The following is a 57,181-nucleotide window of genomic DNA, read 5'->3' on the forward strand; positions in this document are numbered from 1 at the left end:
CGAACTACGCGCGGCGACCGAGGCGATGATCGCGCGGGCAGGTGTCGACACCACTACTCCCGCCACGGGTATCGACAGTGCCGTCTGGTCGGCACTCACCGAGGCCGACTTCACCGGGATCGGTATCCCCGAGGACCACGACGGCAGCGGTGGCACGCTCGCCGAGGCATTGGCCGTGGTCTCGGCGGTGGTCACCGGCGGTGCCCTCACCATGCTCATCGAACACATGGTGCTCGCCGGCTGGCTCGCGGCGCGCTGCGGTATCAACCTCGGCACCCGGACCGCGACGATCGCCCACGCGGAGCCCGGTGCCGGGGTCCGCGAAACCGGAGACGGCGGGCGGGTGCTGCACGGTTCGGCGCGGGCGGTGGTGCACGGAGCCGACGCCGATCGCCTGGTCGTCCTGCTCGACCCGGGCGCCGCGGACCGCGGCCCGGCGGTCGCGATCCTCTCCCCCACCGGTGCCGGTGTGAGCGCCCGGCCCGGCACCGATCTCCTCGGTGCCGCCGTGACCGACTACGACTTCGATGCCGCCGCGGTCGAGTCGTATGCCGTATCCCCCGTCGGCGAAACCGAGCTCCGGGAACGGGGCGCGCTTGCCTACGCGGTCGCGCTCGCCGCCGCAGCGCGCGCGGTCTGCGACCGGACGGTCGAATACGCGGGACAACGCACCCAATTCGGCCGACCGCTGAGCAAGTTCCAGGCCGCGCAGCAGCGGCTCGCCGGGATGGCCGCACTCACCGGCCTCATGGAAACGGCCACCGAAACCGCCGTGGCCGAGAACGCCGGCACGAGCGCCGACAGGGCCCGGACCGCCATCGCCGCCGCGAAAGTGGTGACCTCCTCCTCGGCACGGGAGATCGCCGCCGCGGGCCACCAGCTCCACGGCGCCATCGGTTTCACCGCCGAACATCCGCTCGGCCGATCCACCACCGCCCTGCTGGCCTGGCGGGAACGATACGGCTCGGAGCGCTACTGGGCCGGTGTCCTCGCCGGCCGGATCCTCGACGGCGGAGCCGACGTCTGGGATCTCGTGACCGGCTTCGAGGACGAAACGACGACCGGTGCGGCGACCGAAGGGAACAATCGATGACCGTCACCACCCGGACCGAACACCATCCCGCCACGCCCGCCATCGACGGTCGCGCCGCATGGCGGGCCGCGGACACCGCCACCGGCAACGGTGTGCTCACCGGGGTGCGGGTCCTGGACCTGAGCCGCGTACTCGCCGGTCCCTACACCGCCCAGATCCTGGCCGATCACGGCGCCGAGGTCATCAAGGTGGAGGCCCCCACCGGTGACGAAACCCGCGGCTGGGGTCCGCCTTTCCTCGAGTCCGGTGCGAGCAGCGCCTACTATGCGAGCCTCAACCACAGCAAGGACAACATCAGCCTGGACCTGCGCACCGACGCCGGCCGGGAAATCCTCGCGCACCTGCTGGCGGGCGCCGATATCGTGATAGAGAACTTCAAGGCGGGCACCATGGCGCGCTGGGGTTTCGATTACGAATCCGTGCTCAGCGAACGCCATCCCGGGATGATCTACTGCCGGATCACCGGTTTCGGCGTAGACGGCCCGATGGGCGGATTGCCCGGCTACGACGCCGTGCTCCAGTCCTTCGGCGGCCTGATGAGCGTCAACGGCTATCCCGACGGCAACCCACTGCGGGTCGGGATCCCCATCGTCGATATCGTCGCCGCCAATATGGCGGTGAGCGGCATCCTGCTGGCGATGCTGGAACGCGGCCGCAGCGGGCAGGGCCAGCTGATCGATATCACGCTGCTCGACTCCGTCATCTCCATCCTGCACCCGCACGCGGCCAACTGGATGGCCGGCGGCCAAGTGCCACAGCGGACCGGGGATTTCCATCCCACGGTGGCGCCGTACCAGGTGTTCCGGGCCGCCGACGGCGATTTCTTCGTCAGCGCGGCCAACAACCGGCAATTCCGTTCGCTCACCGAAACTCTCGGACTGCACGGGCTCGCCGACGATCCCCGGTTCGTCTCCAACGGCGATCGCTACGCCCACCGGGAAGAACTCGCCGCGCTGCTGGGTGAGCGTATCGCCCGATACTCGCGCGAGGACCTGGGGCGCCGCCTCGAAGAAGCCGGCGTACCCGCGAGCCCGGTGCACACCGTCGACGAAGCGTTGCAGTCCGCGCAGGTACGACACCGCGGCCTGTTCATCGAGGACGATGATTACCGCGGGATCGGTGTGCCGATCGCCCTGGGCCGATCCGGACACCGCCGTCCACGCCCCGCGGTAGCCCTGGGCTCCGACACCACCGCCGTCCTCGCCGCGATGGGATACGGCACCGATCGCATCGAGGAACTGCGCGCGGCTGGTATCTTCGGGAACCCGTGAGCAGATCCAGCGCAGGCTCCGCGCCCGCCGACCGCGGGCGCGACGGCGAACGAGCGGCGGCACGGGTGGTCGAGGAGATCGAACGACTCATCGTCACCGGCGAACTGCTGCCCGGGCAGCCGATCCGTCAGGTGCTGATGGCCGAACGCCTCGGCGTCAGCCGGCTGCCCATCCGGGAGGCTCTGCGCCAGCTCGCCGCCGCCGGCCTGGTCGACCACGAACACAATGTGGGATACACCGTCGCGCGGCTGCGGCAATCGGATTTCGACCAGATCTACCTGATGCGGGCCGCGCTCGAACGGGAGATCATCGCCACGCTGCCCCGGTTCACCGACGAAGTGCTGACCGAGGTCCGGCGGCTCGGCGATCTGGTGGTCGAGGCCGCCGAACGCGGTGATCTGCTGGAGATGCGGCTACACAACCACGCCTTCCACTTCGCCATCTTCGAACAGTCCCCGCTGAATCTCGTGGTCGGTGAGGTGCGGCGACTGTGGACACTGGCGATGCCTTATCACGCAACCTACCTGTACGACCCGGCCGCCCGTGCCCGGGTTCTCGCCGAACACGACCAGATGATCGAGGCGCTCGCCGAACACGACAACGACCGCCTCGACGAACTGATGAATCTGCACCGCCAGGGCGGTGAAACCAGCGCCGGGACGATGCTGCGCGCCACCAGGCCGCCCGGCCCTGCCGGCCCCTAGGAGAACACCATGGCCACACCCACCGACAACACCGCCGCGCCACAGGCGATCTGGGATCCGGATGTGGCCGTGATCGTCGAGCGGGCGCGGGCGAACCGGACCGGTCCGCTGCACCGGCTCGGCGTCGAGGCCGCCCGCCGGGCGCTCGAGTCGATCGAACGTCCGGCCGGCCCGCAGATGCAGTCGGTACGCGACGCCACCGTCGCCGGCCCGCACGGCCCGATCCCGGTGCGTATCTACCGGCCGGCCGCCGCCCCGCCGGAGAACGCACCGGCCCTGGTCTGGTTCCACGGCGGCGGCATGATCATGGGGTCATTGCGCTCGTTCGATCGCCTGGCCCGCGATATCGCCGACGCCACCGGCGCCGTCGTCTGCAATGTCGACTACCGCCTCGCCCCCGAACACCGCTACCCCGTCGCCAACGACGAGGCCTACGCTGCCCTGCTGTGGCTCACCGACAACGCCGCCGGCTGGGGTGTGGATCCCGCCCGTATCGGTGTCGGCGGTGACAGCGCCGGCGGCAGTCTCGCCACCGCGACCACCCTGCGCAGCCGCGACGAGAACGGCCCGGCCATCGCCCAGCAGGTGCTGTTCTATCCCGGTATCGAACGCCGCACCGACCGCCCCTCCATGCGCGAGTTCGGTGATTCCCCGTTCCTCACCGCCGAGGATATCGACTGGATGAAGAACCTCTACCTCGGCGACGACCCGGCGTCCGACGACGCCTACGGTGTCCCGGCACTGGCCGAATCCCTCGCCGGCCTCCCCCCGGCGATCCTCGCCGTCGGATACGGCGACCCGCTACGCGACGCCGTGGAAGCCTACGGCGACCGGCTCCGCGCGGCCGGCGTCCCCACCGCCCAGTTGCGCTACCCGGGTATGGGCCACGGGTTCGCCGTGCAGGCGCCGTCGGTGGCGCGGGCGCGGGCGGCGATCTCGGAGATCGGGGCCCTCGCGGCAGCGCGGTTCCGGTAGCGATTCGGTGGGCGTCAGGATCCGGCGGCGGTCCGGCCGGCGCGGCGGCCGTAGAAGCTACCGTCGCCCAGGGACGCGCCACTGACATAGCCGCCGGCGCTGATTCCGGAGGTGCAGCGGCCCGCGGCGAAGAGGCCCGGGATCGGGTCGCCGGAGACGTGCATTACCCGGGAATCGAGGTCGGTACGGAGGCCGCCGAGCGTGAACCCGCCCGTGCGATTGCGTAGATCGTAGGCTGCCAGTGGTGTGCCGATCGGTTTCACCCACTGGGTTTTCTTGCCCAGCACGGGGTCCGCGCCGTCCTTCGCGTGCCGGTTGTAGACCTCGACGGTGGCCTGCAGGACCCCGGCGGGGAGGCCGATATCCGACTCCAATTCCGCCACCGATTCCGCGACCCAGGTGGGTGGCACACTGCGCATCGCCGCACTGCTGGAGACGCTCTTGTTCGCCTCCTCGAGAGCGGCTTCGTCGATGATCAGGAAGGCTTCGTTGTTCTGGCGGATCAGCGTCGACTGCCCGATATGGCTGGGATAGGAATCCTCGGGAATGTAGCGCTGACCGCGCCCGTTGACGAGGATTCCGCGCGCGATCATCTGCGGATCGGCGAAGATCGCGACCTCGATGGCGTCCATATGCGCCAGCTGGGCGCCCAGGGCCTGCGCCACCAGGATGCCGATACCGTCGTGTTCCTCGATGGCGGCCGCGGGCCGGTTGATCAGCAGCGGCGTGTAGGCCTCGACCATCTGCTGGTTGTAGGCGAAGCTACCGGTGGCCAGTACCACGCCCCGGCGTGCGCGGACATACACGGGTTTGCCATAGCGTTTGGCCACCACCCCGGCGACGCGACCGGACTCGTCGACGATCAGGCGCTGCAGCCGCACATCGTATTCGGCACGGACGCCCAGCGCCTCGGCGGTATCGGTGAGTGGTTTCATCAACATGAACCCGCCACCCTTCTCGCTCGTGTGCTTGTCGGCCATCTGCGGGAGATGACCACGCGGCGCCGGAGTGGCGAGGGTGTTGTACGGTGCGGCGTTCTCACCGCCGGAGAACATCAGGCCCTGATCGGCCGGCGGTTCCCAGCCGGGCTCACCCCAGAACTCCTCTTTGAACGGAACACCTTGCGCGACGAGCCACTCGAAATGCTCCACACTGCCCTGGCAGTAATCGTGGATCTTGGCCTCGTCGGCGCCCGGACCGAGCGCGGCCATCAGGAAGCGTTCCATGTTCTCCGGCGTGTCCTCGAAGCCGAGGGCTTTCTGCAGGGCCGTGCCACCGCCGAGGTAGATGAATCCACCGGACAGCGCCGCCGCGCCACCCCAGCCCCCGGTGCGCTCCAGTACGAGTACCTCGGCGCCCGCGCGAGCGGCCTCGATCGCCGCGCTCGCACCCGCGACCCCGTAGCCGACTACTACGACGTCGGCTTCGTAGTCCCATTCGGTGCTCTCGGCGAGCCGCTCGGGATGAACATCCACATTCGGCATTGGTTCTCCTGTTCCGTAAAATCGGACCGACTCGAGGGAGCAGTCGGTCATGGTGCAGCACCGACCGGCAGAGCGTGGAACCGACAGGTCTATCGGTCGTGTGTCTGCCGTCGCGATGGATCCAGTGTCGACGGCCGTCACCGATCCGGATCCGGAAAATTCCGCTCACCGAGAAGGTCGTGTATCCCGCCTACAATCTGTGCGCGCACTCGAGACGGTCTCGACGGCGCGGCCGGGTTCACGGAAGTGCCGGCATCGCGAACCATCCCGGCCGGACCGGGACCGCCGACCCAGAATTTCGCCCTACGCGGCCTGCCGGTACCCCGCGCGCGGACAACGCCGATATCGAACTGCGGGCGCGAGGGAAGCCGTCAACACAGCCAGGTCAGCCGCGGACTGGTGTCAGCAGTTTCTTGAGCGGGATACTGCTGTCGGACAGCACTTCCGGCCCGGGCCGGTGGCCACGTCCCAGCGCCGCTCGCAATGCCACGAAATCCGCCGGCGCGTTCAGGCATTCCGCGGCGACCAAGCCCTCGTCGCCGAAGTACAGAGCAACCTTGCGTCGCGGCTTGTCGGGATCGCTACGGACCACCACCGACGTGTCATCGCCGATGAGGCCGACGATCTGGAGTTTCTGATCACCCTGATCGGACCAGAACCACGGTGCGGCCGAGGGTGGTGCGGCACTCCCCACCAGTGCCGCAGCCGCGACCTCGGCCTGTGTGGTGGCGTTGTCCACCGATTCCAGCCGGTAGTGGCGGCCGGTGGTGGGTGAGACGCGGGTGGTGCAGTCACCGATGGCCAGCGTCCAGCCGTCGGAGGCCGTGCACCGGTCGTCGACCACCACACCACCCGCACAGTGCAGGCCGAGTTGGGCAGCCAGTTCGATGCGCGGCTCGGCCCCGATTCCGACCAAGACCGTCGCTGCCGGGATCTCTCGGCCGTCGGTCAACCGGACACCGCGAACACCGTCATCTGTGGCCATGATCGCCGTCGGCTGCGCATCCAGAAGGATTTCGGTCTGCATCGCCCGATGCGCCGCAAGCAGCGCCGTCGCGGTGACCTCACCCACCGCACGCCCCAGGAGCCGCGCTCCGGCCTCGATCACGGTCACTTCCGCACCCGATGTCCGCGCGGTGGCCGCTACCTCGAGGCCGACGAAGCCGCCACCGATCACCACGATCGGGCCCTTACGGATCCGCTCCGCCAGTACGGAGGCATGGTCGAGATCGCGTAATCGCACCACATCGGGATGATCGGATCCGGGCAGAGCCAGGGCCCGGGCTCGCGCTCCGGTGGCCAGGACCAACCGGTCGAATTCCCTCGGGCGCGAACCGTCCCCGCCGGCGAACTCGATCCGGGCACCCGCCGGTGTGCGGGCCACCCGTTCGACCCGTACACCGGTGAGCAGTTCGATCTCCTTGTCCGCGTAGTGCGCCGGTTCGCGGAGCAGCAGCGATTCGCTGGTCGCCTCTCCTTTCAACCAGGCTTTGGACAGCGGCGGCCGTTGATACGGAAGCCGCGGCTCATGGGAGACGAGGGTGATCGCACCGTCGTAGCCCGTATCCCGCAGACGATCCGCGAGATGGACACCGGCGTGCGAGGCACCCACCACCACGATGCGGCGCGGCGGTGTTCCGGTGCCCGGCACGGTTTCCGATTCGGTCACCGGTCAGACCTGCTCATCCGGAACGGTCACGTGCAGATCTATGCCCTCGGCCAAGGTCAGCTGGCAGGACAACCGGGAATTGTCTTCGCGGTCGGAGGCGGTGCATTCGAGCATATCGTCCTCGTCCTCACTGGGATCGGGGAAATTGCCCAGCTCGGCACGGTCGACGTACACATGACAGGTCGCGCACGACAGCGTGCCGCCGCATTGGCCGACAATGCCTTTCACACCGTTCTTCACGGCCGTGGACATCACGGAATCGCCCACGGCGCCGTCGATCACCTTCACCGCCCCGTCGGGCTGGGTGTAGAAAACTTTCGGCATGGGGCGCTCCTACCAGGACACGGGCAGGTCGGTGACCGCCTGCGTGAGGTTGTCCATATCGATCACGGCTTCGCCCTCGAGTCGCAGATCCGGCAGGCGTTTGAACAGTTCGGCGAGTCCGACCTGCATCTCCATCCGGGCCAGCGGCGCCCCGAGGCAGTGGTGCAGACCGTAGCTCAGGGTGAGATGCGGGTTGTTCTCCCGCCGGATATCGAACACCCCGTCGTTCTCGACGACCACACCGTCGTGGTTCACTGCGGCCGGATCCACCAATACGGCCTCACCTTCCGCGATGACATGCCCGTCCAGTTCCACATCCTCGGTCGCGACGAACGGCACCAGTCCACCGCCGCCGGCTACGGTGGATCCGACGGCCATCCGTCCGTGCCGCAGGATTTCCTCCACCGCGGTCGGGGCCACACCATCGGGATCGGCGAGGAAGAGCTCGAGCTGATCGGGGTTCTTCAGCAGTGCGTGTACGCCCGCACAGATGAAGTTCGCGGTGTTGTCGAATCCGCCGATGATCAGCACCAATGCGATCGGCAGGATCTCACCGTCGGTGAGGCTGTCGTCCTTGTCACGGGCGTTGGCCAGATCGCTGAGCAGGTCCTCGCGCGGTTCCTTACGGCGTTCCTCGATCAGGCCCATCATATAGACGACCAGTTCGGTCATGTTGGCCACGACCTCTTCCTCGGGCATATTCGCCACCGCGAGCGTCGAGGAACTCCACTTCTGGAACTTCGGCCGGTCCTCGGGCGGCACGCCCAGCAGGTTCGCCAGCATCTGGATCGGTAGGGCGACCGCATAGTCGTGCACCAGGTTCGTCGGCGCGCCTTTGGCAACCATCTCGTCGATGAGGTGGTTGGCGAATTCCACCGCGGAATCCCGCATGGCCTTGACCCGTTTCGGGGAAATGGAGCGCTGCACCAGTTTCCGCAGTTTGGTGTGATGCGGCGGGTCCTCGAACTGCAGGGTGGTTTTCAGGAAGTCGGGGAACTCGACGAAATACGGCACCACCCGTTCGCCGGTCCGGAACGGTTCGCGCACGAACCGGCCGTCGCTCAGCATTTCCCGGGCGGCGGCGTTGCGGTGGATCACCCAGACATCGCCACCGAACGGCATGGTCATCTTGGTCATCGGCCGCTCGGCCGCGATGGCGTGGTAGCGGTTCAGCGCCTCGGCCGGCGGCACCGGTGCGAAGGGATACTCGGTGCTCACGGCTTTTCCGGCCGTCTCGGTTGTGCTCATCGGCTCACTCCAATGGGGGCTGTGGAGGGTGGGTCAGGAGGCCGGCAGCTGCGCCGGCGCGACCAGCTGCGGGATCGCTTCCGGGGTTATCGCCATGATGGTGTCGAACCGGTCGGCCACGGTTTCCACGGTGAGACCGGGATCGTGGATACCCACGGTGTTCACCAGGGCCAACCGGTTCACGATGCCACCCGCCACGTTGAACACCTCACCGGTGACCTCGCAGGACGGGTGCAGCAGGTAGGCGACCACGGGCGCGACGTGCTCGGGCAGCAAGGCCGTGCGCATGTACTCCATGACCTCCGGGGACAGGGTGTCCGCGGCGGCCTCGGCCATCCGGGTACCGGCACCGGGCGCGATCGCGTTGACCTTGATACCCGCCTCCAGGCCCTCGAGCGCGAGGTTGCGGGTGAGACCGAACAGCGCGCCTTTGGAACCGCCGTAGTGCGACATTCCCGGATTTCCGAGCATCGCCTGGGAAATGGTGTTCACGATTCGCGGCGACTCCGCCTGCAGCAGATGGGGCCAGGCGGCGCGGATGACCCGCAGGGACCCGAAGTAGTGGACGTCGAGATGTCGCTGATACTCCTCGTCCGGAACCTCGGCGAACGGGGCCGCCCGCACGATCCCGGCGTTGTTGACGACCGAGGTCAGCCCGCCGAAGGCGGTGACCGCCGCATCGACCAGCGCACGAGCGCCTTCTTCGGTGGACACGTCGCCGGTGCAGGCGACGGCCTTGCCACCGGCGGCGGTGATCTCGGCGACGACCTCGGCGGCCGGGTTGTCGCCGTCGACTCCGGAGCCGTCGATACGGGCGCCGAGATCGCCGACCACGACCGAGGCACCGCGCGAGGCGAGCAGCAGGGCGTGGGCGCGGCCGATACCGCGGCCGGCTCCGGTGACGATGACGACGCGGCCGGAGAAGTCCAGTGTTGCCATGATTTCCTCAGAGTTTCTCTACGTTGCGAACGGGTCAGGGGCGGGTGGCGCCACCGGAATGCTCGACATCGGCCACCCAGATGGTCCCCTGCGCTTCCCGGGCCGATTTCGCGAAGTCGAAAACCTCGAATCCGGCCGTGATGTACAGGGTTTTACGGTCCGGGCCGCCGAGCAGGCAGGCGGACGCGATCCCCTCCTCCAGCGGCAGCGGCACCGCGTGGGTGAGCCCCTGGTCGGTGAAGCGCGCGACATAACCACCGCCGGGCATGGCCGCCCACACTCCGCCGTCGGCGTCGAGACCGATCCCGTCGGGCATGAACGGGCAGGTGGCGAATTCTCGCGCGTTCGACAGCGTGCCGTCCGCGGCGCGATCGATCACCGTGATCTTGGAGGCCATCACTTCGGCCGTGTACACCTTGGTGCCGTCCTCGCTGATGACAATCCCATTGGCGCACATCAGGGGATCGATCTTCTCCGGGGTCGAGACCGTGCCGTCCGGCTCCACCACGATCAGCGGAGAGGCCACCGGCTCGTCACCTTTGAAAATATCGAATCCGAGCTGGGTGATGTAGGCCCGGCCGTCGGCGTCGACCACCATATCGTTGGCTGCTGCCAGGGTGTACTGCGAGATATCGGCGTACACGCTCAGATCGTCCGGTGCGCCGCCACCGTGCACCAGCACGAGCTTCTCGTGCATCGACACCACGATCAGCCGCCCGTCCGGCAACCAGCCGAAGCCGCCGAGCACGATCGGAACGTCGGTATCGGCGGCGCGCCCGGTCGCGTCCACCACCACCGTCGCAGTGCCGTCGGCGTCCAGCGTTTTCAGTGTGCCGGTGTACATATCGGAGAACCAGAAGGTGCCCTCGTGCCACCGCGGGCACTCCGGCCAGGAGTATCCGCTCGAGATCTTGCGGGCCTCGTAGGTCGGAGCGCCGGCGGCGGTGACGGCGGCGGCAACGGTCTCGACTGGATTCGTCATGGTGTGGGGCCTTCCGGGAAATGTCGAACGGTCTCGCCGGTTCCGCCGACAGCGGAAACCGGACTTCGCGAGCGCAGGAGGCTCGCGTGAACTGGGTCACAACGACTTGGTCTGCGAGGACGATAAAGCCCCGGTCGGGGCAGTGACGCGGGCCTCCCATTCAGCGGGAGCGGTCACCCGATCGGGGTCATCTGGTCTGCGACCCGCCGTTGAAGTCCAGCGTCTGCCCGGTCATCCCACCGGACTCGTGCGACGCCAGATATGCGCAGAACGCCCCCACCTCGAGCGGGTCGCCCAGCCGGCCGATCGGGATTCCCGCGATCAGCTGCTCGATCTGCTCCGGTGGCATCTTGTGCACCAGATTGGCCTGCAGACCCAGTGCGACGATATTGGCGGTCACCCCGTACCGGCCGGTTTCGGCGGCCAGATGACGGATGAACCCCTCGATACCGCTTTTACCGGTCGCGTACATCGAATAGTTGATGTTCTGCCCGGTGCGCGCCGCCCCTGACGAGATCTGCACGATCCGGCCCCACCCGTCGTCGCACATACCGTCGATGACCGCTTTGATGCAGTTCAGCGCGCCGTAGATATTCAGGTCGATCGACGGCGGCCACTGGTCGGGATCCAGTTCGCGGAAGGGCTTGATGACCCGTTCCTCGGCGATCCCCGCGTTGTTGACCAGGATGTCGACATGATGGCCGAGTTCGGCCTCGGCCGATCGCACGGCATCGACGGTCGCTTGGTAGTCGGTCACGTCGAAAGCCCGGGCGACGGCCTTGTTTCCTTCCGCGACGATTCCCGCGGCGACCCGTTCCGCACGATCGGCGAACAGATCGTTCACCACGACCGTCGCCCCTTGACGCGCGAGCACTGTCGCGATTCCTTCGCCCACACTCTGCCCCGCACCGGTGACCAGAGCGATACGCCCGTCCAATTCGAACACGATTTCCCTTTCGTTCGATTCCGCCACCTGATCCAGTAAGAGGTGGCGTCCTGCCCGTGCGCGGGTCTCGTCCCGGATGAGCACGCGGGTTCGGGTAGGCGGAAGAGTAAGGCCGGGTTCCCGTCGCGAACGCCCCGTTCCCGCCGAGCGGGAGAGCCTCCGGCCGGTGCGCCGGCCCGGCCCGGTCCTCACAGCACGAAGGATGTCCACACCGGCAGCGATACCAGGGCCGTCTCGACGACGAACGACCCCGGGAAAGCGATATCGCCACCGTAGCGCCCGGCGAGGATGGCAACGTTCCGCGGTTCGGGCACGGCGGCCGGCGACGTGAGATGGCCTCGCCGGCAGATCAGCCGACGTCGAGCGGGGCGTCGGCCGGGTACTCGGCGGGCGCCATAGCGTAGGTGTGCGTGAGCAACGCGATGAAATCGCGGTCGGTCATGGGATCGGCCGGGAACTCGAATTCGATCCCGCGGCGGGTCAAATCGTCACCGAGGATATCGAAAACCTTGTCGGCGGTGAGGTCGTCGATGTGATCGAGGTAGCGGTCGGCGTCGCGCCGGTCGTCGAAGACGAGCGCGGTGTAATGGAAGAGGGTCCGGACGTCACCGTCGGTGTACCGCCCTATTTCCGTACCACCGTTGCGCACCACCCAGGCACCGTCCTCGCCGTGCAGCCGCGTATGCATCTCCAGTTCCGGCATATCGCGGCGATCCCGCGGACCGTTGGCCTCGCGCCGGTGATACATCTTCGAGTTGTCCGACAACACAGCGGTATTCCAGAACGGCGCGGCCAGCCGCTGCGGTGCGCGGTCGGGGCCGTCGGGCCAGTAGGTGAACCCGCCATCGAGGTCGGAATCGTAGAAGTAGGTGATCACCTGCGAGGTCTTGACCTCCCACGCATCGAACAGGCCCGATTTGGCCATCACACTGAGCAACCAGATCGGGGTGTCCACCGAACTCATCCCCCGCCAGTTGCCGCTGTCGAAATGGCCCGCGTCGAAACTGTGCGACGGTACCGCCATGTTGAACAGCATGTGATGCGCCATTCCGTAGCGGGCACCGTGCACGCTCTTGGCGTGCTCCAGCAGGGTCCGGCTCAGGTAGATATCGCGGATCTCGTCGTAGAAGGCCACGCCCTCTTTGGCGAGGTAGCCACGGAACACCGGCGCGACGAAGTCCGAGAGTTTCGCGTCCGGGCGGCGATTCGCCCCACCCGAGACGGCCAGATACTCCTCGGTCGAGGAGAAATGATGCGCCGGACCCGTGGTATCCATCGCAGGCAATCCCGGACCCGTGCTCATGGGACGAAAAAGCACGGTGATCATCCTCGGCCGGGAGTCGGCGGCAGAACCCGGCGGACCTACGGCACCGCGGAAAACTGCACCGGCACCGGGTGCCGCGTCACGACGCGGACCGAAGGGCAGGCTTCGTGATGTAGGTCACCGACAGCCGGTACAACGGACGATAAGGTCCGCGCCGGATTGCCGACCGTCGCGTTTCCGTTCAGCGGGAAATCACGCCTACCGCCGGGTCGGCGCGCAACCTCGCTCGATCACCTATCCCATTTGACGGAACGCCGGTCCCCGAAGTATGCCCCGATGCGGTCCCATGGGGCAGTCGAGGCGGCCGACGGTGCCGTCGGGAAAGGACTCCCATGCCATCCCCCACTCAGATGACCGCAGTGGTTTCCGAATACATATCCCTGCTGGGTAACGGCACCGCGAAAGAGATCGGCGCCCTGTACGACGAATCCGCCACCCTGGAAGACCCTGTCGGCGGCGGGACCAGGAGCGGACGCGCGGAGATCACGGCGTTCTACAGCGCTCTCGACAACGTCAGCACCACCGCCGACCTCATCGCTGTCCGGGTTGCCGGAAACAGCGCGGCGTTCCATATGCGGGTTGTCACCACGACGCCGGAAGAGGTCGTCACCATCGAGCCGATCGATGTGATGACGTTCAACGACGAGGGGCTGATCACCAGTACACGCGCGTACTGGAGCCCGGCCGATGTCGTCACCACACGAGTGAAGTGAACCGTGCGTGACTTGAAGGGCCGGGTCGCGGTCGTCATCGCCGACAACGATGCCGGCGATCTGGAGAACGCGGTCACCGAGTTGTCCACGCTCGGCGAAGTACTCGGCGTTCCCACCGATGTCGCCGATCATCGCCACCTCGCCGGCCCCGTATCCCGTTTGTGAACTCCGAGGAGATGACCGTGCCCGTTCCCCCGCTCGATCCCGATGTCCAAGCGCGCGTCGACGCCCTCGGACCAATACCGTCGATGCGTTCCCGGGGTATCGAGCAGGTCCGCGCCGGGGTCGAGGCGATGCAACCCCCCGCCGAGACACTTCCGATGGCCGAAGTCGAGGACCTCACCGTTCCCGGACCGTACGGGCCCATTCCGCTACGCGTGTACCGGCCCACCGCCGACTCCGCCGCCCCGGCCGTCGTGCATCTACACGGAGGCGGTCTCACAATGGGTTCCAACGCGTCCTTCGAACCGCTCGCCCGGCAGATCGCGACCGCCGCCGGAGCGACGGTGATCGGCGTCGATTACCGGCTGGCGCCGGAGTGGGGAGCGCCGGTGCAGATCGAGGAGTCCTACGCGGCCACCGCGTGGGTCGCGGCGAACGCGGACCGCCTCCGGATCGACTCCGGCCGCCTGGTGGTGCTCGGCGACAGCGCCGGCGGCGGTCTCGCGGCCGGCGTCGCGCTACTGGCCAGAGACCGGGGTGGGCCCGCTCTCTACGGGCAGGTGCTGATGTATCCAGGGCTGGACCGCGATATGGGCGCGTCGTCGATCATCTCCATGCCCGACGCTCCGATGCTGCTCCGCGACGACATCACCTATATGCACGAACTCGCGGACAGCGGCGCGGACGGACCCCACGACTGCTATCGAATCGCGGCCTATGCCGAAGACCTGTCCGGCCTTCCCCAGGCGATCGTGGTGACCGCCGAAGCCGACCCGATCCGGGACTGGGGCGAGCGGTACGCCGCCCGGTTGCGGAATGCGCGGGTGCAGACCACCGTTACGCGGTACCCCGGCGTGCTGCACGGCTTTCTCATGCGGCCGGAGAATTCGGCCCGGGCAACGCTCGCGATAGCCGAAATCGGCGGCCTGCTACGCGCCAAGTTCGCCAATCCCCTGCCCTTCGGCTGAGCCGCCGCGAGCCCGTCGTTACCGTTCCGCGCAGCATCTCACCCAGTGGACTTACCAGTTCGGCCGTCGTCCCGCGCCGATCCCGGCGGGTGCGGCGAAAAGGTTTCACCACATCCGGGCGCCAGGATCGTTCGCGATCAGTCCTACTCGGCCTCCACGAATTCACGAGTACGGATTTCGGCCAGTGCCCCCAGCTGTTCACAGTAGTGATCGACCGAGATCGCCTCCACACCGGCACCGATTATCGTCGCTCCGGCCCGCACCAGCTGCTCGAGTGTCCTTCGCGTCCCGTCGGCGTCACCGAGTGGATCCACGTTTCCCGCGGACAGCACAACGTCGAAACCATCCGGCAGCGGGCACCGGTTCAGCATCACGCCCAGCTCGCCGAGGCTCAGCCCGAACGGAACCCAGCCGTCCGCCAGATCACAGGCCCGGCGCAGCGACCGCTGGGTACGGCCACCAACCCATAGCGGCACCCGCGGCTGCACCGCATGTGGTTCGACGATCACGTCCGAGAACTCGTAATACGCACCGCTGTACCGCGGTTGCCGATCGGAGAGCGCGGCACGCAACGCCCGCAGCGCATCGTCGGCCCGGGCGCCCCGATCGTCGAACGGAACGTCCAACAATTCGAATTCCTCCCGCAACGAGCCGACTCCCGTTCCCAGGATCAACCGTCCGCCGCTGACGGCGTCGAGCGTGCCGTACCGTTTCGCGATCTCCAATGGGTGGTGGTAGCCGAGAACCAGGACCTGCGTCGCGAGCCGGATCCGCTCGGTGCGGGCCGCCAGGAAACCCAGTGTCGCCAACGGGTCCCAGTAGGTCCCGCCGCGGACCTCGGCCACCGGCGCCGGGACGGCCACATGCTCACTGCAGGTGAGGTGGTGAAATCCCGCGCGGTCCGCGGCCACCGCGATCCGGGCGAGTTCGTCGATTCCCGCCGCGCTCTCCCACGGCTGGTGCGCACCGGGGAAACGGGTCACCACAGGGGTGTTGAGGCCTATCCGCAATGCCGTCACCGCCCGGGCCGATCCGTCCCCGCCCCGACGGTCGAAGCCGGCATCCCGGTCAGGAGCCGGCGCCCTTCGAGGCTGCCGTTCAACGGCCGGGTGACCCGCCGGGACACGCACCAGCCCTCGTCGGTCCGGCGCAACTCGATCCGATGGGCACCCGCGCGCCAGATGTAGAATTTGCCGTCCTCGTTGCGGACCAGGATCGATTCGCATACCGCCGTGGCCTCGTCGCCGTCGATACGCTCGATATGCGCGGGACCGAAGAAGTGGGAGCTGCCGCCGGTGATGATGTCCTGGTGCGCTTCGGACCGCACCATGTCCCGGAGGTCGGCGCGTCCGACCATCCGCCATCCCTCGACGTCGTACTCGCCGTCCTCGGTCCACAGCGCCGCGACAGCGTCGGCCTCCCCCGCGTCGACGAGCGGCCCATAGGCGGTCAGCTTCCGGATGATGGCCAGTTCGTCTTCCAGTCGCTGGACCCGCGCCATCAGTCCGGCGAGTGACTCTTCATGGTTCATCTGTCGACCTCTCGTTCGTGGAATCGCATTCCGACCTGCAGACTCGCCCGACACTTCGTATCGAACGGATACCAGCGCTACGGTGGCATGAAATCAGGTGACGGACCGGCCGACGGGGCCGCATTCCGTTGACCGGGAGTCCCGACTCCTTTCCTCCACCTTTGGCAGGTTCTGCCGTAATGTCATATCGTGACGGTATTGATCGTGAGCCGCTGCCCCGAACCGCATCGGCGCCGAACCCGCACGACAGCAGGAAAGGGAGGTCCGGTGGCCAAGTCGGCTCGCCCCACCCTCACCGAGCGCCGGGCGGAGGAACTGCGGCGGACCATCGCCCTCACCGCACGGGACCTGTTCATCGCCGACGGCAACACCTCGGCCACCGTCGAGCAGATCTGCGAGATCGTCGGCATCTCCCCGCGCACCTTCCACCGTCATTTCCCGGTGAAAGAGGACGTCCTCTCCCCCTTGTTCCGGCAGAGCGAAGAACTCATCGTCGAAATTCTCCGGACGGCATCCGACAAGGCGGATCCCGTCGAGGTGCTCGCCCATGCCTTCACCACCGAGGTTCACCGGCGCCAGGTACCCGAATTCGACCGGAAGTTCATGGAGCTGATGATCAATACGCCGCCGTACCGGTTGCGGTGGCTGGAATGGGGCGAGGGACTGTGCGGGGAGATCACCCGCTACCTCGACAAGCATTTCGAACTCGGCCAGGATCCGTTTCTCCGCCGGCTTCCCGCGGAACTGGCGATGCAGACCATGCGTCAGGCCTATATCCACTGGGTCGACGCCGGACACTCCGGCGATTTCGCAGAAGTGGAACGTCTCCTGCTGCGCGGTATGCGGATGCTGTTCACCGGTATCGATGCCGCCACACCCCCGCGGTGAGCCGACCTTCCTCACGATCTGCCGGGCGGCGGCGGTACCATTTCGGGCCCAGCGGCCGGAAATTCCGCTGAGTGGACATCTCCGGCGCTTCCCGGACGATCACCTCGCTAGCGTCCGTGTATGAATAAACCCTGGCCCAGAGAAGAGCTCGAAACGGCGTTCCGGACGTGGCAGACAACGGTCGCGCGAGCCGCCGCCGGCGAAGACAGCTGGCGTGAATTCGTCGATCTGTTCACACCCGACGCCGAGTACCACGAGCAGATGGTCGGCGTATTGAAAGGCCACGATGCCATCTGGGCGTGGGTGGAACCGACCCTCGCCCAGTTCCCCGGATCCGCGATGACCTCGTTCCCCGTCCATTGGCACCTGATCGACGATGTCAACGGTGTGATCGTGGTGAAGCTGAACAACCTGATGCGCGACCCCGGTGACGGCACCCGGATGGGGGCGGACAACATCAGCATCCTCACCTACGCCGGAAACGGGAAGTTCTCCAAAGAGGAGGACATCTACGATCCCGCGGAATTCAACGAACTCGTGCCCGCCTGGATCGGACGGGCGATGGAGTTGGGCACGCTCAGCGCGGCCGAACTCGAATGGTGCGCGCGGGCCCAGCAGCAAGGTTCGACGCCCAGCTGATCCGGGCACGAACGAATCGGCGAGTCGTCGCGGCCGCGACGACTCGCCTACGTGCTCCGTTCGGGTATTCCGGTCAGCGTGTGACCGCCTCCGCGCCCAGGTACGCGCGCTCGACCCGTTCCGGATCGTCCCGCAGCTCCGCGGCACTCCCCCGGTCGGCGATCCGTCCGTGGACCAGGACCGCGGCTTGGTCCGCGACCCCCAGAGCCAGATGGACATGCTGTTCCACCAGCAGCACGCTGGTGCCCTCCGTGGCCGCAAGCTTCTTCAGCACATCCAGGATCTCGGTCACGATCACGGGAGCCAATCCCATACTCAGCTCGTCGATCACCAGCACCGCCGGCCGCTGCAGGATCGCCCGCCCGATGGCGAGCATCTGCTGCTCACCGCCGGACAGCCGGCCGGCGGCAACCGGCAGCCGCTTCTCCAACGCCGGAAAATACTCGAGCACCTCGCGTAGACCGGCTTTTCGCCGCGCGCGTTGCGCGACCGCGAGCATGAGATTTTGCTTCGTGCTCAGCTGACGGAACAGGGCCCGGTCGTCGGGCACCAGCACCAGCCCGGAACGGACCGCGTCCCGGGGACGCCCGCCGCGCACCGCCCGACCGGCGACGACGACCTCGCCCTCGATACGCGGAAGCAACCCGGCCAGCGTCATCAGCAGTGTCGTCTTACCCGCGCCGTTCGGCCCGAGTAGACAGGTGATCTCGCCGGCCCGCAAAGTCAGGTCGACGTCGCGTACGCACGGGCGTTCTTTCAGGTAGCCGGCGGTCAGGCCCCGGCATTCCAGCGCTTTCATCGCGATACCTCCGGGGAAGTGAGCGGCCGGGCATGCAGTTCCGGGACAGCCTCCGCGTCGAGACCGTCCGAGCCGACCGGTACGCCGAGATAGGCGCGAAGTACCTCCGGGTTCGCGCGGATCTCCGCGGGCGTACCGGTGGCGATCACCGTTCCGAGATCGAGCACGATGACCCGATCGGAGATTGTGAGCACGAGTTCCATATCGTGGTCGACCAGCAACACACCGGTGCCGTCGTCGGCAACCACGCGCAGTTTCTCACCCAGCCAACGGCTTTCGGCGCTGTCCAAACCCGCGGCCGGTTCGTCGAGCAGAGCGACCGCGGGGTCGGCCGCGAGAACCCGCGCCATCGAGACCAGCTGCCGCTGTCCCTGGGACAGCAAACCCGCCTCCCGGTCCGCCAGTTCGCTCAGGCCGAGGACGGCCAGTGTCCTGCTCACCCGCCGTGTGACGGGCAGCTCCGAGCCGGACCGGGCCGCGCCCACCCCGATGTTCTCGGCGACGGTGAGATCGTCGTAGAGCTCTACGTCCTGGAAGCTGCGCCCCAGTCCGGCCCGGCTGCGGGCGTGCGGAGGCTGCCCGGTGAGCGACCGGCCCGACAGCGTCACCGACCCGGTGGCCGGAGCGAATCCGGTGATCGCGTCGATAACGGTCGTCTTACCGGCGCCGTTGGGTCCGATCAGGCCGACGATCTCGCCGGGCCGCACCTCGAACGCGACATCGGTGGCGGCCTTCACCACACCGTAGGTGACACTCACACCCTCGACCGAGAGGAGCGGTTCGGAACGGCCGGCCACCGCCCGGGCGGCCACCGGCTCCGGCCTCTCGCCGGACGCCGCCCCGCGACGCGGAAGAGCCGGCCACGGGATCCGCGGCAGTTTGCTCGCGATCCCGTCGGGGTTGGCCAGCACGGTGACCACCAGCAGAATGCCGCTCAGCACCGCGTAGTAATCACCCACGTGCAGGAACCGGTCGACCAGGAGGTACAGAATCCCACCGGGCGCCATCACACCGGCGAGAATGCCGCCGGTGATGGAGGTGATGCCCGCGACGTAGACGACGGCGAACAGCGAGATCCCGAGGAACACCGCGTATGGTTCCGGCGTGGCGAGCATCTGCTGATATCCGAGCAGGGCACCACCGAGGCCGGCGACGAACGCGCCGAGGGCGAAAGTGATCAGTTTGGTACGGGACACATCGATACCCGCGGCCGCCGCCGAACGCTCGTTGGCCCGCACCGCGAGCATGGCGGTGCCGAGGCTGCTGCGCCGCAGCCACGCCACACCGAGCCCGACGGCGCTGAGGACAACAAGGCACAGCAGGCCGAACGCGATGCGTGGGTACGCTTCGCCCGCCCCGATGCCGAGGTCGATCCCGAACAAGCGGGGTGTATCGATCGGAGCGCCCTGCACACCACCGTTGAGCTCGGGGTTGCGGAACCAGAACGCCTCCACGAACACCGCGAGGGCGAGCGTCACCACCGTCAGTGGCAGCCCGCGTACCCGCAGCGCGGGCAGTCCCACGACGACCCCGACCACGGTCGCGAACAGCGCCGCGATGATCGGCGCGAACGGGAACGGAATGCCGAGGTGCTGGTTCAGCACGCTCAACGCGTAGGCCGAAACCCCTGCCAGCGTGAGCTGTGCCAGCGATACCTGGCCCGCGTAGCCGGTGACGATGACCTGCGAGAGCCCGAGGATCCCGAAAACGATGCTGCTGACGAGCGCGGCACGAAAACTGCCGGTTGTGGCCAGCAGAGCGACCACGGCCACAGCAACCGAGATCAATGCCGGCATGAGGATACGGTCGGGACGGGGCGCCCGCCCGAGCGTCCGGTGGATCACCGAACCGCGATCGGGCAGCGGGCGTCCCTTGACCACCAAGAAGATCAGGATCAACAGCAGCGAGATGGCCTCCGCTGTACCGGATCTCGGCCACCAATCATAGAGTCCCTGCAAATTGGTGGCTTCCGCTTGCAGGGCGCCGATGACGATACCTGCGGCCACGGTCAACCAGATCGACGCGAAGTTACCCACCAGCGTGGCCGCCAGCGCCGGCACGATGAACAGGGAATACGCCACGGGATTGAGCGCCACCAGCGGCGCGATGAGAATGCCGCCGAGCCCCGCGACCACCGACGACAACGCCCAGTTGGCGAAGGCGATCCGGTCCGGCGACAAGCCGGTGAGGTAGGCGCCCTTCTCGGATTCCGCCGCCGCCTCGGTGGCCGTACCGAACCGGGTGTAGCGGAAGACGAGGGTGGCCACGATCGCGAGACCGATGATGGAAACCGCCAGGAGCACTCGATCGGTGGGCACCAGGCGGTCACCCAGCGAGAAGGTGTCGAGCGCGAAAATCGGTTTGACCGAGACCAGGCCCGTTCCCACTCGTTGTGCGATCACGGCCTGGATCACGATCATCAACCCGATGGAGGCGACGGCCTTGGCCACCACCGGGGCAGTACGCATGGGCCGGAAGACCAGGGCGTAACACAGCACGCCGAGGACACCGGCGGCAGCCAGGGAGATCGCCATGGCGGGTGCCACACCGAGCGGCCCACCGAGGTCGATCGTCGGGGGCAATCCCGGTATCGGCACCAGCAACTCACCGGTCCGCGACAGGGCGTAGGTGTAGGCGGCGTAGAGCGCCACCGTACCGGTCGCGAAGTTCACGACCCCCGAACTCTTGAAGGTCATCACGAGCGCGAGCCCGAGAGCGGCGTACACCGCCCCGTTGCCGAGGCCGAGCACGAGATACGAAAGGTGATCTGTCATGGCTGATCTCCCTGGCCGGATACCGCCGGGGCGGGTTATCCGGTCACTTTCAGGTTCACCGGCACACCCTGGTCGTTGATCTCACCGATCAGCATCTGGCGCGAGCAGATCGACGGCATCTGCGGTACAGCGGTGCCGTCGCAGGTGAAGGTGATACCGCCGCCCGCGGGCATCTCCACGGCCTTCGCGGTGCGCAGCGCCTCCTTGATGCTCGCCGGCGTGACGTCTCCCTGAAGGTTGCCGGTGGCCGCGGCCAGCGCCATGACGACCTGGTAGCCGGAAGAGGCGGCACCTGCCACCGCCGCCTCGGGGGCGTAGGTCTGCAGAACGGAGCGGTAGAGCACCGAATCGGGGCGATCCGACAGATAGTCGGTCGCGGTGATGCCGATACTGCCCTCGATGGACTCCACGCCCAGGATGTCGATGACATCGGGGGCCAGGCAGGTCGGGATGTAGACGCGCTGGACCGCCGGGTCGGTGGTCTGGATCGCCTTGTAGACCGAGGCGCAGGTGGCCGCGTCGGCGATCACACTCACGCCCTGCGGCTTATCGGAGAGCCCCGAAGTCACCAGCGGAGTGGGGTCCGGCACGCCCAGCGGGATCGGCACCACGTTCAGTTCCACCCCCGCCGCCTGGAACACCGGCGCACCCATCGCGTTGGCCAAGGCGCCGAGGCCGCCGCCGTCACTCGCGAAGAGCGTGAAGGTGCTCATACCCTTGTCCTCGGCCGCCGCGGCCATCGCGGTGATGGTGCCGGGCAGGCCCGCCGACAGCGCCGCGGAATCCGGCGAGGTCAGCTCGAGCTGTGAGACGCCGTTGAGGGTGATGTAGGGGATACCGGCGCCGGCGACGATCGGGAGGATGGTGCCACCCTGTGAGGTGCCCGGGGACAGCACAGCTGTCACCTTCTGCTCGACGAATTCGTTGGCGCACTTGGTGGCCGAGGTCGGCTCCTCCTGCTGCTTGCACACCACGAGTTCGACCGGGTGGCCCGCGATCCCGCCGGCGTTCTTGTTCACGTACTCGACGGCGGCCTCCGCGCCCGCACGCATCTCCGGGAGCGACACCACCGCACCACCCTCGGTGGATACGAAGCCGATCCGCACCGGCGTCCCGGTGGCCGGTTCGTCGGGGAGCGCGGTGGTCGATGCCCCGGCCACCGCGCTGTTGTTCGTTTCGTCGCCACCGGCACACCCCGACGCGGCGAGCGCGATCGCCAGCGCCGCGGCGCCCATACCGGCGACGGCTCGCCGGTGTCGGCTCAGACCACCAAGTCCCATGGTCGGGTTCTCCTCTCCGAAGGCGAGGCCGCACCGGGTGGTTCCCGATACACACAACGTCCTCGCGTGGTCCACATCACTTATCGATGCGGCGGAGAATTATGGGCTCATGTCCGACCCGGCTCAGACGGTCACTTCCCATTCACCGGGATAATCGTGACCGGGTTTCACCGGGTTCGCTACACGCATCACCCGGCGCCCGAGCTGCGGAAAAGCCGCAGGTAGGCAGGTAGCCGCCGCAGCGGGACCGCGCGCGGCCAGTCGTCGGCGCGGAAATAGGCGTCGCTGCCGCCGTCGACGAACACGACACTGCCGCAGAGGAAGCGCGCGGCATCGGACAGCATGAAAACCACCCATTCCGCCAGATCGCCGGCGTCCCCGAAACCGCCGATCGGTACCGGGAACCGGCGAATAGCGGCCGCTTCGGCGGGTGTGGCGAGTTGTCGCTCCAGCAGCGGCGTCAGGACGGCGCCGGGGGCGAGCAGATTCAGCCGGATTCCCGCGCCCGCCCAGTCCGCGGTCACCGCGTGGCGCCGGACCCAGCGGCTCACCGCGATCTTCGATGCACCGTAGGCGATCGAGGGCGCGGTGCGGCCGAAGATCCGGACCGTTTTCAACGCCTTGTCGATATCCCCGGCCAGCAGGGCGCGGATCGCCCGGCCGGGCACCGCCGGCGTGGTGGTCGTCGCGTTACTACCGAAGACGACCACTTTCGGCTCGGTGGCCGTCGCCAGTGCGGGCCGCCAGCCCTCGAGCAAGTCCACCACGCCGCGATAGTTCACCTCGAAGATCAGGCGCGGGCGTTCCGCGCCGGGGGCAGGCCCCACGCCGGCCGCGAGAACCGCGCCGTCGAGCTGCCCGTCCACCGCGGCGAGCACCCCGTCGATTGCCGCACGCCGCCCCTGCGGGGTGGACAGATCGGCGACGATTTCCGCATCCCGCTGGTCGACTCCGACCACGGTGTGACCGTCCTGACGCAGCTTGCCGACCACGGCCCGGCCCATTCCCGAGGCCGATCCGGTCACCACATAGACACCCATCGTTCGCCTACTTTCCGCTGTCACCAGCCGAGTTCCTGCACTACCGCAATATTGACACACTTCGCCAAAAATGATGGGCTGGGCCCGTGCCCTCGAACGACACAGCTCCACGCAGACGCGGCCGGCCCTCCGTTCTCGACGCCCCGGCGATCGCCGCGGGCGCGCTGCGGCTGTGGTCCGAACGGGGCTACACGACGACGAGCTGGAGCGATCTGGCCGATGCGACCGGGGTCAGCACCAGGACACTGCTACGACACTTCTCATCGCGGGCGGATATCGCCTATCTCGGCGTCGAGCCCGCCACGACCAGGCTCCGCGAAGCTCTGGCCGACGCTCCCCGCGAAGGCGACCTGTCGGCAGCCATCCGCTCGGCCGTCGTCGACTCGGTCTCCCACGACCCCCGAATCAATCGGGTGGCACCCGATTGGCTGCGCCTGATCTCTGCCGAGCCGGAACTCGCCGCCACCGCGCCGCTGGCCTATCGCCCCTGGATCGATACTCTCGCGGACTTCATCTCCCGTCGTCTTCCCGACGCACCCACGGCGATCTGCCGCGCACTGGCCACCGCTTATCAGGCGGCGGCCTTCGCCGCTCTCGTCGAATGGGCCGAGGCCGGCGCGCACGGCGACTGCGCCGACATGGTCGACGAGATGTTGCGCTGGATGGATATCCATGCCCCCGTCGCCGACCGGCGCGACCCCACCGCTCTCCCCACTCGTCAGCCCTGACAAGGAGTTCCACCATGACCGCCTCCACCGTTTCCCCGGCCACCCGGCCGGACCCGCTGGCGCCGGCCGACCTCGGCCCGGTCCGGTTGCGCAACCGCGTGATCAAATCCGCGACCTTCGAAGGAGTCACCACCGGCGCGCTGGTCACCGACGCACTGATCGACTTCCACGTCGCGGTCGGCGCCGGTGGCGCCGGTATGACGACCGTCGCTTATCTGGCGGTATCGCCCGAGGGGCGCACCGAACGCGACCAGGTCTACTGGCGACCCGAGGCACTCCCGGGACTGCGCCGGCTCACCGAAGCGGTGCACGCCACCGGGGCCGCTGTCTCGGCACAGATCGGGCATGCCGGCCCGGTGGCCAACTCGCGCTCGAACGGTCTGCCGTCGCTGTCCCCGTCGACCAGACCCAATCCGCTGTCGATGAGTTTGGATCGCGCGGCCTCCGAGGCCGATATCCGGCGGATCATCGACGACCACGCCCGGGCCACGCGGTACGCGATAGAGGTGGGTTTCGACGCGGTCGAAGTACATCTGGGGCACAACTATCTGGCCAGCTCGTTCTTGAGCCCGAAGATCAACCGCCGCAAGGACTCCTGGGGTGGACCGCTGGAACGCCGCGCGGAGTTCGCCCGGCGCATTCTGCAAGCCGTGGGCGAGGCCGCCGACGGGCGGATCGCGGTGCTGGCGAAGATGAACATGGCCGACGGTGTGCCCGGCGGATTGTGGCTCGACGAATCGCTGCTCTTCGCGCAGATGCTCGAACAAGATGGCCATGTCGACGCGCTCGAGCTGACCGGCGGCTCCTCACTGCTCAACCCGATGTACCTGTTCCGCGGCGATGTCCCGATTCGCGAAATGGCCGAAACCCAAAGCGGCATCGTCAAATTGGGTATGAAGCTGTTCGGCCGCCTGGTGTTCTCGCACTACCCCTACGAACCGCTCTATTTCCGCGACTACGCGCGCCAGTTCCGTGACGCGGTGAACCTTCCGCTGGTGCTGCTCGGCGGAATCACCGACCTCGCCGGCATGAATGCCGCGATGGACGACGGGTTCGAGTTCGTGGCGATGGCGCGCGCACTGCTGCGGGAACCCGACCTGATCAACCGTATCCGGGCGGAGTCCTCGACGGAGTCGCTGTGCATCCACTGCAACCTCTGCGCGGCGAGTATCTTCACCGGCACCCGTTGCCCACTGGTAACCACTACCCGGACGGCGCAGCCGACCGACCTGCTTTCGTGACAGCTTCCGCAGTATTCCGGCGGGGAGTCGGGGTGACCACCATGTACTGAGAGCGGATCGGGCGGCGGCCCGGATCGGGCGGCGGGCAGTAGTCCGATCGACCTCGGGTGGCTCGACGAGGGAAGCGGCCCATTCGTTCGCCGCCACGCGGCCGACCGCTCGAATTCCACTGTGACCCTCTTCTTACGGGTCGTGGGCGGGTCCGTCCGCATTACTATTCGGTCGGCGGCGGGAGAAGCTTCCGTGCCGACGCACGCGCCGCCAGCAGCAGCTCTGCCCTATTGTGCCCGCTGTTCTTCTCGGCGGCCGCCTCGAACTGTTTCACTACGACAACGGGCCCGTTGGCGAGATTCGCCAGACCCTGTGCCGCGACATCGCGCGGTTCGGAGATCTGCAGGCCGGGTGTATCCATCTTCAGGCCCGCGCGGTCCATGGCAGGCGTGCGGGTCAGTCCCAGCACCAGCTCCAGGACATCGACATTGTGGTCCTGCATCTCGAGCCACAGGCCTTCGGCGAAGATACGGCAGAACGCCTTGACCGCCGAATAGACACTGATCTGAGCCGATCCCAGGAAACCACTGAGCGAGCCGGCGAGCAGAATTCCGCCGCGCCGCCGGTCCCGCATGAGGGCGCCGAAATGCTGCACCAGTTTCAACTGAGCGGTGATGTTGAGATCGATGACCGCCTGGAAGCGGTCGAGGTCGCCGGTGACGAATTCATGACCGTAGGTGTTGGCACCGGCGTTGTAGATGAACAGCCCGACAACGAGATCGTCGGTGAGCTCCCGGATACGGTCGAAGGCATCCTCGGCGAGCAGATCCACCGACAGCGTGCGCACCTCGACACCGTGGGCACGACAGGTCTCGGCGGTCGCCTGCAGCGGTTCCGGCTTGCGCGCCAGCAAGACCAGGTTCATGCCCTGCTCGGCGAGCTGCACCGCGAACTCGGCCCCGACTCCTTCGGATCCTCCCGCAATGACGGTCCAGGGCCCGTACTTCTGCAAATCCACGTATATCTCCTTGTCCAGGCCGATCCGGCCGGTATTCCGACCACCGTACGTGCGCACTGTTGCCTGCAAATCCGCTGTCCAGGTTAGGAGCGATAACCGTTTTCGCGGCGCGAGCTCCCACTGAATGGGCTTGCTCGACCACTCGAGGGGGAGTACACGGTTTTTCCCACGGGCATCACCACCGCCTCGACACCAGAGAGCCGAGGCGCCGGTTATGCGTGAAGCCACCGCTTACCAGGCTGGACGCCTGCCCGCCGAATGGCCGCGTCGAAACCGTGGTCGCCCGAACCGGCGAGACACCCGCCGGTCGTTACTGCACCCGTTCTCGGTCCAACGCGGCACCGACCTCGGCCACGAGTTCGGGGTCGCAGCTCGAGGCCGGCGTGATCGCGGTCGGGAAACAGGTGGCGGGAATGGACGGGGCCAGGCCGAGATGGCCGTTGGCCGGCCCCTGTACCCGCAGGCTGTGCGGCCCGTCGGCCATCTGTACCGAACGGATACCGAGCCGCGGGGAGTCGCGGGTCTGCCAGAAGTTCATGCCGGAGAGCAGCCGGAAGCGGTCCGCACCTACCAGTCGTGGGGCTCGGGACGTCGGCCGAGCTCGGAAAGGGTCATGGATTACCTCCGGCTCATCGATCTCCCCTCAGTCCAACTATCACGTGCAAGTAGCTTCGGGCGGCCCGCAGGTGAACCGCGCTGCGGCGCGCCCGGCGCAACCGGATGAGGCCCGGTACCGACGGCCGGATCTCACCGGCACACCCGGCTCAGCGCTGAGCGGAATGCGCGGCCGCGACCCTGGCCCATACCGCCGGGTCCGTCCGCGGTCCGCCCGGAGTATCCGCACCGTATCGCTCGATCTCGGCCCCGAGGTCCAGCGGCGCGGTCATCGCGGCACCCCGGAGCGCCTCCTCGACATGTTCGTCGGGGACGAGCCAGCACACCTCGAACTCGATACCGTCGGGGTCGCGCCCGTAGAGCGCCTTGGTGGATCCGTGATCTCCCGCGCCCGTCAGCGCCCCGGCATCGGCGAGATTCCGCCGCGCCGCCGCCAGCTCGGCCAGCGTGTCCATTTCCCAGGCCACGTGATAAAGCCCGACCGATCCAGGTGCCGGCACCACCGCACACCGGGACTCGAACAACCCCAGATCATGGTCGTTGGCCGAACCGGCGTGCCGGAGGAACGCGCCACCGGGGAACCCGCCGGGCAGCCGCTGGAACCCGAGCACCCGCTCGTAGAAGTCGAGGCTGCGCGCGAGGTCCGAGACGTACAGGACAACATGGTTGATTCCACGCATACCGGAGAGGCCTCCTGGGTGACGACATCCACCCCGCCACGCCTCGCGGCGGAGCGAGCTTTCACCCCATCATGCTCCACCGCGGTGGCGGTCTCCCGGCGCTTCCCGGCAACCGGAACACCATGCACCGGCCACGAGTCCGGCGGCCCGGATCAGCTGAGGCGTTCGAGGATCATCGCCATACCCTGACCACCACCGACGCACATGGTCTCCAGACCGAACTGCTTGTCGTGGGTCTGCAGATTGTTGATGAGGGTGGTGGCGATGCGGGCACCGGTCATCCCGAACGGGTGGCCCAGCGCGATCGCTCCACCCGAGACGTTCAGCTTGTCTTCGTCGATTTTCAGTTCCCGCGCCGACCCGAGCACCTGGACCGCGAAGGCCTCGTTGATCTCGACCAAATCGATATCCTCGATCGTTTTGCCCGCCAGCGCGAGCGCGCGGCGACAGGCTTCGACCGGCCCGAGCCCCATGATCTCCGGCGACAGACCCGATACACCGGTGGACACGATCCGCGCCAGTGGAGTCAGACCGACTTCGCGGGCCTTGGTATCACTCATGACGACCAGGGCGGCGGCGCCGTCGTTGAGCGGGCAGCAGTTGGCGGCAGTGACGGTTCCGTCCGGGCGGAACACCGGCTTCAGCTGGGAGACTGAGTCATAGGTGACACCGGCGCGCGGTCCGTCGTCGGCGGAGACGACGGTGCCGTCGGGCAGGGTGACCGGGGTGATCTCCCGCTCGAAGAAGCCGTCGGCGATGGCCCGCTCGGCGCGGTTCTGCGAGCGCACACCCCAGCGGTCCTGTTCTTCGCGGGTGATGCCGGTGAGAGTGGCCACGTTCTCCGCGGTCTGCCCCATCGCGATGTAGACATCGGGGAGCGACCCGTCCTCGCGCGGATCGTGCCACACGCCCGCCCCGCCCTCCGCAGCGGCCGCGGTACGGGCCTGCGCCGGCGCGAACAGCGGGTTCTGCGTATCGGGCCAGCGGTCGGCGGAGCCGTTGACATACCGCGACACCGTCTCCACACCGGCCGAGACGAATACCTCGCCCTCCCCCGCTTTGATCGCGTGGAACGCCATCCGGGTCGACTGCAGCGAGGAGGCGCAGTATCGGTGCACGGTGGTCCCCGGTACCTGATCGTGTCCCAGCATGACCGCGACATTGCGGGCGATGTTGAACCCCTGTTCCCCTGCCGGGGACCCACAGCCCAAAATCAGGTCGTCGATGGCGGCGGGATCGAGCGCCGGCACCTTGTCCAAGGCGGCACGCACGATCTGAACGGCCAGATCGTCGGGCCGCATTCCGGCGAGCGAACCTTTACGGGCCCGGCCGATCGGGGAACGCGCGGCAGAGACGATGACGGCCTCGGGCATGAAGACTCCTTACCGAGATTCGGGAAACACCTGATCGCGAGCCGATCCGGCGCCCACACCACGGTAGTTTCGCGAACCATCGGCCACGGCATGGCTTCCCGCCGAATGGGAGCCCCGCCGTCTCGGCGAGGCGAAGTCCGGCGGACGACCGAGCCCTCGTCCTCCCCGAAGAGACGCTACGGTGCGATACCGACCACTTTCCCGCTCATCGAAATTTCGAGGTCCCGAAAACCGCGAACCGCGAAACCATGGAGCTCATGGACAACCGTCTCAACCCGGATGGACCTCGACGACGCTCCGTACAAGCCTTTTCGGGCGACAGCCCGCACGACGCCCCAGGATCGGTCGATCCCACCGCGCCCGGCTACCTCGTGGATCCGTACCCGCATTTCGCATCGGCACGCGAACACGCTCCCGTGCAGTTCCATCCCGGCGGTAGTGTGCATATGCTGTTCCGCTACACCGATGTCAAACGCGCACTGAGCGATCCGGCGCTGAGTTCATCGGAGGCCTATGCATTGGATTCGCCACGCAATCTACGGCTCGAGGCGGCGGGTGCGGACAACGATTATCTCCTGCGCCCGTCGCTGTCGAAACTGGACCAGCCGGACCACGCACCCCTGCGTAAACTGCTGGCCCGGCCGTTCACACCGAAGAACGTCGAACAGTACGCGGCCCGGGCGGAACAGATCGTCGCAGAACAACTGGCCGGCTACGGCCCCGGCGACGAATTGGACGTGATCGATGGAAACGTAGCAATCTCGCTGACGATCTGCTTTCAGGATTCATCTGCGCAGGTGACGAAGGCACGGTGATCGGGCCGGATGAGGTGGCGGCCACCATCCATACCTTGTTCGTCGCCGGTTTCGACACCACTGTCAACCAGCTCGGGATCAGCGTGCTGGCCCTGATGCGGCACAGGGACCAGTGGGAGAAACTCGTCGACGACCCGGCACTTCTGGACAACGCGATGGAAGAGCTTCTCAGATTCGAATCCACAGCGCAACTGATGATCCGGATCACCAAGGAGGATTTCGCGGTGGCCGGCAGTGTGATCCCAGCCGGGAATCACCTCATCGCCTGGATTGCTTCGGCGAATCGCGACGAGCGTCGATTCGGGCCGACCGCCGGGCAACTCGATATCACCCGGCCGGATGCCCGGGAGCACATCGCCTTCGGCCACGGCGCGCATGCCTGCCTCGGCGCCTGGCTCGCGCGGCTGGAGCTGAAAACCGTTTTGAAGGCCCTGCTCGAAAACTCACCGAAGATGACGCTCGCCGATACCGACACGAAATGGACGAGTACCCCGTTCATTCGCGGCCTGGCAGAATTGCGGGTCGTGCTATGAGTCCGACGAATCACGCCGTCCGCGTCGTCCGGCCGCCGAAGGGGTTACCGTCGGCCGAGGATTTCGAGCTCGTCTCGCGGCCGATACCCCGATTGACGGAAGGTGACGTGCTCTTCGAGGCGACACATATGTCGCTGGATCCCGTGATGCGGCGCTACCTCCCCGGCCCGGACGACGCGCCCCGCCCGATCGGCGGCACGGCGCGAGTCGGTGATATCGCGAGGGCGGCTCCCCCACCGCCGGCGCACGCACTGTCGGGCGCGTTCGTCGGGACGGTGCTGGAATCACGGCACTCGGACTTCGCCGCCGGGGACCGGGTCCGGGGTGGCCACCTCTGGCAGACCCATCACGTGGTGCCGGGTACTTCGCTGGCGAAAATCCCGCAGGACGCCGACCCTCTCGACGAATTGGGCGTCCTGGGCGGGCCCGGACTGGTGGCCTGGTGCGGTATGCGTATCGCCGCGGTACGTCCGGGTGAAACCCTGGTCGTCTCCGCGGCCGGCGGCGCCATCGGCATGGTGGCGGGACAACTGGGTAAGGCGGCGGGTGCGCGGGTGGTCGGCATCGCCAGCGGCGAAAAAGCGGAATACGTGGTGCACGAGCTCGGCTTCGATGCCTGCGTCGACCGCAGCACGACCGCGGTGGCGGACGGCCTCGACGAGCACTGCCCGGAAGGAATCGACGCCTACTTCGACAACGTCGGTGGCGACACCGGGACGGCCGCGTTCGACCGTCTCCGTGAACACGGTCGGTACATCATCTGCGGGATGGCCGCCGAGTACAACGGTCCGGAGTCCAGTGTCGGTCCACCGTTGCGGCCGATGCTGCGCAAGCGGCTTCGGTTGGAGGGCTTCGTCGTTTACGACCACTACCCCGAGTACGGGGTTTTCCGGTCCGAGATGCAGGAGCTGCGCCGGGGTGGGTCGGTGCGGTACCGCTACGAAACGCTGCACGGCCTGGACACGGCCCCTGAAGGGCTGACCCGCCTGCTGTCCGGGCAGAACCAGGGCAAGATGATTGTGAACCTCGCCGGCTCCCGGTGATATCGGCCCTATCGATCGAGCGCCGTCACCACGGAACCCGAGTCCCGCCGCGGGCAGGACTCGGGTTCCGGCGAGTTCAGCCGATGCTGAACGGCTGGCCCCAGACGGCGACAACCTCCTTGGCACTGGCTGTTTCGACCTCCACCTCGGCGAACGCGCGGGCCTGCGCGTAACCGGCACAACCGGAGAGCCCGATGGTGCTGTTATGCCAGCTCACGCTCCCGTGTGTGCTGGTATGGGAGGAGAAGGGCCGATGCGACTCCGCACCGAAGGCGTCGGGAGCTTCCAGGTCCAGCAGGCGGTGACGGTGCCGGACACCCACACCACCCGCCCTACACCGTTGGCGGACATCGACGGGGATACCACGGCATGTTCGGCCGTACGGGTGATCGTCGCTCCGGGGGCGATCTCCCGGCCGTCCGGAAGCGGTACGAAAGTATCGGCCGTGGCGTGGCCGGCGGCCGGCATTCCGACGGCCGCGAATACCGCGCTTATTCCGCCCAGTCGCATACCGCAACGGACGCCGCGCGCAGACGGCCGGCGTCGGATATTTGCTTTCATCTGTCGACCCTAATATCGATCAAGACATGCCGAAGACGGCATTACCTTTCCGGGTGTGACCGGAAGATTATGGACAACTCACTCCGCCGCATGGTGTGCGAATGGCTCGAATAACGGGCACGCAAAACTCCGGGAGACTCGGAATCCGGGCTACGAAGCTACTTCGATCCACCGAGCGGAGATCCATTCGGCGATCGGTGTAATAGATGCGGCTCCACCTCCGCGCCGGCCATCGGGCCGTGGCGAAGTTCCGCTGCCCGGGGTCCGGGAAGCGGCGGATACACATTATGCGAGTTGAAAGGATTGGGCTTCGGTGATGATGTTCCCTTCTTTCGCGCCTGCACGGAGTTCGGCGGCGTCCGGCAGGCCCTCCACGCGCAACCGGTTTCGAAGTCCGGCGGAATGACCATTCCGGGACGATTCGATATCGACGTTAAGTCGTCTCCGCAAAAGGGACCATCGCCACTCCCACACAGCGAGAAACACGAGGACAAAGCGCGTTCGGAAGCCGAGGAAGGAGGTCGCAGCGACCTCTGTGGTGCGCCGCAGCGGGACTGAGCGGCCGCTCTGATATTCGCCCATTATCAGTGAACAGAACTGATGGTGGGTACTCACCGAACCTCCACAGCATCCACTTGCGGCGCCCACAGGGCTACGGGTCGGTTTGCCCGATTCGGGCCACTACTGACAGCGCCCACACTCGAGAACGAGCAGTTCCCGGTGAGTGGAAGAAGACGTTTCCGCTGCCCGCGCCGGCGAATACTGTCCGACCGGCTCCGGCACGAACCCATCGGGTGAACTGTCGGTGACCTGACGAGGAGACGATAGATGCATTCCACCCCTGGCCGGGAAAGCGACCGGTTCGCAGACGATCACGGCAATATCCACGAGGTCGACGTCATCGTGGTGGGTATGGGTGCCGCCGGGTGCGCGGCCGCGCTGTCCGCGCACGCAGCCGGTGCCACCGTAGTAGTCCTGGAGAAGACCGGGCCCGAGGAGGCGGGTGGGAACACCCGGGTCTCCGGCGGCGCATGGTTCCACCACGGCGATCCCGACCGCGCGGCTGTTTACCTTCGCTCTCTATGCGGTGACCGGCCGGTTCCCGAGCCCGTGGTGCAGGCATGGGCGGCCGGCACCCGCGAGGTCTCGCCATGGATGGAGTCGATCGGAGCACGAGTTCTGCCGAACGGCTCGTACACCGCCGAATACCCGGAACTGGACGGCAGCGACTGCTACGGCGGCTACCGCAGCGTCGACGGTGTACTCGGCGAAGGCCGGCTGTTCGCCGTTCTCACGCGGGCGCTCGCCGAGCGCGGAATCGAAATCCATTACGACACACCGGCGGTCGAACTGATGACCGACCCCGCTACCGGTGCGGTGACCGGCGTTGTCACCGCCGGTGGCCGACGGGTCCGGGCCCGCGGCGGCGTCATCTTGGCAACCGGCGGTTTCGAGGGCGATCCGGAGCTCGTGCGCACTCATCTGGGGTTGAACAATGTACCGGTCTGGGGCAGCACGGCCGCGACCGGCGACGGATTGCGCATGGCGGAGCGGGTCGGCGCAGACCTGTGGCATATGGACAACATGATGGCCGTCAACGGAATATCACGTCCGGGCTCCAGGCACGGATTCTTCGCCATGTTCCTGTATGCCCGCGGCTATGTCTGGGTCGATGGGAACGGACGCCGATTCGTCGACGAATGTGTTCCCAGCGGTCACGGTCAAGCGCTCATCGACGGCCGCTACCAACTGCATCCCAGGCGACCGATGCACGTCCTGTTCGACGAGCGCACGCGGATGGCCGGACCGATCAGCCCGAACGCGGATGTCATGGCCGTCGGCTGGAACGTGCTGACGGACGGCTACCGATGGAGCACGGACAACAGCGCGGAAATCGCTGCCGGATGGATCTATCGTGCCGACACCCTCGGGGAGCTGGCCGGCCGGATAGGCGTGGACCCGGCGACCCTGACCGCCACCGTCGAACGATACAACCGCGCCTGCGTCGCGGGAAGCGACGAACTCTTCGGCCGCAACCCCGCCACCCTGATTCCGCTCACCGAGCCGCCATTCTACGCATACCACAGCGCACCCGTCCTGGCGTGGACCAATGGCGGGCCACGCAGAGACCACCACGCGCGAGTACTGACCCGGGCGGGCGACGCGATCGACGGGCTGTACGCAGCCGGCACTGTGAGCTCGACCTACAGCTGGGCCAAGGACGGCGGATTCCATATCGCAGATGCGATCGTCTTCGGACGGATCGCCGGAGCTCACGCAGCGAGCCGGCTGAGCTGAGCGGCCGAAAAGATCAGCCCACGCTGCCCGCTCGCCGGCCGCGACCGGCGATATCGCCGCCACCGTGAACGGGCCAGCGACACCTCCGTAGTCTGGGCGGAGCGAGCATCACATGGCGGTCGGTGATCAATACCGCACCGGAACGACCAGCGCACCGTCACGGGCCGGGGCCGCTTTGGGCTGCCCGACGTGTGACGGTTTTTGTGACCGTTTCGAGCGTGGCGGGCCGGTATCCAACCTGATCTCCACTGATTACAGAGGCCCCTCACCTGGTGTTCCAGGTGAGGGGCCTCCGTTCGAAAAGAGCTGCCCGAAGCTACTTTTCATTCACCGAACATCACTCACTTGTACTTGGCCTTGGCTTCGCGGCGGCGGCGGTGCAGGATCGGCTCGGTGTACCCGTTGGGCTGCGCGGTGCCCTCGAGGATGAGCTCCTTGGCGGCCTGGAACGCCACACTGCCCGCGAAATCGGGGGCCATCGGGCGGTAGCCGGGATCCCCGGCGTTCTGCCGGTCCACCACGGGAGCCATCCGTTCCAGGCTGGCCACCACCTCGTCGGCGGTCACCACGCCGTGGCGCAGCCAGTTGGCCATCAACTGGCTGGAGATACGCAGGGTGGCGCGGTCCTCCATCAGCGCGATATCGGAGATATCGGGGACCTTGGAGCAACCGACGCCCTGGTCGATCCAGCGCACCACGTACCCGAGGATGGACTGCGCGTTGTTGTCCAGCTCCTGCTGCTTTTCGGCCTCGCTCCATCCGGTATCGGCGGCCAGCGGGATCTGCAGGATATCGTCCACACTCGCGCGCGCACCGCCCTTGGCGATCTCGGCCTGCCGCCGGAAGACATCCACCCGGTGGTAGTGGGTGGCGTGCAGCGTGGCCGCCGTGGGAGACGGCACCCAGGCGGTGTTGGCACCTGCCTTCGGGTGACCGAGCTTCTGTTCGAGCATCCCGGCCATCAGGTCCGGCATGGCCCACATACCCTTGCCGATCTGCGCCTTACCGGCCAGACCGGTCGCGAGACCGGTATCGACGTTCCAATCCTCGTAGGCCAGGATCCAGCGCTGGGTCTTCATCTCGGCCTTGCGGATCATCGGACCCGCCTCCATGGAGGTGTGGATCTCGTCGCCGGTGCGGTCCAGGAAACCGGTGTTGATGAACACCACCCGGTCGGCGGCGGCCCTGATACAGGCCTTGAGGTTGACCGTGGTACGCCGCTCCTCGTCCATGATGCCGACCTTGAGGGTGTTGCGCGGCAGGTCCAGGACGTCCTCTACGGCGGCGAACAGATCATTGGTGAACGCCACCTCGTCGGGGCCGTGCATCTTCGGCTTGACGATGTAGACGGACCCGGTCCGGCTGTTGGTCAGCGCCACATCGCTGCGCAGCGAATGCTTGGCGATGAGCGAGGTGAGCAAACCGTCCATGATGCCCTCGGGCACCTCGTTGCCCTCGGCGTCGAGGATGGCGTCGCTGGTCATCAGATGGCCCACATTGCGCACGAACAGCAGCGACCGGCCGTGCAGGACCACCTCCGAACCGTCGAGGCCGGTGTAGACCCGGTCGGGGTTCATGGTGCGGGTGAAGGTCTTGCCGTCCTTGGTGACCTCCTCGGCGAGATCACCTTTCATCAAGCCGAGCCAGTTGCGGTAGCAGAGGGTCTTGTCGTCGGCGTCGACCGCCGCGACCGAGTCCTCGAAGTCCATGATGGTGGTGACCGCGGATTCGATCACCACATCTTTGACACCCGCGGTATCGGTACTGCCGATCGGCGAGTCCGGATCGATCTGGATCTCGATGTGCAGGCCGTTGTGCTTCAGCAGGACCGCACTGGGCGCGGCCGGGTCACCGCGATAACCGACCAGCTGATCGGCATCGGCCAGCCCGATGGTGGTGCCGTCCTCCAGCCCGACCTCGAGCTCGCCGTCGACGATCGCGTAGGAGGTCGAGCCGATATGCGAGCCGGTGATCAGGGTGACCGCATCGTCGAGGAAGTTGCGGGCCCATTCGATGACCTTGTCACCGCGCACCTTGTTGTATCCGGTGCCCTTTTCCGCGCCGCCGGTCTCCGGAATGGCATCGGTGCCGTAGAGCGCGTCGTACAGCGAGCCCCAGCGCGCGTTGGCGGCGTTGATCGCGAAGCGGGCGTTGCTCACCGGCACCACCAGCTGCGGGCCGGCCGTCGTGCTGATCTCCTCATCGACATCACTGGTGCCGATGGTGAAATCGCCGGGCTCGGGCTGGAGATAACCGATCTCGGTGAGGAACTTCTTGTAGGCCGCCTTGTCGTAGTTCGCGCCGGGGTGCTCACTGTGCCAGGCATCGAGTTTGCCCTGGATTTCGTCGCGTTCGGCCAGCAGGGCCCGATTGCGCGGAGCGAACTCGGTGATGATCCGCTCGGCACCGGCCCAGAACGCGGCGGAATCGACGCCGGTACCGGGGAGCGCTTCGTTCTCTACGAAGTCGTGGAGAACGGTGGCAACCGCGAGCCCGCCGACCTGTTTCCGCTCTGTCATCTACTTGCCTCACTTCCGCGAAGACCGGGTGGAAAGTCGATGCTTATGTTACCGATCGGTAGCGCTGCTCCGATCGCCGGGTGAGCGCGTCGGCCGCGTCGAGGCCACGGCCCGGACTCTACCCGTCGCCGGCGGCGTCCCCGCGTCGATCCGGTGGTCGCGTTTCACCCCCCACCGGCTCGCGGAACCCGGGCAGAGCGCGTCCGCCCACCCCGGCCGGCGGGCGGAAAATGAGCCGACAATCGCTGGGGCACTGTGCCACCATGTATTCCATCCGAGCCGCCGCGGCGGCAGTTCGACGAGATACAGAAGGGAGGAGTGGTCTTGTATCCGATAGCACCGGCCGATACCGATCGGTCGCCCGGCGTGCGCACGCACTACGCGGGGCCCCGGTCGATGAACGTCTTCGGCGAATCGCTGTGCTCGGCGAAACCCGGCGGCGCACGCGGGATCGACCGGCTCCTCCCGCAGTGGCGCTGACCGTCCGCGTCTTCTTCTCCGCTCGTTCCCGGGATACCCCGGCCGTCGAAACCTGGTAACTGCCATGTCGATACCCGCTGCCGCCACTACGGCGACGCTCACACCGGACAATTGGATACACACACGCGTACTGGTGCTCAACGCCAGCTACGAGGCGCTCGACGAAATTCTCGCCGACCGTGCGATCGTGCTGCTGACCAGCGGTATCGCCGAAGCGGTCGAGGTCCGGCGGCCGCATTTCCCGATCCGCTCGCAGCACCTCGAGATCATGCTGCCCGAGACGATCCGGCTGGTTCGCTACCGGTACCTCGCCCATACAGCCGTCCACACACCCGGTGGCCGGGCCACGCACGCCGCTGTGCTGCGGCGCGACGGGAACCGGTGCGGCTACTGCGGCGATCGGGCCCACACCGTCGACCACATCCGGCCGCGCAGCCGGGGCGGGCCCAACACCTGGGAGAACCTCATCGCCTGCTGCGTGGCCTGCAACACCGGTAAAGCCGATCGGACCCCTGAGGAGGCAGGTATGCGACTGCTCTGGGAGCCCGGGGCACCCGACCCACTCGCCCGCGCCCAACGACGGGTGTGGAAACGACTCGCCGCGACACTCTGAGGCGATCCACGAAAGGAGGATCGAGATGACCGTCGAAGTTCTGGCAGATCTGCTGCCGGTATCCGACAGCCACGGCTGGTATCGCGCCGCCTGCCGTGGCGACCCGAACCACGAGGCGTGGTTTCCGTATCCGTCGCAGGACTTCGAGTACGCGCGTCAGGTGTGCGGCCGGTGCCCGATCCGGCCGGACTGTCGCGCTTTCGCCGAGCGCACCGGCCAGTCCGGTGTGTGGGGCGGGCACGAATTCGACCGGGGAAAGATGATCCGTGAATGACCGGCGGGGAAACCGGCGCGAGACCGTGGGGCCGTATGAGTGCATACGGCCCCACGGTCGTGACCGTGGCGCGCCGGAATCTCTCCTCCTCCTTACACTGACTGCTCGTGGGTACCCATCGCAGCACCGGCTCTTCCCGGGAAATCAGCAAGGGGCCGGTGATCGCCGCGGTGGTCGTCGTGGTTCTGATCGCAGCCGCCCTCACCTGGACACTGGTCCGCGCGGATTCGGCCGATCCGGCCGCCGCGGCCGGGGTGTGTGTGGAGGGTGAGGCCATTCTCGATGTCACGGTCGATCCCGAGATCGCCGATCCGGTCCGCACCATCGCGGCCCGCTACAACGAGACCGCGCCGGTGGTCCGGGACCATTGCGCGAAAGTCGCGGTGACCGAGCGTTCTTCGGGAGATATGGTCGCGGCGTTCACCTCCAACGCCACCTGGAATCCGGTACTGGGGCCCCGGCCGGCCCTGTGGATCCCGGTATCGAGCCGGCAGATCGAATCCATGCGGGTTCCCGGTCTGGTCGAGGGCACCCCCCGCTCGATCGCGTCCAGCCCGATCGTGCTGGCCGTCCCCGAGGTGCTGCGGCACGCCCTGGCCACCACGCAGACCTCGTGGGCGGATCTCCCTCGCCTGCAACAGGGTTCGCTCGACACCATCGGCCTGCCGGGCTGGAACGGCCTGGAGCTGGCCCTGCCCCAGGGAGACAGTTCGCTGGCCGTGGCGGCCGCCGTGGCGGCGGCGGTCTCGGGGACCGAGCCGCTGACCGAGGAGGCGGTCGCGTCCGGTCAGGCGATATCGGCCGTTTCCGGGTTGGCCGCCGCCGCGCCCGCGGCCGCCGATATTCCCTCGGCCATGTCGGCGCTGTCCGCCGCCGCCCCGGCCGAGGCCCCGGTACACGCGGTGCCGGTCACCCAGCGCTCGCTCGCGGCGAACGGCGGCACCACCTACTACGTACCCGCCGGCACCGCGCCGGTCGCCGATTATCCGGCCGCGCTCATGTCCGGCCCCTGGGTGGACAAGACCCAGAACCTCATCGCCGGTCTGTTCGCCGACTATCTGCGCAAACCGGAACAGCAGCGCGTATTCGCCGCGGCCGGCTTCGCCGCGCCACCCGCCGCCCCGATGGCGGTACCGCCGCGGGCCGCGCTGGACCGGCTCCGCAAGGCCCTCACCAATCCGGTACTCGGGGTGCACGCCACCGCGCTGCTGGATGTCTCCGCCTCCATGGGCGAGACCGAGGGCGAGCTGACCCGGCTGACCAACACCCTGGGCGCGCTGTCCTCCACTCTCACCGTGATGCCGCCGGAGTTCGGGCTGGGTATCCGGACGTGCGGTGCGGGCGGAGCACAGTCCGAGGTGATCGCCGAGACGGCCCCGCTCGGCGATGAGCACCGGGGCACCCTCATGAGCTCGCTGGGCGCGATCGAGCCCACCTCCAGCACAGCGGACGGATGTTATCCGGCGCTCATCGCGGCATACCGGAGCGCGGTGACCGGCTTCGCCGCCGACCGCACCAATTCGGTCCTGCTCGTCACCGACGGACCCGACGAGGAGTCCGGTATCAGCGGGCCGGATCTCCTGGCCGGCATCCAGCAGGCGGGTGATCCGGCGACTCCTGTCCGCATCGATGTCATCGTGATCGGCGGCCCGGGCAGCGATACGCTGCGCACTCTCACCGAACGAACCGGTGGCAGCTACCGGGTGCTGCCCAGCAGCAACGACCTGGAGTTCGGCACCGCGATGGTCGACGCCCTCACCACACCGTGAACCCCGTTCATCCGGATCACCCGCCCGGGGATTCCCGCCAGCGGTAGCGTGTCCTCGGGCGACCGTCCGGCCGTAATCGAAGCGCCGGTCCACCATGCCGCCCTCGGCGAGCCGGCGACAGCGACCGACAGACCCGCGACCACGACGCCGAGGATCACAGGCAGCTGCGCGGCGGCCCGGTCGCCGTCGCGGCGGGCATCCAGTACCGCCAAACCCGCCCATACGACGGTGACCAGCGACAACAGCACCAGCTGCAGGGCGAATACCTGCCCCGCCAGCGACCATCTGCCGGTTCGCACGAACTCCTCCACTGAACGAAATGCACGAAAGCGTGACGAATGTCACGTATCAGACCATCATTCTGCACAGGGCGCGGTGGCCGGGTTCACCTCGCCCGGGCACTACGATTCGGAGGAGATCAGGTCATGGTGGACCGGACTCGAACGCGACGCGATCGCACCCATTGGCTCTATCTGGCGGTTGTCGGCGCCGTCCTGGCGGGCATACTCGTCGGCTGGCTCGCGCCCGGTACCGGCCGGGCGCTGGCACCACTGGGCACCATGTTCGTCGACCTGATCAAGATGATGATCGCACCGGTGATCTTCTGCACGATCGTGCTCGGTATCGGTTCGGTGCGCGCGGCCGCCACAGTGGGCAAGGTCGGTGGCCTGGCCATCGGATACTTCCTGGCCATGTCGACCGTGGCCCTGGGGATCGGCCTGCTGGTCGGCAACCTGCTCGATCCGGGGACCGGGATGAACCTCGAGGATGCGGCCGGCCAGGGCGCGCGGTACGCCGAGGAAGCGCACGGCGCCGGTGGCACTGTGGAATTCGTTCAGGGCATCATCCCCACGACGCTGGTCTCCTCGCTCACGGCGGGCAGTGTCCTGCAGGCGTTGTTCGTCGCGCTGCTGGTGGGCTTCGGGGTACAGGCGATGGGGTCCTCCGGTGAGCCGATACTGCGTGGTATCGCACTCGTCCAGAAACTGGTCTTCCGGATTCTGGTGATGATCCTCTGGCTGGCTCCGATCGGGGCCTTCGGCGCGATGGCCGATGTGGTCGGCCGCACCGGCCTGAATGCCGTGCTCCAACTGGCGACACTGATGATCGCGTTCTATCTGACCTGCCTGCTGTTCGTCTTCGGGGTTCTCGGAGTGCTGTTGCGGCTGGTTTCGCGAGTGTCGATCTTCAAACTGTGCCGTTACCTCGCGCGTGAATATCTGCTCATCGTGGCCACGTCTTCGTCGGAGTCGGCGCTGCCGCGCCTGATCGCGAAGATGGAACATATGGGGGTGGAACGCACCACCGTCGGCGTGGTCGTACCGACCGGCTATTCCTTCAATCTCGACGGCACCGCCATCTACCTGACCATGGCTTCGATCTTCATCGCCGACGCCCTGGGGCAGCCGCTGACCCTGGGCGAACAATTCGGTTTGCTGGTCTTCATGATCGTGGCCTCCAAAGGAGCGGCCGGTGTCACCGGCGCGGGCCTGGCCACGCTGGCGGGTGGGTTGCAGAGTCATCGGCCCGAACTTCTCGACGGTGTCGGTTTGATCGTCGGTATCGACCGTTTCATGTCCGAGGCGCGGGCCCTCACCAACTTCTCCGGGAACGCGGTGGCCACCCTGCTGATCGGCACCTGGACCAAGACCCTGGATCCCGGGCAGGTCCGTGACGTCCTGGACCGGAAGCTTCCGTTCGACGAGCAGACGATGGTGGACGAGCACGGCGTGGGCCCGGACGCAGACGACGAGAAGGTGCTCGTCCCGGCGTGATGCCCGGCGGGCCCCTCCCGGGAGCGGTGGGGCCGCGGCCGAGGCGTGTGCCCACCGGGCCTCGGCCGCGCACGGCTGCACCCGGATCGGGCGCATCGCGACTCGGAGTCCTCCCGGATCGGGCGCCCCGGCCGGGGGTGTACCGGTGAGAGCACCGGTACACCCCGACGTCAGTCGGCGTAGGCCTCCGGGGGCGGGCAGGTGCACACCAGGTTGCGGTCGCCGAACGCACCGTCCACGCGGCGGACCGCCGGCCATACCTTCGCGCGGGGATGCGCGAGCCCGCGCGGATACACCGCCACCTCGCGGCTGTACGGGTGGTCCCATTCCCGGACCAGGCTCGCCGCGGTGTGCGGCGCGTTGCGCAGCGGATTGTCCTCGGCCGGCCAGACGCCCGAACCCACCTCATCGATCTCGCGCCGGATGGCGATCATCGCCTCGACGAAATCGTCCAGTTCGGCCAGGTTCTCACTTTCCGTCGGCTCCACCATCAGCGTGCCCGCCACCGGGAAGCTCATGGTGGGCGCGTGGAAACCGTAGTCGGCGAGGCGTTTGGCCACATCGTCGACGGTCACACCGGTCCGCTTGGTGATCTCGCGCAGATCCAGGATGCATTCGTGGGCGACCATATCGTTGTCGCCGGTGTAGAGCACCGGGTAGTACGCCGCGAGCCGACGGGCCAGATAGTTGGCCGAGGCGATCGCGGTGAGCGTGGCCCGGCGCAGGCCTTCGGCACCCATCATCCGGATATAGGCCCAGGTGATCGGCAGGATGGATGCCGAACCGTAGTGCGCCGCCGAAACCGCGTGCGAATCGGTGACCAGCGGGTCACCGGGCAGATACGGCGCCAGATGCGCCCGGACCGCCACCGGACCCACCCCCGGGCCACCGCCGCCGTGCGGGATGCAGAAGGTCTTGTGCAGATTCAGATGGCTGACATCACCCCCGAACCGGCCCGGACGGGCCAGGCCCACCAGCGCGTTCAGGTTCGCGCCGTCCACATAGACCTGACCACCGGCCTCGTGCACCAGCTCGCACAGTTCGGCGACTTCCTTTTCGTACACGCCGTGGGTGGACGGATAGGTGATCATGATGCATGCCAGCCGTTCCGCGTGGTCGGCGATCTTGGCGCGGAGATCGTCGAGATCCACATCACCGTTGTCCCGGCATTTCACCACTTCCACGCGCAGACCCGCCATCGCCGCGGAGGCGGCATTGGTGCCGTGGGCGCTGGAGGGGATGAGGCAGGTGTCGCGGCGGGTGTCGCCACGGTCGAGGTGGTAGCGGCGGATGGCCAGCAGCCCCGCGTACTCGCCCTGGCTACCGGCGTTCGGCTGCAGGCTCACCGAATCGTATCCGGTGATCTCGGCCAGCCAGCGCTGCAGATCCTCGATCAACCGCAGCAGGCCGGGCACGTCACCGGCCGGTGCGTACGGATGCAGGCGGGCGAAACCGGGCCAGGTGATCGGTTCCATCTCGGCGGTGGCGTTGAGCTTCATGGTGCACGAACCGAGCGGGATCATGCTGCGGTCGAGCGCGATGTCCTTGTCGGAGAGCTCGCGCAGATAGCGCAGCATGGCCGTTTCGGTGTGGTAGCGGGTGAAGGCCGGATGGGTCAGGAACTCCGAGGTCCGCTCGGCGATCCCGGCGCTGCCGGATTCGGCCGGCGCGATCCCGAATGCGTCGAGCACCGCGGATACGTGCTCGTCGGTGGTGGCTTCGTCACAGGCCACCGCCACGTGGTCCGCGTCGACCAACCGGAGATTGATTCCGTGCGAGGCCGCCTTGGCGACCACGCTTTCGGCCTGTCCGGGGATCCGGGCCAGTACGGTGTCGAAATAGGCGTCGTGTACCAGGCTCTCGCCCAGTGCGGCGGCCAGGCGGGCGGCGTATCCGTGCACCCGGCGCGCGATGGACCGCAACCCGTCCGGACCGTGGTAGCAGGCATACATCGCGGCCACGACGGCCGGCAGCACCTGCGCGGTACAGATGTTCGAAGTGGCCTTTTCCCGGCGAATGTGCTGTTCACGGGTTTGCAGGGCCAGCCGGTAGGCCGGCGCGCCGTCGGCATCCTTGGACACCCCTACCAACCGGCCCGGCAACTGCCGGGCGTAGTCGGCACGTACCGCCAGGTAGCCGGCGTGCGGGCCCCCGAATCCCAGCGGCACCCCGAAGCGCTGTGTGGTGCCGAAACAGACATCGGCGCCCTGCTCCCCGGGCGGGGTCACCAGAGTGAGCGCCAGCAGGTCCGCTCCGGCCGCGACCAGCGCGCCACGGGCGTGCGCCTGTGCGATCGTCCCGCTCCAGTCGACGAGACGTCCGGAAGCGCCCGGTATCTGGAGCAGCACCCCGAAGAAATCCCCCTCGGGCAGCCCGTCCGCGGCGAGGTCGGCTTCGACGATCTCGATGCCGAGGGGCTCGGCTCGCGTGGTCAGCACGGTGCGGGTCTGGGGGAACAGATCCCGGTCCACCACCAGGCGGGTACCGGCGCCGCGTTTCACGCGACGCAGCAGGGTCATCGCCTCCGCGGCAGCGGTGGCCTCGTCCAGCATGGAGGCGTTCGCGACGTCCATGGCGGTCAGATCGGTCACCATGGTCTGGAAATTGAGCAGGGCCTCGAGCCGCCCCTGACTGATTTCCGGCTGATAGGGCGTGTAGGCGGTGTACCAGGCCGGGTTCTCCAGCAGGTTGCGCACCAGTACCGGTGGGGTGAGGGTGTCGTAGTAGCCCAAGCCGATCATCGAGGTGGCGACCCGATTGGCGGCGGCGAGCGCGGTCAGCTCGGCCAGTACCTCGTGTTCACTTCCGGCTGCGGGCAACCCGGACAGCGGCTCGGCGGCGCGGATACCGGCGGGCAGTGCCGCCGCCGCGAGGTCCTCGGCGGAAGCGACGCCGATCGCGTCGAGAATCCGCGCGAATTCGTGGACGTCGGGTCCTATGTGCCGGTCTGCGAAGCTCTGGGTCACCACGGCTCCCTGGGTGTGGGCGTCCGACCGGTAGCGGTCGGTACGAGGCCCTCCCCCTCTGTCGCGGCGCCTGAGAGCTTCGGTGACCCGCCGGTCGCCTTTCACCTTGGGCGGACGGCCCGCAGCCGCCACTTTCCAGAGGCGCCGGTTCCCGTACGGTCCTGGGGCCTGAGAGATTGACGGGGAGGTGCTGCTCCTTCGGCGCCCGGATCCGGCGAGGACCCGGGACTCTCCCGCACGGCTGCGACGCCTGGTCAGTTTATCTCGATGACCCGGCCGTACCGGCACTCACCGGGTGGGTGTCGTTACCCTTGTCACAGTCGACCGGGTACGCCGGCGCCTATCCGGTTTTACGGGTCAGCCGCGCTTTGCGGCGGTAGGAAAGCTCGTCCTCGGGGCGGTCGGTGGTTTCGGAAGCGCGTTCCGCCGGAAAAGCGGCAATGGCCCCGGTGAGTTCGCGCATGGCGCTGTTCACCGCGATACCGAAGACTCCCTGCCCGCCCTGCAGTAAATCGACCACTTCTTCCGGCGAGGTGCACTCGTATACCGAGGTCCCGTCGGAGAAGAGGGTGATATTCGCCAGATCCTGTACCCCACGACTGCGCAGATGATCCACGGCGATGCGGATGTTCTGCAGCGAAATACCGGCGTCCAGGAGGCGTTTCACGATTTTCAGGACCAGGATGTCCTTGAACGAATACAACCGCTGGCTCCCGGAGCCGGCGGCACTCCGGATGGAGGGGGCCACGAGGCCGGTTCTCGCCCAGTAGTCCAGTTGCCGGTAGGTGATACCGGCGACCTGACAGGCCGTCGGCACCCGGTATCCGACCAGGTCGTCGGGAACCGAATCGTCGGGGAACAATCCGGGTTGTATTTCGTAGCGCCGAGGCGGGCCGAATTCCGACCGCATATCCCGCATATGCTCTGCCACTGAACTACTCCCTTGCTCCGCCGATCTGTGCCCATAGCCGACGGTCCGGCGCCGACTGTGAGGCTACTCTTCCCATTCTCTCGGTCGCAGCAGTGCCGATCCAAACGCGACGCGCGGTAACAGTCTCGACCTGTAGTTGAGGTCTAGAAAAAATACGGGCGACTCAACTATCGGTCGCTTTGAAATCGTCGGGAGATACCGACTCGAGGAACTCCTTGAACTTTTCGACCTCGTCCTCGCGTTCGTCCGGCATCACCAGACCGGCTTCCTCGAGCACCGATTCCGCCGCGTAGATCGGGCAGCCGACACGCAGGGCGATGGCCACCGAATCGGACGGACGCGCCGAGATACGCACCTCGTTCTCGAACACCAGATCGGCGTAGAAGGTGCCCTCCTTGAGATCCACGATATGAACCTCTTCGAGGGTATGACCGAGATCAGCGATCAAGATTTTGATCAGATCGTGGGTGAGGGGCCGGATCGGGGTGACACCCTCCTGTTCGAGCACGATGGCCGTGGCCTCCGCCTGCCCGATCCAGATGGGCAGATAACGCTCTCCGTTCGCCTCCCGCAGCAGCAGGACGGGCTGGTTCTGTGGCTGCTCGACCCGGATGCCGATCACGCGCATTTCGCTCATCGCACTGCCTCCCATACTCCCCGGCTGCCCGCCCTCGCCGATGCAGGGCTCGCCGTACCATGAGTCTAGGCGAATTCCCGGCAGCGCCGCGACGGCTGTCGAACACCGGAACCGGTGTGTTGCCCTGCGCGTACCCGGCCACGCCTCACCACAGGCCGGGAAGAATACGTCCGGAAAAGCCGGGCACGTGGCCCAGGGCGGTCATCCACCCAGCGAGTTGCGCACCGACGTCTTCACCAGGCTGGCGTGCAGCGTGAGCGACAGCGCGGCGAGTTCGCGCACCGTCTCCTCCGCCCGGGCCCGAGCCCCCGCGTCGCGGCTCTTGGCGATCGGCGCCACGATCTGGGCGACCAGCGCGGCTTCCCGGTCCGCCGCGAGTTTGAACGCGCGTAGATGCCGCGCCTCCAAACCGAATTCGGCCATCGCCTTCGCCGTGGCGGCCAGGGTGACCGCATCGGCGTCGAAGAAACCGGCGGGCCCCGGAGTGATCAGATTGGCCCGGATCAGATCTGTGAGAAATTTCTCGTCGATACCGGCCCGATCGAGCAGATCGGCACGAGTCACCCGGATCTCGTGATCGAATTCGAATTCGTCGGGGGTGATCCGCCCCGGTGGTACCCCCAGCCGGCGGGGCGGGCGCGGAGCCGTGGACTCCTCCCCGGAGACGGCCTGAGCGGTCTCCGGGCGCGCAATCCGAGCCCGGGCACGCGCTTCCCGCACCCCGAGCGTCGCGGCTCCGCTGTCGATCGCCTCGAGCTGCTCCTTGATCACCTTCAGGGGGAGGTACTGGTCACGCTGCGCCGTGAGTACGAAGCGCAGACGTTCACAATCGGCGATCGAGAACCGGCGATATCCCGATGGCGTACGTTCCGGCCGGATCAAACCCTCCGCTTCCAGGAAGCGGATCTTGGAAATGGTGATATCCGGAAAATCCGGGCGCAGCAGATCGAGCACGGAGCCGATCGACATCCCTCCGTGCGCCCACTGCTGCGCCGCGCCTGTCATGACCTCGAGTCTTTCATGCCGAAGCGCCGATCACCCGGACCGGCGCACCGATCGTCGGCCGCTCAGAGACTTCCGGCACCGGCCGCCGAACCGGCCTCCTGGGTCCGCGGACCGGTGAGGAAGACCAGCCGGAACTTGCCGATCTGCACCTCGTCACCGTTCTGCAGCTCCGAGGAATCCACCGGCTCGCGGTTGACGTAGGTACCGTTCAGACTGCCCACATCCACGACCTGGAAGGAATCCTCGTCCTGCCGGAATTCGGCATGGCGGCGACTGACGGTGACATCGTCGAGGAAGATATCGCTGTCAGGATGACGACCGGCGGACGTGGTGGGCTGGTCCAGCAGGAATCGCGAACCCGCGTTCGGGCCGCGTTTGACGACCAGCAGCGCCGCCCCGACCGGAAGACCTTCGACACCCTGCACCGGCTGTTCGCCGGTCGGCTCGCCGGAGCGCGATGCGTCGACCTCGTTCAGGAAATCCGCGCGGAAGACCGACGTCGTCTCGGCCGCGGTCTCCCCGTAACCCGGGTCTTTGTTCTCGCTCACCGTTTCTCTCCTCCTCGAACCTCATAAACCATGCAGGCAGATGCCGCGATCCGACGTGGCTCCGTAGCCCCGACTCCGGGCGGCACATCCGTTGGCATTGACCGTACCCTGCCGGGCCGTGCCCGTGCAGGTAGAACCGGGAAGGCCGGATCAGCCCCCGATAACTCCTTGATAACCCGCGGCATCGAGCAGTTCGCCGAGCTTGGACTCCAATGCGGCCGCATCGGCCACCGCGAGCTCGAACAACCACCCTTCACCGTAGGGATCGGTATTCAGCGTTTCCGGATCCGTCTCCAATTCGTGGTTCACCGCAACGACTTCCGCGCTCAGTGGAGCGTAGATATCGGAAACGCTCTTGGTCGATTCGACCTCGGCGATACCGTCCCCAGCGGCAACCTCGACGCCGACTTCGGGCAACTGCACGAACACGACGTCACCGAGTTGCGACTGGGCGTAATCGGTGATCCCCACCAGGACGCGAGTGGGCTCGATACGACGTACCCATTCGTGTTCCGCGGTGTAACGCAGCTCCTCGGGAACCCGGTTCACATGGTGTCCTTTCCTCGTGTCGTCGTGCACGATGCCCGCAACTCTATGCGAGCCCGTCGCCTTCCGCCGCGCCGGTATCCCGGCCCGGTGTGCCACGGCGCCGGTCCGGCGGGCGTGGGACCGTCCGGGCGACCGCGATCGCCCGGCCCAGATACAGCAGTCCCGTCCACACGTAGACGGCCGTACCCCAGATCAGCAATGCCCCGCCGAAGGCCCGGCCGAAACCGTCACCGGGCCAGTCCATCTGCCCGGCCAGTAGCCAGGGCAACGCCGACATCAGCGCGAACGTGGCGGCCTTTCCCAGGTAGATGACCTCGGGTGGAGCGAGCTCGCGCCGGCGGTAGACCGGCAGGGTCAGGCTCAGCACCAGATCGCGGCCGATCAGCAGGGCCGCGACCCACCAGGGGATGAGGCCCCGCGCGACGAAGGCGGCCAGGGTGGTCACGAGATAGAGGCGGTCGACAAAGGGATCCAGCACCGCGCCGAGCCGGGAGGACTGGTCGAGCAGGCGGGCCAGTTTGCCGTCCAGGAAATCCGTGAGGCCACTGAGGACCAGCAGCGCGAAAGCCCAGCCGTCGGCTCGCTCCACCAACAGCAACCAGAGGAAGACCGGTACGCCGATCAGCCGCAACAGGCTCAGGATGTTGGGGACGGTGAGCAGCCGGTCCGACAGCACCTGCCCCACCGCACCGGCGGGCCCCCGGGCCGCGGGCACGGTATCGGATTCGCCGGTTCCCGGATCGCTCGTCACATGGCAGTGCTTACCGTATGGCGGCCCGCCCGCGCCAGCATCCCCACATACCGCTCGATGAAAGGATGAGTATGAAACCATCTCATCATCGACTCGGGTGAGAGGAAGATCATGTCAGGGTTCGACTACGACGTTGTGGTCATCGGCTCGGGATTCGGCGGCAGCGTGAGCGCGCTACGGCTGACGGAGAAGGGCTACCGGGTCGGCGTCCTGGAGGCCGGCCGGCGCTGGGACGCCGACTCCCTCCCGCGGAGCAACTGGAACCTCCGCAAATCGATCTGGGCACCGAAACTCGGACTCACCGGACCGCAGCGGGTGAGCGTACTCGGGAAATGCGCCGTGTTCTCCGCCGCCGGCGTGGGCGGCGGCTCCCTCATCTACGGGAACACCCTCTACGAACCTCTGCGCGACTTCTACACCGACCGGCAGTGGGCCCACATCACCGACTGGCGAGAGGAACTCGCGCCGTACTACGACCAGGCGCGGCGCATGCTCGGCGTGGCCACCAACCCACGGACCACCCCGGCCGACGAGGTGATCCGTGAGGTGGCCGAGGACATGGGAGTGGGCTCGAGCTTCCATTCCACCGAGGTCGGTGTGTTCTTCAACGAGGAGGATCCTGGCGCGGAGGTGGACGACCCGTACTTCGGCGGCGCGGGACCGCGCCGGCGCGGTTGTGTGCACTGCGCCCGCTGCCTCACCGGGTGCCCGCACAACGCCAAGAACACCACCACCACCAACTATCTCTATCTGGCCGAACAGGCCGGAGCCACGGTGCACGCCCTCACCGCCGTCACCGCGGTCCGCCCGCTACCGGACGGTGGGTATGCGGTGGATACCGAACGCCCCGGCCGCTGGATCCGTAAGGAGAAAAAAACCTTCACCGCCGAGCAGGTGGTCTTCGCGGGCGCGGCGCTGGGCACCCAGCGGCTGCTGCACCGCATGCGCGACCGCGGGGTACTGCCGCGGATATCGCCGCGACTGGGCGAGCTCACCCGGAGCAACTCCGAAGCGATCCTGGTGGTGGCGAGCCGCAACCGCCGGGATTTCGCGGAAGGTATCGCGATCACGTCCTCGATCCATCCCGAGGAGCACACCCATATCGAAGTGTGCCGCTACGGTAAGGGCCAGAACGCCCTGTTCCCGTTGTCGGCACCGGTGATCGACGGCGGCGCGTTCCGTTTCCTGCGGTTCCTGCTCGCCGTCCTCCGGCATCCGCTGGTGTTCCTGCGCAGCCTCGATGCCCGCCGCGCCTCCGAACGAGCGGTGATCCTGCTGGTGATGCAGTCACTCGATAATTCACTCACCTCCTTCCTGCGCCGCGGCCGGCTCGAGACCGAGCAGGGAAAGGGTGAGCCGAACCCCACCTGGATTCCCTTGGCACACGAGGTCGGCCGGAGATTCGCCGCGAAGGTGGACGGGGACACCCACGGCCTCTACACCGACGCCTTGAACATTCCCGCCACGGCGCACTACATCGGCGGCTGTGTGATCGGCGACAGCCCGGAAACCGGGGTGGTGGATCCCTACCAGCGGGTGTACGGTCACCCCGGCCTGCACATCGCCGACGGGTCGGCGGTCACGGCCAACCTCGGGGTGAACCCGTCGCTGACCATCACCGCACAGGCGGAGCGGGCCATGGCGTTCTGGCCCAACAAAGGCCGACAGGACAGCCGTCCGAGCCTGGGGACGCCGTACCAGCGCATCGCCCCGGTGGCACCGGTGGCGCCGACGGTCCCGGCGGCCGCGCCCGGTGCGCTACGGCTGCCCATCACCCCGACCCGCGCCGGCTGAGCCGCCGCCCGGGTACCGCAGGCCCACGCGAACGTACCGCCGCCGCGGCACCGGTACCGTTTGCCCGGTGCCGAACAGCCGTATCTCCCTGCGCTCGTACACCCCTGCCGAAGACGTACTGGCCCGCGGCGCGGCCGTCCGGGAACAGGTACCCCGCACGGCTCGTGACCGGGCGATCCGTGCCGAGGGCCGGCCCTCGGTACGGGAGTACGTCGAGGCCACCCATCGCGACCGCCTGGCCCATCTGGTGCCGTTACGGATCGGCCGGATGATCGCCTCACCGTTCGCGTTCTACCGGGGCACCGCGGGACTGATGGCCATTGATCTCGCGGGCAGTCCGGACACCGGCTTCCGGGCTCAGCTCTGCGGGGACGCCCATGCCGGCAACTTCGGTCTCTACGGCACCTCCCGCGGCGAAATCGTCATGGATATCAACGATTTCGACGAAACCGTGCCCGGACCGTGGGAATGGGACCTCGAACGGCTGGCCGCCAGCCTGGTACTCGCCGGCCGGGTCGGCGGTGCCGGTGAGGAGGACTGCCGCACGGCCGCCCGGGACGCCGCCCGCAGCTATCGGCGTGTCGCGGCCGCGCTGGCGCAACGCCCGTTCCTCTCCTCCTGGTCCGCGCTCGCCGACGAATCCGTCCTCGGCCGCATCGAAGCCGAGGACCTCCTCGACAACTTCAAGAAGGCCGCCAAGAAAGCCCGGAAGAACACCAGCGCGAAGGTTGTACGGAAGTGGACACATATCGACGACCACGAGGCCGGTATCGAAAGCCATCGTTTCGTCAGTGACCCGCCGCTGCTCACCACGGTCACCCAGGAGGTCGAGGACGCCGCCGTCGACGCGCTCGAGCGCTACGGCGCGACACTGCGCGAATCCCGCCAGGAACTGCTGGCCCGGTTCGCGGTGGCCGATATCGCCTTCCGCATCGTCGGCACCGGCAGCGTCGGCCTGCACAGCTACATCGCGCTGCTGCACGGTAATGCGGGCGAGTGCCTGGTACTGCAGCTCAAGCAGGCCGCACCCGCGGCGCTGGCCCCGGTACTGGGTCTCGCGCCCCCGAAGCACGAGGGCAAGCGAATCGTCCAGGGCGCCAGGCTGGTTCAGACCGAAACCGATATCCTGCTCGGCTGGACCACCATGTCGGTGCCCCTGCCCGGTGGCGGCAGCCGGGATCTGCCGTTCATCGTCCGCCAGTTCCGTAATCTCAAGGGCGGCATCGCGCCCGAGGAGCTCGAGGCACACGATCTCGACGACTACGGCCGTCTCGCCGGGGCGCTCCTGGCCCGCGCCCACGCCCGTTCACTGGACCCACGGCTGATCAGTGGCTATCTCGGTGCCGATCCCGAAGGGCAGGGCACGGACTTCGACAGTGCCGTAGCGGATTTCGCGGTGCGTTACGCCGACCGCGCCGAGGCCGACCATGCCGAACTCGTGGCCGCCGTTCGGGCCGGGCAACTTCCGGCCGAGGAGCCGGACCGGTAGTTTCGAAGAGGCGCGCCGCCGGAGCCGGCGCCGCCATTGCCTCGACGCGAAGGGCGGTCACCATGCTCGTGCAGGTACAGAACAGCACCGACAGCGTTGCCGAACGGGCCCTGATCGACTGGCTCAGCGGCTGGGACGGTGCGGGGAGCCCACACGGGGTCGCGACGGTCAACATCACACTGGCTCATCAGAACGGCATCCACCACTTCGACGCGGTGGTCTGGACCCCGACCAGTTGCGTCGTCATCGATGTCGCGGGACTGCACTCCCAGCGCGGCGGCACCCTGCAGGTTCCGCTCACCGGCGAGTGGACGCTCAACGGCGTCCGGGCGGACCTGGAAAGCCACGATGATCGCTCCCTGCTCGAGCGTTCCCGCGAACATACCTTCGTCCTGCAGAGCTGGCTGGCCGCGCGTGGTCTCGGCCAGCGCGCGGTACACGGGGTGGCATTGATCGTGCCACTACAGCGAGTACCGGTGCAGATCGAGCAGAAGGTGCACGATCCGAGCTTCGATGTGATCGTCGGCGACGACGGCGACCGCCTGCGCCACTATTTCGGCGTACTGGCCGAGCGGGAAACGCACCGCTGGACCGCCAACGATGTCGCGCTCACCTTCCGGGGGATGGGATTGCTGCCGTATCTCCCAGCACCGCAGCGGCTGCTCGAGGAGGGTTTCCTGGGCCCCATCGATGTCACGCTGTGGCACGGAGGGCCCGCTCAGGCGGAGGCCGAACAGTACGCCGAGGATCTCGCGCTGGCCGAACGCGAAGCCGCCGGCCGGCGTTTCCTCGACCCCTGGTTCAGCCCGTGGCGGTTGTATCCGCGCGAGGCCGGCGATATCGATTTCGGCCGGGCGTTCATGCGCGTGATGCTGGCCGTCGGCATGTTCGTGGGAGTCGTCTGGGTGCTGTGGTTCGTACTCAGCGCCCTGCTCACCTACGGTCCGGGCTGAGCCCGCACCCGGCGGGCTTCCCGGCGCGGACGCGCGGTGGATAGGGTCGTCGCGTGAGCACAGCACCCGGTGCGCCGGAGCCGTTCGCCGCGGACCGGGCGGCCGGCCGTACTCGCCTTCCGAACGGAACCCGAACCGGCGAGGAGGGTGCCTCCGCGGCGCCCGGTCCCGCGCCCGCCACCGCCGCGGCAGCGACCGGGCCGCACCGGGATGCTCCCGCGTCCGGCTCGCTCGTCGTGGCGGCGAGTACCGCGGCGGTGACGGCGGCGATCCCGCTGTCCTTCCCGCCGGGCGGTGGACCCACGCCGTTCGATCTGGATATGAGCCGCCGGGTCGATCCGTGGCTCGGTCCACGCCCCTGGGTTGCCGAGGTGCTGGCGCTGGCGACCGATACCGGAGTGGTACTCGCGCTGCTGTGCGGGGGCGCGGCATGGTTCGCCTGGCAGCGGAGGTGGTGGGCGGCCGCGACAGCGATACTGGTGCCCGAGATCGCGGTCGCGATCAACACCTGGGCCCTGAAACCGTGGTGGGGGCGATCGCTGCACGACTATCTGGCCTATCCCAGCGGGCACACCGTGCATCTGGTCTCGGTCATGGCCACGCTGGTGTTGCTGATCCGTTCCGTGCGGGCACGGCTGGTGCTCATCGCGCTCACGGTGCCCGGCTGGTGCGCCGGCGCCGTGGGAATGATCGCGCTCGACTTCCATCTGGCCACGGATGTGGTCGGGGGCGCCACGGCGGGAATCGCCCTGGCGATCGGACTGTATCGGCTGTCGGTGTGCACCGCCCGGGCGCTCGGGGTCCGGCCGGCCGACCGGCCGGACCCGGGCCGCTGCTAGGACCGCTCGTACACGCTCGCGTCGTCGAGCATGGCCGCGCCCAGCATCGACTCCGGCACCCCGAGTGCTTCGACAAGGGTGAGCGCGTCGGGGCGGAGCCGGTCCACGAGCTCGTTCACACCGCGCCGCAACGCCTTGGCGCGCTCCACCGAGATGAACCGGTGCATGATGTACCAGGCCGCGTTCTCCTCCAGGACCGAGTACACGTACAGATCGCAGACCGTCTCGGCCAGATCGCGCGCTTCGCCCTCCTCGATATCGGCGATGCCTTCGATGAACGCCTCCAGCACCAGCCGGTCGATATGAGCCGAACCCGCGGCCAGGATATGGTCCTGTGCGTTGTTGAACGCCTCGAACGGACCGGTCTCCTCCGCCCGGGCACGCAACCGGTGCGCGGCGGTACGGGTGAGGTAGTCCTCACGGTCGGCGAACAACTGCAATTGAGTGGCACGTTTACCGAGATCACCCTCGTCCACGGTCTCACCGCCGCGATCGCGCAGGGTCTGGATCAGCTGACGCACCCCGGAGCGTTTGCGTACGACGTCACCGGCCATGGTCGCCGCGAACCGCACCCAGCCCAGCGCGTCCAGATCCCGGATCTCGTCGGCGTAGGAGGTGAGGATCTCCTTGGCCACCAGCTGGGTGAGCACCACGTTGTCACCTTCGAAGGTGGTGAAGACATCGGTATCGGCCTTCAATGTCACCAGCCGGTTCTCCGCCATGTACCCGGCACCACCGCAGGCCTCCCGGCACTCCTGGATGGTCCGGGTGGCGTGCTGGGTCTGCGCCACTTTCAGGCCGGCGGCGCGCTTCTCCAGCGCGCGCTGGGCACCGGGCTCGAGATCCTGGCCGGTCTGCACCAGATGCATCCGCCGGACCAGATCGTTCTGCGCGAACGCCAGCGCGTAGGAGCGGGCCAGCAGCGGCAGCAGGCGGCGCTGGTGCATCCGGTAGTCGAGCAACAGGGTTTCGCCGCCGTCGTCGGGGTTACCGAACTGCCGGCGTTTCAGCGCGTAGCGCAGCGCGATGCTCAACGCCACGCGCGCCCCGGCGGCGGCCGCGCCACCCACACTCACCCGGCCGCGCACCAGGGTCCCCAGGGTCGTGAAGAAGCGGCGGCTGGGATTGTCGATCTCGGAGGTGTAGGTACCGTCCGGCGCGACATCGGCGTAGCGGTTGAGCAGGTTCTTCCGGGGCACCCGGACGTGATCGAAGACGATACGGCCGTTGTCCACCCCGGGCAGCCCGCCCTTGCGCCCGCAATCCGAGGTGGTGACACCGGGAAGGTCGTTGCCCTCTTCGTCGCGGATGGGCACCAGCAGGCAGTGCACCCCGTGTTCTCCGGAAGGAGTGCGCAGCTGCGCGAAAACCGCCGCCATCCGGGCGTGTTCGGCCGCTCCGCCGATATAGTCCTTGCGCGCCGACGGCGTAGGGGTGTGCACGACGAACTCTTCGGTGGCGGGATCGTAGGTCGCGGTGGTCTCCAGATTCGCGACGTCGCTGCCGTGCCCGGATTCGGTCATCGCGAAACAGCCGAGCAGGTCCAGCGAGATCAGGCGGCGGATGTACTCCTGATGCCGTTCGGTGCCCAGGTTCTCCACCGCACCCCCGAACAGCCCCCACTGCACTCCCGCCTTCACCCAGAGCGAGAGATCGGCGTAGGCCAGCATCTCCAGTCCGACAACCGCCGCGCCCGGTTCCGAGGTGCCGCCGTTCTCCCGCCGGAACCCGCGCTCGGCGATACCGAGTTCGGCGATCGCCCGCATCTGGTCCAGCACCCGGTCGCGGGCGCCCGGAAGATCGAGATCGGGGTCCCCGACGAACTTGTCCCCAGCCAGCTGGGCGCGGGCCTGTTCCCGGATATCGCCCCAGGGCCCGTCCAGGGCCTGACGTAGTCGTTGCGCTGTCGCAGTGCTGCCGGTGCTCATACCTCTCGAGCCTATCCGTGTAGTCACGCCACCGGTGTGACCCAACACGATGCGTAACACGCCGCCGACCGGGTACGACGCCCCGCGACGAGGGCGGAATCCAGCAGGGATCGACGCCCTATTTCCAGCTGCGCTGTCAAATAAACCATCGCGTAACGAACATCACAGCTATCGGGCCCGTTTTACGGTGGGCAAGAGGCACCTCCGGCCACTACCTTCGCGGCTATGGCTGCGCAAGGAATCCTGGAAGGAGCAACCTCCCGCCCCCCGACCTCTCCCGATACCCCGGGTTACGCCGACACTCGGCGTAACCCCTTGCGCCTGCCCGTGATCACCGGCGCCATCAGCAAGCTGGTGGCCGACCGTCCCGCCACCGCCGACACCATCGTCTCCGCCCCGGCTCCCCTGCAGCCCATCGATCTGGCGGACGACGCGGCGGTCGCCGAGGTGCTGGATCTGGCTGTGCGCGTGGGCGAAGTGGTGCTGGCCTCGGGTTCGGCCGTCACCGATACCCAGACCACCGTCCGTTTCATCGCCGCCACCTACGGCATGTCCGCCTGCGACGTCGAGGTCACCTACAACTCGATCCGTATCTATGTGCACCGCGGTCCGCGGCTGCCACCGGCCAGTTCCATGCGGGTGGTGCAGTACCGCTCGCTGGACTTCACCCGGCTCGCCGCGGTGGACCGGCTCACCCGCCGGATCCGCAGCG

54 protein-coding genes, 1 pseudogene and 2 riboswitches (2 of these 57 running past the window's edge) are annotated in these 57,181 nt (G+C 67.5%); of the genes and pseudogenes, 25 read left to right on the plus strand and 30 right to left on the minus strand.

The features are described 5' to 3' along the window. The 4 genes in view from ACYR7D_RS22120 to ACYR7D_RS22135 are tightly spaced (at most 9 nt apart) and all read left to right on the plus strand, a layout consistent with a single transcriptional unit that may run on beyond the window. A protein-coding gene (locus ACYR7D_RS22120) for an acyl-CoA dehydrogenase family protein (protein WP_459546443.1) crosses the window boundary here: on the plus strand, positions 1-1,093 show its 3' portion. Its footprint begins 17 nt before the window's first position; only the last 1,093 of its 1,110 coding nucleotides appear in the window; its start codon lies beyond the left edge, outside the window; the stop codon is at positions 1,091-1,093. Beyond that, a complete protein-coding gene (locus ACYR7D_RS22125) occupies positions 1,090-2,364 on the plus strand; it encodes a CaiB/BaiF CoA transferase family protein (RefSeq protein ID WP_459546444.1) in 1,275 nt (424 codons plus the stop codon). The genes ACYR7D_RS22120 and ACYR7D_RS22125 overlap by 4 nt, the downstream gene beginning before the upstream one ends. Further along, positions 2,361-3,068 carry a GntR family transcriptional regulator gene (locus tag ACYR7D_RS22130; RefSeq protein ID WP_459546445.1) on the plus strand — a complete coding sequence of 236 codons (708 nt, stop codon included), beginning with the start codon at positions 2,361-2,363 and terminating at the stop codon, positions 3,066-3,068. The genes ACYR7D_RS22125 and ACYR7D_RS22130 overlap by 4 nt, the downstream gene beginning before the upstream one ends. Before the next feature lie 9 nt (positions 3,069-3,077). Further along, positions 3,078-4,043: an alpha/beta hydrolase gene (locus tag ACYR7D_RS22135; protein WP_459546446.1), complete on the plus strand. Its 966-nt coding sequence runs from the start codon at positions 3,078-3,080 to the stop codon at positions 4,041-4,043. 14 nt (positions 4,044-4,057) lie between these two features. Here ACYR7D_RS22135 and ACYR7D_RS22140 read toward each other — a convergent pair whose 3' ends face one another. The 9 genes from ACYR7D_RS22140 to ACYR7D_RS22180 form a co-directional block, all read right to left on the minus strand. Beyond that, positions 4,058-5,527, minus strand: coding sequence for an FAD-dependent oxidoreductase (locus ACYR7D_RS22140; RefSeq protein ID WP_459546447.1), 1,470 nt, complete (start codon positions 5,525-5,527; stop codon positions 4,058-4,060). A gap of 385 nt (positions 5,528-5,912) precedes the next feature. Next, complete coding sequence (locus ACYR7D_RS22145) at positions 5,913-7,196, minus strand: NAD(P)/FAD-dependent oxidoreductase (RefSeq protein WP_459546448.1); 1,284 nt, start codon at positions 7,194-7,196, stop codon at positions 5,913-5,915. Positions 7,197-7,199: 3 nt separating this feature from the next. Further along, entirely contained in the window at positions 7,200-7,520 is a 321-nt protein-coding gene (locus tag ACYR7D_RS22150) for a 2Fe-2S iron-sulfur cluster-binding protein (RefSeq protein ID WP_459546449.1), read from the minus strand. A 9-nt stretch (positions 7,521-7,529) separates the two neighbouring features. Continuing rightward, complete coding sequence (locus tag ACYR7D_RS22155; RefSeq protein ID WP_459546450.1) at positions 7,530-8,768, minus strand: cytochrome P450; 1,239 nt, start codon at positions 8,766-8,768, stop codon at positions 7,530-7,532. A 33-nt stretch (positions 8,769-8,801) separates the two neighbouring features. Next, entirely contained in the window at positions 8,802-9,707 is a 906-nt protein-coding gene (locus ACYR7D_RS22160) for an SDR family NAD(P)-dependent oxidoreductase (protein WP_459546451.1), read from the minus strand. Positions 9,708-9,741: 34 nt separating this feature from the next. Further along, positions 9,742-10,689 (minus strand): SMP-30/gluconolactonase/LRE family protein, encoded by a 948-nt coding sequence (locus ACYR7D_RS22165; RefSeq protein ID WP_459546452.1) that lies wholly within the window; start codon positions 10,687-10,689, stop codon positions 9,742-9,744. Positions 10,690-10,876: 187 nt separating this feature from the next. Continuing rightward, complete coding sequence (locus ACYR7D_RS22170; protein WP_459550246.1) at positions 10,877-11,635, minus strand: SDR family NAD(P)-dependent oxidoreductase; 759 nt, start codon at positions 11,633-11,635, stop codon at positions 10,877-10,879. A 188-nt stretch (positions 11,636-11,823) separates the two neighbouring features. Continuing rightward, positions 11,824-11,949 (minus strand): hypothetical protein, encoded by a 126-nt coding sequence (locus ACYR7D_RS22175; RefSeq protein WP_459546453.1) that lies wholly within the window; start codon positions 11,947-11,949, stop codon positions 11,824-11,826. A gap of 35 nt (positions 11,950-11,984) precedes the next feature. Beyond that, on the minus strand, positions 11,985-12,911 hold the full coding sequence (locus tag ACYR7D_RS22180; RefSeq protein WP_459546454.1) for a hypothetical protein: 927 nt from the start codon (positions 12,909-12,911) through the stop codon (positions 11,985-11,987). A gap of 380 nt (positions 12,912-13,291) precedes the next feature. Between ACYR7D_RS22180 and ACYR7D_RS22185 the strand changes: the two genes are divergently transcribed. From ACYR7D_RS22185 to ACYR7D_RS22195, 3 genes are read left to right on the plus strand one after another with little or no spacing between them, the layout of a single operon-like run. Further along, positions 13,292-13,672, plus strand: a complete 381-nt coding sequence (locus tag ACYR7D_RS22185) for a nuclear transport factor 2 family protein (RefSeq protein ID WP_459546455.1) — start codon at positions 13,292-13,294, stop codon at positions 13,670-13,672. A gap of 3 nt (positions 13,673-13,675) precedes the next feature. Continuing rightward, complete coding sequence (locus tag ACYR7D_RS22190) at positions 13,676-13,837, plus strand: hypothetical protein (protein WP_459546456.1); 162 nt, start codon at positions 13,676-13,678, stop codon at positions 13,835-13,837. 17 nt (positions 13,838-13,854) lie between these two features. Next, on the plus strand, positions 13,855-14,802 hold the full coding sequence (locus ACYR7D_RS22195) for an alpha/beta hydrolase (protein ID WP_459546457.1): 948 nt from the start codon (positions 13,855-13,857) through the stop codon (positions 14,800-14,802). A gap of 143 nt (positions 14,803-14,945) precedes the next feature. Here ACYR7D_RS22195 and ACYR7D_RS22200 read toward each other — a convergent pair whose 3' ends face one another. Continuing rightward, the gene (locus ACYR7D_RS22200; RefSeq protein ID WP_459550247.1) at positions 14,946-15,812 is read right to left on the minus strand and encodes an LLM class F420-dependent oxidoreductase; all 867 of its coding nucleotides are present in this window, start codon (positions 15,810-15,812) and stop codon (positions 14,946-14,948) included. 5 nt (positions 15,813-15,817) lie between these two features. Continuing rightward, positions 15,818-16,333, minus strand: coding sequence for a nuclear transport factor 2 family protein (locus ACYR7D_RS22205; protein ID WP_459546458.1), 516 nt, complete (start codon positions 16,331-16,333; stop codon positions 15,818-15,820). Between the two features lie 267 nt (positions 16,334-16,600). On the opposite strand from ACYR7D_RS22205, the gene ACYR7D_RS22210 reads away from it, so the two are divergent. Beyond that, entirely contained in the window at positions 16,601-17,221 is a 621-nt protein-coding gene (locus tag ACYR7D_RS22210; RefSeq protein ID WP_459546459.1) for a TetR/AcrR family transcriptional regulator, read from the plus strand. Positions 17,222-17,341: 120 nt separating this feature from the next. Next, positions 17,342-17,860 carry a nuclear transport factor 2 family protein gene (locus ACYR7D_RS22215; RefSeq protein WP_459546460.1) on the plus strand — a complete coding sequence of 173 codons (519 nt, stop codon included), beginning with the start codon at positions 17,342-17,344 and terminating at the stop codon, positions 17,858-17,860. A 73-nt stretch (positions 17,861-17,933) separates the two neighbouring features. On the opposite strand, the gene ACYR7D_RS22220 is transcribed toward ACYR7D_RS22215, so the two are convergent. The 4 genes from ACYR7D_RS22220 to ACYR7D_RS22235 all read right to left on the minus strand — a co-directional run bounded on the left by ACYR7D_RS22220 (position 17,934) and on the right by ACYR7D_RS22235 (position 23,753). Beyond that, a complete protein-coding gene (locus tag ACYR7D_RS22220; protein ID WP_459546461.1) occupies positions 17,934-18,659 on the minus strand; it encodes an ABC transporter ATP-binding protein in 726 nt (241 codons plus the stop codon). Beyond that, complete coding sequence (locus ACYR7D_RS22225; RefSeq protein ID WP_459546462.1) at positions 18,656-21,433, minus strand: ABC transporter permease subunit; 2,778 nt, start codon at positions 21,431-21,433, stop codon at positions 18,656-18,658. The genes ACYR7D_RS22220 and ACYR7D_RS22225 overlap by 4 nt, the downstream gene beginning before the upstream one ends. A 35-nt stretch (positions 21,434-21,468) precedes the next feature. Continuing rightward, positions 21,469-22,713, minus strand: coding sequence for an ABC transporter substrate-binding protein (locus ACYR7D_RS22230; RefSeq protein WP_459546463.1), 1,245 nt, complete (start codon positions 22,711-22,713; stop codon positions 21,469-21,471). Positions 22,714-22,901: 188 nt separating this feature from the next. Beyond that, positions 22,902-23,753: an SDR family oxidoreductase gene (locus tag ACYR7D_RS22235; protein WP_459550248.1), complete on the minus strand. Its 852-nt coding sequence runs from the start codon at positions 23,751-23,753 to the stop codon at positions 22,902-22,904. 86 nt (positions 23,754-23,839) lie between these two features. On the opposite strand from ACYR7D_RS22235, the gene ACYR7D_RS22240 reads away from it, so the two are divergent. Both ACYR7D_RS22240 and ACYR7D_RS22245 read left to right on the plus strand, forming a co-directional pair. Beyond that, the gene (locus ACYR7D_RS22240) at positions 23,840-24,481 is read left to right on the plus strand and encodes a TetR/AcrR family transcriptional regulator (protein WP_459546464.1); all 642 of its coding nucleotides are present in this window, start codon (positions 23,840-23,842) and stop codon (positions 24,479-24,481) included. A gap of 14 nt (positions 24,482-24,495) precedes the next feature. Then, entirely contained in the window at positions 24,496-25,722 is a 1,227-nt protein-coding gene (locus ACYR7D_RS22245; protein WP_459546465.1) for an NADH:flavin oxidoreductase, read from the plus strand. 214 nt (positions 25,723-25,936) lie between these two features. On the opposite strand, the gene ACYR7D_RS22250 is transcribed toward ACYR7D_RS22245, so the two are convergent. The 4 genes from ACYR7D_RS22250 to ACYR7D_RS22265 all read right to left on the minus strand — a co-directional run bounded on the left by ACYR7D_RS22250 (position 25,937) and on the right by ACYR7D_RS22265 (position 29,399). Next, positions 25,937-26,731, minus strand: a complete 795-nt coding sequence (locus ACYR7D_RS22250) for an SDR family NAD(P)-dependent oxidoreductase (RefSeq protein WP_459546466.1) — start codon at positions 26,729-26,731, stop codon at positions 25,937-25,939. Between the two features lie 310 nt (positions 26,732-27,041). Then, positions 27,042-27,269, minus strand: coding sequence for a hypothetical protein (locus tag ACYR7D_RS22255; protein WP_459546467.1), 228 nt, complete (start codon positions 27,267-27,269; stop codon positions 27,042-27,044). Between the two features lie 226 nt (positions 27,270-27,495). Further along, positions 27,496-28,026 (minus strand): VOC family protein, encoded by a 531-nt coding sequence (locus ACYR7D_RS22260; protein WP_459546468.1) that lies wholly within the window; start codon positions 28,024-28,026, stop codon positions 27,496-27,498. A gap of 152 nt (positions 28,027-28,178) precedes the next feature. After that, positions 28,179-29,399, minus strand: coding sequence for an acetyl-CoA C-acetyltransferase (locus ACYR7D_RS22265; protein WP_459546469.1), 1,221 nt, complete (start codon positions 29,397-29,399; stop codon positions 28,179-28,181). 257 nt (positions 29,400-29,656) lie between these two features. Here ACYR7D_RS22265 and ACYR7D_RS22270 point away from each other — a divergent pair, with 257 nt between their 5' ends. From ACYR7D_RS22270 to ACYR7D_RS22280, 3 genes are read left to right on the plus strand one after another with little or no spacing between them, the layout of a single operon-like run. Continuing rightward, positions 29,657-30,214, plus strand: coding sequence for a hypothetical protein (locus tag ACYR7D_RS22270; protein ID WP_459546470.1), 558 nt, complete (start codon positions 29,657-29,659; stop codon positions 30,212-30,214). Beyond that, the gene (locus ACYR7D_RS22275) at positions 30,187-30,747 is read left to right on the plus strand and encodes a cytochrome P450 (protein WP_459550249.1); all 561 of its coding nucleotides are present in this window, start codon (positions 30,187-30,189) and stop codon (positions 30,745-30,747) included. The genes ACYR7D_RS22270 and ACYR7D_RS22275 overlap by 28 nt, the downstream gene beginning before the upstream one ends. After that, positions 30,744-31,790: an NADP-dependent oxidoreductase gene (locus ACYR7D_RS22280; protein WP_459546471.1), complete on the plus strand. Its 1,047-nt coding sequence runs from the start codon at positions 30,744-30,746 to the stop codon at positions 31,788-31,790. Before ACYR7D_RS22275 ends, ACYR7D_RS22280 begins: the two co-directional genes overlap by 4 nt. Positions 31,791-31,866: 76 nt before the next feature. Here ACYR7D_RS22280 and ACYR7D_RS22285 read toward each other — a convergent pair whose 3' ends face one another. After that, complete coding sequence (locus ACYR7D_RS22285; protein WP_459546472.1) at positions 31,867-32,007, minus strand: MspA family porin; 141 nt, start codon at positions 32,005-32,007, stop codon at positions 31,867-31,869. Between the two features lie 1,172 nt (positions 32,008-33,179). Here ACYR7D_RS22285 and ACYR7D_RS22290 point away from each other — a divergent pair. Continuing rightward, positions 33,180-34,649 carry an FAD-dependent oxidoreductase gene (locus ACYR7D_RS22290; RefSeq protein WP_459546473.1) on the plus strand — a complete coding sequence of 490 codons (1,470 nt, stop codon included), beginning with the start codon at positions 33,180-33,182 and terminating at the stop codon, positions 34,647-34,649. A gap of 341 nt (positions 34,650-34,990) precedes the next feature. Here ACYR7D_RS22290 and ACYR7D_RS22295 read toward each other — a convergent pair whose 3' ends face one another. Next, positions 34,991-37,168: a malate synthase G gene (locus ACYR7D_RS22295; RefSeq protein WP_459546474.1), complete on the minus strand. Its 2,178-nt coding sequence runs from the start codon at positions 37,166-37,168 to the stop codon at positions 34,991-34,993. A gap of 324 nt (positions 37,169-37,492) precedes the next feature. On the opposite strand from ACYR7D_RS22295, the gene ACYR7D_RS22300 reads away from it, so the two are divergent. The 4 genes from ACYR7D_RS22300 (at position 37,493) to ACYR7D_RS22315 (ending at position 40,304) form a co-directional block, all read left to right on the plus strand. Next, positions 37,493-37,648 carry a hypothetical protein gene (locus tag ACYR7D_RS22300; RefSeq protein ID WP_459546475.1) on the plus strand — a complete coding sequence of 52 codons (156 nt, stop codon included), beginning with the start codon at positions 37,493-37,495 and terminating at the stop codon, positions 37,646-37,648. 64 nt (positions 37,649-37,712) lie between these two features. Beyond that, positions 37,713-38,261: an HNH endonuclease gene (locus tag ACYR7D_RS22305; protein WP_459546476.1), complete on the plus strand. Its 549-nt coding sequence runs from the start codon at positions 37,713-37,715 to the stop codon at positions 38,259-38,261. Positions 38,262-38,286: 25 nt separating this feature from the next. Further along, a complete protein-coding gene (locus tag ACYR7D_RS22310) occupies positions 38,287-38,535 on the plus strand; it encodes a WhiB family transcriptional regulator (protein ID WP_459546477.1) in 249 nt (82 codons plus the stop codon). A gap of 107 nt (positions 38,536-38,642) precedes the next feature. Further along, positions 38,643-40,304 carry a VWA domain-containing protein gene (locus ACYR7D_RS22315; RefSeq protein ID WP_459546478.1) on the plus strand — a complete coding sequence of 554 codons (1,662 nt, stop codon included), beginning with the start codon at positions 38,643-38,645 and terminating at the stop codon, positions 40,302-40,304. On the opposite strand, the gene ACYR7D_RS22320 is transcribed toward ACYR7D_RS22315, so the two are convergent. Further along, positions 40,232-40,603 (minus strand): hypothetical protein, encoded by a 372-nt coding sequence (locus ACYR7D_RS22320; protein ID WP_459546479.1) that lies wholly within the window; start codon positions 40,601-40,603, stop codon positions 40,232-40,234. The genes ACYR7D_RS22315 and ACYR7D_RS22320 overlap by 73 nt on opposite strands. 126 nt (positions 40,604-40,729) lie before the next feature. Here ACYR7D_RS22320 and ACYR7D_RS22325 point away from each other — a divergent pair, with 126 nt between their 5' ends. After that, positions 40,730-42,079: a cation:dicarboxylate symporter family transporter gene (locus ACYR7D_RS22325; protein WP_459546480.1), complete on the plus strand. Its 1,350-nt coding sequence runs from the start codon at positions 40,730-40,732 to the stop codon at positions 42,077-42,079. A 170-nt stretch (positions 42,080-42,249) separates the two neighbouring features. On the opposite strand, the gene gcvP is transcribed toward ACYR7D_RS22325, so the two are convergent. The 7 genes from gcvP to ACYR7D_RS22360 all read right to left on the minus strand — a co-directional run bounded on the left by gcvP (position 42,250) and on the right by ACYR7D_RS22360 (position 49,430). Beyond that, positions 42,250-45,045, minus strand: a complete 2,796-nt coding sequence (gene gcvP, locus ACYR7D_RS22330) for an aminomethyl-transferring glycine dehydrogenase (RefSeq protein ID WP_459546481.1) — start codon at positions 45,043-45,045, stop codon at positions 42,250-42,252. A 48-nt stretch (positions 45,046-45,093) separates the two neighbouring features. After that, a riboswitch (glycine riboswitch) is annotated at positions 45,094-45,190 on the minus strand. Position 45,191: 1 nt separating this feature from the next. Then, positions 45,192-45,291, minus strand: a riboswitch (glycine riboswitch). Between the two features lie 94 nt (positions 45,292-45,385). Continuing rightward, positions 45,386-45,964 carry a MerR family transcriptional regulator gene (locus ACYR7D_RS22335; protein WP_459550250.1) on the minus strand — a complete coding sequence of 193 codons (579 nt, stop codon included), beginning with the start codon at positions 45,962-45,964 and terminating at the stop codon, positions 45,386-45,388. A gap of 175 nt (positions 45,965-46,139) precedes the next feature. Further along, positions 46,140-46,613 carry a bifunctional nuclease family protein gene (locus ACYR7D_RS22340; protein ID WP_459546482.1) on the minus strand — a complete coding sequence of 158 codons (474 nt, stop codon included), beginning with the start codon at positions 46,611-46,613 and terminating at the stop codon, positions 46,140-46,142. Between the two features lie 201 nt (positions 46,614-46,814). Next, positions 46,815-47,618 carry a transcriptional regulator FtsR gene (gene ftsR / locus ACYR7D_RS22345; RefSeq protein ID WP_459546483.1) on the minus strand — a complete coding sequence of 268 codons (804 nt, stop codon included), beginning with the start codon at positions 47,616-47,618 and terminating at the stop codon, positions 46,815-46,817. Positions 47,619-47,680: 62 nt separating this feature from the next. Beyond that, entirely contained in the window at positions 47,681-48,166 is a 486-nt protein-coding gene (gene odhI / locus ACYR7D_RS22350) for an oxoglutarate dehydrogenase inhibitor Odhl (RefSeq protein WP_030520553.1), read from the minus strand. Between the two features lie 150 nt (positions 48,167-48,316). Further along, entirely contained in the window at positions 48,317-48,715 is a 399-nt protein-coding gene (gene gcvH, locus ACYR7D_RS22355) for a glycine cleavage system protein GcvH (RefSeq protein WP_459546484.1), read from the minus strand. 43 nt (positions 48,716-48,758) lie between these two features. Beyond that, complete coding sequence (locus tag ACYR7D_RS22360; protein WP_459550251.1) at positions 48,759-49,430, minus strand: CDP-alcohol phosphatidyltransferase family protein; 672 nt, start codon at positions 49,428-49,430, stop codon at positions 48,759-48,761. Between the two features lie 147 nt (positions 49,431-49,577). On the opposite strand from ACYR7D_RS22360, the gene ACYR7D_RS22365 reads away from it, so the two are divergent. From ACYR7D_RS22365 to ACYR7D_RS22380, 4 genes are all read left to right on the plus strand, one after another. After that, positions 49,578-51,260, plus strand: a complete 1,683-nt coding sequence (locus ACYR7D_RS22365) for a GMC oxidoreductase (protein ID WP_459546485.1) — start codon at positions 49,578-49,580, stop codon at positions 51,258-51,260. Between the two features lie 67 nt (positions 51,261-51,327). Next, positions 51,328-52,749, plus strand: a complete 1,422-nt coding sequence (locus tag ACYR7D_RS22370; protein ID WP_459546486.1) for a DUF2252 domain-containing protein — start codon at positions 51,328-51,330, stop codon at positions 52,747-52,749. Between the two features lie 62 nt (positions 52,750-52,811). Then, on the plus strand, positions 52,812-53,702 hold the full coding sequence (locus ACYR7D_RS22375) for an NERD domain-containing protein (protein WP_459546487.1): 891 nt from the start codon (positions 52,812-52,814) through the stop codon (positions 53,700-53,702). Between the two features lie 53 nt (positions 53,703-53,755). Beyond that, positions 53,756-54,541, plus strand: coding sequence for a phosphatase PAP2 family protein (locus ACYR7D_RS22380; RefSeq protein WP_459546488.1), 786 nt, complete (start codon positions 53,756-53,758; stop codon positions 54,539-54,541). On the opposite strand, the gene ACYR7D_RS22385 is transcribed toward ACYR7D_RS22380, so the two are convergent. Then, positions 54,538-56,469 carry an acyl-CoA dehydrogenase family protein gene (locus ACYR7D_RS22385; protein ID WP_459546489.1) on the minus strand — a complete coding sequence of 644 codons (1,932 nt, stop codon included), beginning with the start codon at positions 56,467-56,469 and terminating at the stop codon, positions 54,538-54,540. The genes ACYR7D_RS22380 and ACYR7D_RS22385 overlap by 4 nt on opposite strands. A 321-nt stretch (positions 56,470-56,790) precedes the next feature. Between ACYR7D_RS22385 and ACYR7D_RS22390 the strand changes: the two are divergent. Beyond that, positions 56,791-57,181 (plus strand): annotated as a pseudogene (locus ACYR7D_RS22390) (threonine/serine exporter family protein) (its annotated part continues 1,019 nt past the right edge of the window); the annotation flags it as partial.

The sequence above is a fragment of the Nocardia sp. X0981 genome (genome assembly GCF_977089955.1).

Bases quoted from the DNA above. Each gene is read 5' to 3' on its own strand.
- ACYR7D_RS22165 (WP_459546452.1), bottom strand. From the start codon at position 10,689: ATGACGAATCCAGTCGAGACCGTTGCCGCCGCCGTCACCGCCGCCGGC.
- ftsR (WP_459546483.1), bottom strand. From the start codon at position 47,618: ATGACAGGCGCGGCGCAGCAGTGGGCGCACGGAGGGATGTCGATCGGC.
- ACYR7D_RS22365 (WP_459546485.1), top strand. From the start codon at position 49,578: ATGTCAGGGTTCGACTACGACGTTGTGGTCATCGGCTCGGGATTCGGC.
- ACYR7D_RS22220 (WP_459546461.1), bottom strand. From the start codon at position 18,659: ATGAAAGCGCTGGAATGCCGGGGCCTGACCGCCGGCTACCTGAAAGAA.
- ACYR7D_RS22310 (WP_459546477.1), top strand. From the start codon at position 38,287: ATGACCGTCGAAGTTCTGGCAGATCTGCTGCCGGTATCCGACAGCCAC.
- ACYR7D_RS22325 (WP_459546480.1), top strand. From the start codon at position 40,730: ATGGTGGACCGGACTCGAACGCGACGCGATCGCACCCATTGGCTCTAT.
- ACYR7D_RS22340 (WP_459546482.1), bottom strand. From the start codon at position 46,613: ATGAGCGAAATGCGCGTGATCGGCATCCGGGTCGAGCAGCCACAGAAC.
- ACYR7D_RS22260 (WP_459546468.1), bottom strand. From the start codon at position 28,026: ATGCGTGGAATCAACCATGTTGTCCTGTACGTCTCGGACCTCGCGCGC.
- ACYR7D_RS22305 (WP_459546476.1), top strand. From the start codon at position 37,713: ATGTCGATACCCGCTGCCGCCACTACGGCGACGCTCACACCGGACAAT.
- ACYR7D_RS22270 (WP_459546470.1), top strand. From the start codon at position 29,657: ATGGACAACCGTCTCAACCCGGATGGACCTCGACGACGCTCCGTACAA.
- ACYR7D_RS22140 (WP_459546447.1), bottom strand. From the start codon at position 5,527: ATGCCGAATGTGGATGTTCATCCCGAGCGGCTCGCCGAGAGCACCGAA.
- ACYR7D_RS22255 (WP_459546467.1), bottom strand. From the start codon at position 27,269: ATGAACTTCTGGCAGACCCGCGACTCCCCGCGGCTCGGTATCCGTTCG.
- ACYR7D_RS22125 (WP_459546444.1), top strand. From the start codon at position 1,090: ATGACCGTCACCACCCGGACCGAACACCATCCCGCCACGCCCGCCATC.
- ACYR7D_RS22290 (WP_459546473.1), top strand. From the start codon at position 33,180: ATGCATTCCACCCCTGGCCGGGAAAGCGACCGGTTCGCAGACGATCAC.
- ACYR7D_RS22375 (WP_459546487.1), top strand. From the start codon at position 52,812: ATGCTCGTGCAGGTACAGAACAGCACCGACAGCGTTGCCGAACGGGCC.
- ACYR7D_RS22225 (WP_459546462.1), bottom strand. From the start codon at position 21,433: ATGACAGATCACCTTTCGTATCTCGTGCTCGGCCTCGGCAACGGGGCG.
- ACYR7D_RS22160 (WP_459546451.1), bottom strand. From the start codon at position 9,707: ATGGCAACACTGGACTTCTCCGGCCGCGTCGTCATCGTCACCGGAGCC.
- ACYR7D_RS22180 (WP_459546454.1), bottom strand. From the start codon at position 12,911: ATGGATACCACGGGTCCGGCGCATCATTTCTCCTCGACCGAGGAGTAT.
- ACYR7D_RS22185 (WP_459546455.1), top strand. From the start codon at position 13,292: ATGCCATCCCCCACTCAGATGACCGCAGTGGTTTCCGAATACATATCC.
- ACYR7D_RS22155 (WP_459546450.1), bottom strand. From the start codon at position 8,768: ATGAGCACAACCGAGACGGCCGGAAAAGCCGTGAGCACCGAGTATCCC.
- ACYR7D_RS22280 (WP_459546471.1), top strand. From the start codon at position 30,744: ATGAGTCCGACGAATCACGCCGTCCGCGTCGTCCGGCCGCCGAAGGGG.
- ACYR7D_RS22150 (WP_459546449.1), bottom strand. From the start codon at position 7,520: ATGCCGAAAGTTTTCTACACCCAGCCCGACGGGGCGGTGAAGGTGATC.
- ACYR7D_RS22335 (WP_459550250.1), bottom strand. From the start codon at position 45,964: ATGCGGGATATGCGGTCGGAATTCGGCCCGCCTCGGCGCTACGAAATA.
- ACYR7D_RS22205 (WP_459546458.1), bottom strand. From the start codon at position 16,333: ATGAACCATGAAGAGTCACTCGCCGGACTGATGGCGCGGGTCCAGCGA.
- ACYR7D_RS22235 (WP_459550248.1), bottom strand. From the start codon at position 23,753: ATGGGTGTCTATGTGGTGACCGGATCGGCCTCGGGAATGGGCCGGGCC.
- ACYR7D_RS22230 (WP_459546463.1), bottom strand. From the start codon at position 22,713: ATGGGACTTGGTGGTCTGAGCCGACACCGGCGAGCCGTCGCCGGTATG.
- ACYR7D_RS22135 (WP_459546446.1), top strand. From the start codon at position 3,078: ATGGCCACACCCACCGACAACACCGCCGCGCCACAGGCGATCTGGGAT.
- ACYR7D_RS22385 (WP_459546489.1), bottom strand. From the start codon at position 56,469: ATGAGCACCGGCAGCACTGCGACAGCGCAACGACTACGTCAGGCCCTG.
- ACYR7D_RS22295 (WP_459546474.1), bottom strand. From the start codon at position 37,168: ATGACAGAGCGGAAACAGGTCGGCGGGCTCGCGGTTGCCACCGTTCTC.
- ACYR7D_RS22245 (WP_459546465.1), top strand. From the start codon at position 24,496: ATGACCGCCTCCACCGTTTCCCCGGCCACCCGGCCGGACCCGCTGGCG.
- ACYR7D_RS22265 (WP_459546469.1), bottom strand. From the start codon at position 29,399: ATGCCCGAGGCCGTCATCGTCTCTGCCGCGCGTTCCCCGATCGGCCGG.
- ACYR7D_RS22215 (WP_459546460.1), top strand. From the start codon at position 17,342: ATGAATAAACCCTGGCCCAGAGAAGAGCTCGAAACGGCGTTCCGGACG.